Origin of the sequence: Micromonospora sp. NPDC049102, from assembly GCF_043197485.1 — a bacterium.
Lineage (GTDB): Bacteria > Actinomycetota > Actinomycetes > Mycobacteriales > Micromonosporaceae > Micromonospora.
Map to the genome: position 1 here is coordinate 1 of NZ_JBICTE010000007.1, position 57671 is coordinate 57671.

The following is a 57671-nucleotide window of genomic DNA, read 5'->3' on the forward strand; positions in this document are numbered from 1 at the left end:
CGGTCACATTCCGAACCCGGAAGCTAAGCCCTCCAGCGCCGATGGTACTGCACTCGTGAGGGTGTGGGAGAGTAGGACACCGCCGGACAATCTTCTAGATAGGGCCACCCTGAACAGGGGTGGCCCTATCTCTATATCCATATCTACCCCCACACACACCACCCCACCCCCCACCCCCGCTGATCATGAAGTTATTGCCACCGCTGTCGGCGTGTCGCCGCAATAACTTCATGATCAACCATGAAGGGGGTGGGGTGGGGAAGGGGTGGGGTGGGGGTGGGGGTGGGTCAGTTCCGGGTCTGCATGCCGTCGCGGAGGTCGCGCAGCAGGGAGCCGGCGTCGGTTACCGACCTGCCGGGGAACATCGCCATCGCGACGCTGCCGTGATCGGCCCAGCCGCACACCGCGAAGTCGCCACCCTCACCGCTGGTGCTGCCGCACTTCATGACGCCGCCCAGGTCGCCGGCGGGCACGTCCCGTAGGCCGGTCACCGCGCCGGTCTCGTCGGACATCAGGCCGAAGAGGCTGTTCAAGTCGCGCTCGGGCTGCCACAGCAGGGTGGTGCCGCCGAAGACCAGCACCGAGCGCTTGTCGTCGGCCGGGTCGCGGTAGACGGTCCCGAAACTACGGTCCAGGTCGATGTCGGCGGCCAGGCCGCTGCGCAGGTAGTCCGCCGTGCTCCTGGCCCGCTCGCTGTCGTCCCGCGTCAACCCCGCCACCTGCTCGGGTGAGGTGAGCCGGGTGTCCTTCTGCTGTGCCACACGCCATCCGCCGACGCCGAACACGCCCGCCCCCGCGAGACCGACCACCAGCGCGACCGTCCAGCCGATCTTGCGACGCCGGGACCAGCCACCGGAGCGCTCGTCGGGGTCGCCGCCGGTGTCCCGAGTGCTCAGCTGAATCGGCTCCTCGGTCAGTTCGACCGGCTCGCGGCTGTGGTCGAGCGACCGCTCGGTGAGATGTGCGTCGGACATAGCCGACACCGTACGCGAACGAGAGGTGGCGCACGTCAGGTCTGCGGAAGCCCTCCGTAGACTTGTCAGGTGACCGAGAGACTGGATGCCCGACGCCCCGACGCCCTGACCCTTGCCGGCCAGTACCAGCCCGGCGAGGTAGAGCAGCGACGGTACGAGCAGTGGGTAGCCGCTGGGCACTTCCGGGCCTCCGCCGACAGCGACAAGCCCCCCTTCACCATCGTCATCCCGCCGCCCAACGTCACCGGCTCGCTGCACATGGGCCACGCGTTCGAGCACACGCTCATGGACGCGTTGACGCGGCGTAAGCGGATGCAGGGCTTCGAGGCCCTGTGGCTGCCCGGCATGGACCACGCTGGCATCGCCACCCAGAACCTGGTCGAGCGCCAGCTCGCCGCCGAGGGCCTGTCCCGGCACGACCTCGGCCGGGAGAAGTTCGTCGAGCGGGTCTGGCAGTGGAAGGCCGAGTCCGGTGGCGCGATCCTCGGCCAGATGCGCCGCCTCGGCGACTCCGTCGACTGGGACCGCGAGCGCTTCACCATGGACGCCGGCCTGACCCGTGCCGTCCAGACGATCTTCAAGAAGCTCTTCGACGACGGCCTCATCTACCGGGCCAACCGGATCATCAACTGGTGCCCGCGCTGTCTGACCGCGCTCTCCGACATCGAGGTGGAGCACACCGACGACGACGGTGAGCTGATCTCCATCCGCTACAGCGACGAGGTCGTGGTGGCCACCACCCGGGCCGAGACGATGCTGGGCGACACCGCCGTGGCGGTGCACCCCGACGACGAGCGCTACCAGCACCTGATCGGCACCGAGGTGGAGCTGCCGCTCACCGGCCGGCGGATCCCGATCGTCGCCGACGCGCACGTCGACCCGTCCTTCGGCACCGGCATGGTCAAGGTGACGCCCGCCCACGACCCGAACGACTTCGAGATCGGCCAGCGGCACGACCTGCCCGCGCTGACGGTCATGGACGAGCGTGGCGTCATCACCGTGCCCGGCCCGTTCGAGGGGCTGGACCGGTTCGAGGCGCGGCCCGCGATCGTGGCCGCGCTGCGGGAGCAGGGCCGGATCGTCGCCGAGAAGCGCCCGTACGTGCACGCGGTGGGGCACTGTTCGCGCTGCAAGACGACCGTCGAGCCGCGGCTGTCGTTGCAGTGGTTCGTCAACACCACCCCGCTCGCGCAGGCCGCCGGTGACGCCGTGCGCGACGGTCGGGTCCGCATCGAGCCGGCCGAGCTGGCCAAGCGCTACTTCGCCTGGGTCGACAACATGCACGACTGGTGCATCTCCCGCCAGCTGTGGTGGGGGCACCGCATCCCGGTCTGGTACGGCCCGGCGGGCGAGATCGTGTGCGTCGGCCCCGACGAGACGCCGCCGACCGGTGAGGGCTGGCACCAGGACGAGGACGTCCTCGACACCTGGTTCTCCAGCGGCCTGTGGCCGTTCTCCACCCTCGGCTGGCCGGCAGAGACCCCGGACCTGGCGAAGTTCTACCCGACCAGCGTGCTGGTCACCGGGTACGACATCCTGTTCTTCTGGGTCGCCCGGATGATGATGTTCGGCCTCTACGCGATGGACGGCCGGCCGCCCTTCGACGTGGTCGCGCTGCACGGCATGGTGCGCGACCAGTTCGGCAAGAAGATGTCGAAGTCGTTCGGCAACGTGGTCGACCCGCTGGACTGGATCGACAGGTACGGCGCCGACGCCACCCGGTTCACCCTGGCCCGGGGCGCGAACCCCGGCCAGGACGTGCCGGTCAGCGAGGAGTGGTGCCAGGGCTCGCGTAACTTCTGCAACAAGCTGTGGAACGCCACCCGGTTCGCGTTGATGAACGGCGCGCACACCACCGGTGAGCTGCCGCCCGTCGAACAGCTCTCCACCGTCGACCGCTGGATCCTGTCCCGGCTGTCGCACGTCACCGCCGAGGTCGACGAGCAGTTCGAGGCGTACGAGTTCGCCAAGGTGTGCGATCTGCTCTACCACTTCGCCTGGGACGACGTCTGCGACTGGTACGTCGAGCTGAGCAAGCCGGTGCTCGCCGAGGGCGGTGAGCGCGCGGAGGCCAGCCGTCGGGTGCTCGGGCATGTGCTCGACCAGCTGCTGCGGCTGCTGCACCCGGTCATCCCGTTCGTCACCGAGGAGCTGTGGCTCGCGTTGACCGGCGGCGAGACGGTGCAGGCTGCCGCCTGGCCGGTGGCCGACCGGTCGCTTGTCGACGACGCCGCCGAGGCCGAGCTGGTCGGCGTGCAGCGGGTCGTCACCGAGATCCGCCGGTTCCGTTCCGACCAGGGGCTGCGCCCGACGCAGCGGGTGGCGGCGCGCCTGGACGGACTGTCCGGCGCGGGTATCGCTTCGCACGAGCCGCTGATCCGGTCGCTGGTCCGCCTGGACCCCGCCGGTGACGACTTCCAGGCCAGCGCGACGCTGGCCATGCCCGGCGCGGTAGGTGTCGCGTTGGACACCCGGGGGTCGATCGACGTGGCCGCCGAGCGGGCCCGGCTGACCAAGGACCGCGCGGCCGCCGAGAAGGAGGTCGGGCAGGCTCGGGCGAAGCTCGACAACCCGGCCTTCGTCGGCAAGGCCCCCGAGCCGGTCGTCGCGAAGATCCGCGACCGACTCGCCACCGCCGAGGCCGACCTGGTCCGGATCGACGCTGCTCTGGAGACGCTCACCTCGTGACCGACCGTACCGATTTCGCCGCCGCCGAAGCCGAGCTGAACGCCCGCGGTTTCACCCGCATGGTGTTCGAGCTGGACCGCATCGAGTCGCTGCTCGACCTGCTCGGTAGTCCGCAGCGGGCCTACCCGTCGATCCACCTGACGGGCACCAACGGCAAGACCTCCACCGCGCGGATGATCGACTCTCTGCTGCGGGCTTTCGGCCTGCACACCGGCCGGTACACGAGTCCGCACCTGGAGACCGTCCGGGAGCGGATCAGTCTGGACGGCGAGCCGGTGAGCGAGGAACGGTTCGCCGCGGTCTACGGGGAGATCAAGCCGCTGGCGGAGCTGGTGGACGCTCGGTCCGACGAGCCCCTGACGTACTTCGACATGACGACCGCGCTGGCGTTCGCCACGTTCGCCGATGCGCCCGTCGACATCGCGGTGGTCGAGGTGGGGCTCGGCGGCGCCGAGGACGCCACGAACGTCATCCAGGCCGGGGTCTGCGTGATCACCCCGATCGGCCTCGACCACACCGAGTGGCTCGGCGACACGCTCCAGGACATCGCGCTGGCCAAGGCCGGCATCATCCACCCCGGCGCCACCGTGATCTCCGCGGCGCAGGAGGAGGAGGCCGCGCGTCCCCTCCTCGAACGCTGCTCCGAGGTGGGTGCCACCATCGCCCGTGAGGGTGCCGAGTTCGGCGTCCTGAGCCGGGCGGTCGCCGTCGGCGGCCAGGTGCTCAAGCTGCAGGGTCTCGGTGGCGTCTACGACGACGTGTTCATCCCGCTGCACGGCGCGCACCAGGCACAGAACGCAGCGGTGGCGCTCGCCGCCGTGGAGGCGTTCCTCGGGGCGGGGGCCCGCCGACAGCTCGACGTCGAAGCCGTCCGGGAGGGGTTCGTCACGGCCAGCTCCCCGGGTCGGCTGGAGCGGGTCCGCAGTGCGCCGACCGTCCTGCTGGACGGCGCGCACAATCCGCACGGCATGGCGGCGACCGTGACCGCTCTCCAGGAGGAGTTCGCGTTCAGCAAGCTGGTGGCACTGGTCGGCGTCCTCGCCGACAAGGACGCGGGCAGCCTGTTGGAGCTGCTGGAGCCGGTGGCCGACGTCGTGGTGGTCACCCGTAACAGCTCGCCCCGGGCGATGCCGACGAAGGAGCTCGCCGCGCTCGCCGTCGAGATCTTCGGGGAGGAGCGCGTCGAGGTGGCCGAGGAGGTGCCGGACGCGATCGAGCTGGCGGTCGCGCTGGCCGAGGAGGACGTCCCCGGTGAGCTGAGCGGCGTCGGTGTCCTGGTCACGGGTTCGGTGGTCACCGTGGCCGACGCCCGCCGGCTCCTGAAGCGGTGACCGGCCCCGAGCGCGACCCGCGCGCCACCGACGATCCGACCAGCCCGTCGCGCGGCGAGGCAGGTCCGTCGCACAGCGAGGCAGGTTCGTCGCGCGACGAAGCGGGTACGCCCGGATCGCCCGTGGGGGAGCCGGAGGCCGGACAGGTGCGGCGCTCCGGGCTGCGTAACCCGCAGGGCGCCGTCCGGGGCCTCGGCGCCGGCACGCTCGGCCTGGAGGCGCTGGTACTGCTGCTGGCCATTCAGCCGATCCGGGTGGTCGGCGGTGACCTCGGCGGCGCCGCGATCGCCGTGGTGGTGGCCCTGGCGGTGGCCGCCATCCTGCTCGCCGGGATGATGCGCCGCCCCTGGGCGTGGCACGCCGGCACCGTGCTGCAGGGCCTGCTGATCGTGGCCGGGCTGCTGCACTGGTCGCTGCTGGTGCTGGGCATCATCTTCGCGCTGGTGTGGGCGTACGCGCTGCACGTCCGCCGGGTCATCCTCGGCTGACGCCTGACCCGGTTGAGCGACCCGGCCGGGTCAGGCGTCGGCGCGTTCGCGCCACTGGGTCAGGGCGATGCCGTGGCCGTCCGGGTCCCGGAAGGCCGCCGCCCACACCTCCAGCTTGCTGCCCCGGTTGACCACCCGCGGGGCGTACGTGAAGCGGACGCCGGAGTCGCGCAGCCGCCCGTACGCCGCCTCGATGTCGTCCACCTCGAGGTTGACGTGCACGAGCCGGCGGCTGATCGGTGCCGCACCGGTGACCTCGCGCAGCACCAGCCGGGTCGCGCCGAAGGCGAGCACCGCGTTGCCGGTGCCCTGGTCGACCTCGGTGAAGCCGAGCATGTCGCGGTAGAAGCCGAGCGACCGGGACAGGTCGGTGACCAGCAGGGTCAGGCCGACGCCGCTGATCGGGCCGGCCGGGTCGGTCGCCGACGCCCCGTCGTACCCGAAGATCGCCTCGTCCAGGGACTCGGCCGTGACGGTCTCGCGGGCCGCTCCGGCCGGGGTCGGCTCGTCCAGTGGCGGGTCCAGCGGGTCCAGCGGATCCGTGGCGGCCGGACCGGTCCGCTGCGTCGGCGGGGTCTCGGTGGCCCGGTCGGGACGGTCCGAGGTTGCTGCGGTCCGGGCCCCCGCCGCCGCGGCGACGTGGTCGACGCCGGGCTCGCCGACGCGGTCGTGGCCCGTGTCGACAGGGTCGGCGCCGGGCTGGTCGAAGTGCTCCTCGGCCGCCGGGCGGGGTGCGGGAGTGGCCCGCCGAGGCAGTCCGGCGCCGGCCTGCTGCTCGACGACGACGCCTTCGAGGACCACCGGGCCGCCGGGGGCCTGGCTCACCACCACCGGCTCGCGCTCGTCGGGGGCCCGGTCGTCGCGCAGGGGATCGGGGCCGCGCGGGTCGCGGAACGGGTCGCCACCGCGTGGATCGCGGAACGGGTCGCCACCGCGCGGATCGCGGAAGTCGTCGTCCGGCGCGCGGTCCGCCCACGGCGGGGCGTCCTGCTCGATCAGCACCTCGTCCACGGGGTCGATGTCGCCGAACTCGGGCGGGAGGTCCGCGACGGCCGCGGCGGTCTCGGCGTGGGTGGGCACCTCGTCCCAGAGGACCTTGACGTGCCGCTGGTCGTCGAGAGCGACCCGGATGGGCAGGGTCTGGCCCAGCGACGGCCACTTGGAGACCGGCACCCGCGGCTCGATGATCTTCTTGGATCGGGGTGGCAGGCCGGGCGCGTCGATGACGAGTTGCAGATCGCACCGGCCGAACGCGTACTGGGTGGGTGGCTCGGAGGCGCTGTGCACGTGCGCCACGCCGACGACCCAGGTGCGCCCGCCGCCCTTCACCGTGGCCAGCGCGATCGCCAGCACCAGCAGGGCGACACCGAGGGCGACGATGGCCCAGCTGGTCATGCCCAGCCCGAAGAGGACGACGAAGGTGGCCACGGTGCCGAGCACCGTGCCGACCAGCTTGCGTACCGGCGCGATGGGCCGGTTCCCGCCATTCGCCACAGTGGACCTCCCGGGGGTCAGGGCCAGGCTAGGCCGGATCGGCCACCGGTGGAAAGACCGGCCGCCGCGCCGGCGCCGGGACCGGGTCGCTACGCTGACCGTACCGACCCCAAGCGTTCTGCGCGTACAGGAGGAACCCAGCGTGTCCAGCAACAGCCCGGAAGAGCGCAGCCTCGTGCTGATCAAGCCCGACGCGGTCCGCCGCGGTCTGGTCGGCGAGGTCCTCTCCCGCTTCGAGCGCAAGGGGCTGCGGATCGACGCGATGGTGCACCGGACGATGGACGCCGCGCTCGCGGACGCGCACTACGCCGAGCACGTCGACAAGGCCTTCTATCCCCCGTTGAAGGACTTCATGACCGGTGGCCCGCTGGTCGCCCTGGTCCTCTCCGGCGACGAGGTCATCGACGTGGTCCGTGGGTTGGTCGGCGCGACCGACGGCCGCAAGGCCGCCGCCGGCACCATCCGCGGTGACCTGTCGCTGTCCAACCGGGAGAACCTGGTGCACGCCTCCGACTCGCCGGACAGCGCCAAGCGCGAGATCGCGCTCTGGTTCCCCGAGCTGGGCTGACCGCGTCGGGTTCAGTCGACCGGCGGTAGCTTCTCCGGGTTGCCCACCACGTAGATCCCGGTGATCCGACCGGCGGCGGCGGTCATCGTGTAGCGGCCGCCGTCGGCGCGGGTGAGCAGGATGGCGGGTTCGCCGTTCAACTCGACCCGCCGGGCCGTCCACTCGCGGCGTGGGCCGTAGATCCCGGCGCAGAACCGGACGACCTCGAAAAGCTTCATCCGTTGCACAGCAACCTCCTTGATCGGTTCGACACCGCTACGACGGTCCGATCCGGCCGCGCTGTGACAACCGGGGCTATGAGCCCGGTCACTCGGCTGGGTCAGCCACGGGTCGCGGGGACGGTGTCCGGGAGCACCTCGCGGGGGCGCGGGAGCCGGACGAAACCGTCGACCTCGCCGGGTAGGCGGTCCTGGTCGCGGGGTGCGGGTCGGGACACTCGTGCCGCCAGGTCGCGGCCCACCTTGATCATCGGTAGCTCGACCCAGCGGTAGAGCACGTCCGCGAGGACCAACGCCACCACGACGGCGCCCACGAAGATGCCGGTGCCGTGCCGCCCCAGCGCGGGCAGCAGCCCGACCGCCGCGTGCGCCGCGATGGACTGGACCAGGTACATCGAGTACGACCGTTCGCCCACGAACACCAGCGGCCGCAGCCCCAGCACACGGGCCAGGACGCTGCGCGACAGCAGAGCCGGCAGCAGCAGCGCGGCGGCCGCCGCGTAGCTGCCGATGAGCGCCTCCTGGCCGAGGCGGACCGGCCAGTACCGCACGGCCACCTGCACGGCGGCGAAGGCCACGATCACCACGCTGGCGGTGAGCGGGTGGGTCAGCGGCCGGAGGAGGGCGAAGCCGCGCGGGTGGTGCATCAGCACGGCGGTCAGGCAACCGAGCAGGATCGCCACGTAGTGGATGGGCCAGCTCAGCCAGGCGATCTCCGGCGGGATCAGCGCGACGAGGAGCACGAGGAGCCCGAGGGTGACGGCGAGCCGGCGCCGGAAGGCGCCGGTCACCAGCACGAAGGCGATCGCCGGCCAGAGCAGGTAGAACTTCTGCTCGATCCCGATCGTCCAGGAGTGCAGGTACGGGGCGTTGGCCGGCAGGAAGTCGTTGAGCAGGAGCAGGTAGTACGCCAGTGCGCGTTCGACCGCGTCGGCAGTGCCGTTGAGCCGGGCCAGCGCCCAGGTCAGCAGGAGCACGAGCAGGTACACCGGCATGATCCGGAAGAACCGCCGCAGGTAGAACGCGCGCAGCGAGACCCGCCCGTAGCGGTGTTCCTCCCGCAACAGCAGCGTCGTGATGAGAAAACCGGAGAGCACGAAGAACAGGTGTACGCCGATCCAGCCCGTCAACCAGGCCCAGGACGGACCGCCGAAGTGGAAGGCGAAGACCATGACGGCCGCCACGGCCCGCAGGCCGTCCAGCGCGGGGAATCGACGCATGGCCTGGAACTCGTCGTGGTTGAGCGGACGCACCGGCGAAGTTTGCGCGCGCCGGTCACCGGGGTCAAGCCGCGCTGGTAGCCCGTTCGCGCCCGTCGGACAACAGGCGTTCCGGCGCCCGTCACCCGGACCGCCGACCGTGGTCATCTGCGCCCGGTAGACCGACGGGGTCACCCATGAGTCGCCGGCGGCGCGCTGCTGGGCGGCGCCGACGCGAACGCCGCTCCGGCGTGCGCCCGGCGGGACGCCCCGTGCTGACCCACGGGGTGCCAGCGAGCCGCTGACCACCCCTTCCCCCGGGAACGGGGGCCCGGGGTGGGGGTTTAGTCGGGGGCGGGGCGGGGGGTTGGTCTTGTATCGTTGTGCTTCGTATGGCGATGAACCGGCTATCACCGGTGAGCCTCCGGAAGAACAGCCGGGTAACCGGCCCAGTAGAACCGGACGGGTGCGGCCCGTCACAGCCGGCCAATGAGCGGGCGGTCGATCCTGACCGCCAAGCGGGGTGGTACCGCGGACCACCCGGGAGCGTCGTCGTCGGCGTACCCCGGAAGGTTCGTCCTCGCAGACCCACGTTGCGTGAGCTGCATGAGGAGAGCGACCCCCGATGGCCTATCCGTTGCACGACCCGACCGCCGCCGGTGTCCCGGCGAGCCCGGACCTGCCCGCGGTCGAGCGCCGGGTGCTGGAGCACTGGACGGCCGACAAGACCTTCGAGGTGTCCGTCGAGGCCCGTCCGGCTGGTGACGACGGCAAGAACGAGTACGTCTTCTACGACGGTCCGCCGTTCGCCAACGGCCTGCCGCACTACGGCCACCTGTTCACCGGGTACGTCAAGGACGTGGTGCCGCGCTACCAGACGATGCGCGGGCGGCACGTGGAGCGGCGCTTCGGCTGGGACTGCCACGGTCTGCCCGCCGAGGTGGTGGCCGAGAAGCAACTCGGCATCACCAGCAAGGCGGAGATCATCGACCTGGGCGTGGCCCGGTTCAACGAGGCGTGCCGCACGTCGGTGCTGGAGTTCACCCAGGACTGGGAGCGGTACATCAACCGCCAGGCCCGCTGGGTCGACTTCACCAACGACTACAAGACCCTCGACCTGGACTACATGGAAAGCGTCATGTGGGCCTTCAAGACCCTGCACGACAAGGGTCTGATCTACGAGGGTTTCCGGGTGCTGGCGTACTGCTGGCGCTGCGAGACCCCGCTGTCGAACACCGAGACCCGGATGGACGACGTCTACCGGGACCGGCACGACCCGACACTTACCGTGTGGTTCGGGCTGACCGCCGACGAGTCCGCCCCGGAGCTGGTGCGCGGGCCGGTCAAGCTGGGCGTCTGGACGACCACGCCGTGGACCCTGCCGTCGAACCTGGCGCTCGCCGTCGGGCCGGACATCGAGTACGCGGTGCTGGAACGCGACGGGGAACGGTTCGTGGTGGGCGCGGCGCGGCTGGCCGCGTACGCCAAGGAGCTGGACGGGTACGAGCAGGTCGGCACGGTGTACGGCCGGGACCTGGTCGGACGCCGCTACACCCCGCTGTTCGACTTCCTCGTCGAGCAGGCCGGCGAGAACGCGTACCAGGTGCTGGGCGCGGAGTTCGTCACCACCGAGGACGGCACCGGGATCGTGCACCTCGCCCCGGCGTTCGGTGAGGACGACCAGAACGTCTGCAACGCGGCCGGCATCCCCACCATCGTCACCGTGGACGACCACACGCGGTTCACCGCGCTGGTGCCGCCGTACCAGGGTGAGCAGGTCTTCGACGTCAACAAGCCGGTGATCCGGGAGCTGAAGGAGCGGGGGGTGGTGCTGCGGCAGGACACCTACACCCACTCGTACCCGCACTGCTGGCGCTGCGACACCCCGCTGGTCTACAAGGCGGTGTCGTCGTGGTTCGTCGCCGTGACGAAGTTCCGGGACCGGATGGTCCAGCTGAACCAGGAGATCAACTGGACGCCCGGCCACATCAAGGACGGCTCGTTCGGCAAGTGGCTGGCGAACGCGCGGGACTGGTCGATCAGCCGGAACCGGTTCTGGGGCTCGCCGATCCCCGTGTGGAAGTCCGACGATCCGAACTACCCGCGCCTGGACGTCTACGGCTCGCTCGCCGACATCGAGCGGGACTTCGGCGTACGCCTGACCGACCTGCACCGGCCCGAGGTGGACGACCTGGTCCGCCCCAACCCGGACGACCCGACCGGTCAGTCGATGATGCGCCGGGTGCCGGAGGTGCTGGACTGCTGGTTCGAGTCCGGGTCGATGCCGTTCGCCCAGGTGCACTACCCGTTCGAGAACGCGGACTGGTTCGAGCACCACTACCCGGGTGACTTCATCGTCGAGTACATCGGGCAGACCCGCGGCTGGTTCTACACGATGCACGTGTTGGCCACCGCGTTGTTCGACCGGCCGGCGTTCCGCAACTGCCTGAGCCACGGCATCCTGCTCGGCTCGGACGGGCGCAAGATGTCCAAGAGCCTGCGCAACTATCCGGACGTCTACCACGTCTTCGACGCGTACGGCTCCGACGCGATGCGCTGGATGCTGATGTCCTCGCCGGTGCTGCGGGGCGGGGACATGGCGGTCACCGAGACGTTGATCCGCGACGCCGTGCGACAGGTGCTGCTGCCGCTGTGGAACGTCTGGTACTTCTTCTCGCTCTACGCCAACGCCGACGGGTACCGGGCGCGGCGTCGTACCGACTCGACGCACCTGCTGGACCGGTACATCCTGGCGAAGACGAACGAGCTGGTGTCGACGGTCTCCGCGCAGATGGACGCGTACGACATCTCGGGCGCGTGTGCCACCGTGCGGTCCTACCTGGACGCGCTGACCAACTGGTACGTACGCCGGTCCCGGGACCGGTTCTGGTCCGGTGACGCGAACGCCTTCGACACGCTGTCGACCGTGCTGGAGACGCTCTGCCGGGTGGTGGCGCCGCTCGCGCCGCTGACCGCGGAGGAGATCTGGCGCGGGCTGACCGGGGAGCGCTCGGTGCACCTGGCCGACTGGCCGGAGGCGAGCGAGTTCCCGGCCGACCACGACCTGGTGGCGGCGATGGACAACGTCCGGGCGGTCGCCTCGGCGGCGCTGTCCCTGCGCAAGGCCAAGGGGCTGCGCGTACGGCTGCCGCTGTCGACGTTGACGGTGGCCTCGCCGGCGGCGGAGCAGCTACGCCCGTTCGCCGATCTGATCGCCGACGAGGTCAACGTGAAGGCGGTGGAGTTCAGTGCCGAACTGTCCGCGTACTGCGAGCAGGTGTTGACCGTGGTTCCCCGGGCGCTCGGCCCGCGCGTCGGCAAGCAGGTCCAGCAGGTGATCAAGGCGGTCAAGGCGGGGGAGTGGGAGCTGGTCGACGGCGCCCCGGTGGCGGCCGGCATCACCCTGGCCGAGGGCGAGTACGAGCTACGTCTCGTGGCGGCCGACGCCGAGCACTCGGCGCCGCTGCCCGGCGGCGAGGGCGTGGTGGTGCTCGACACCGAGGTCACCCCGGAGTTGGCCGCCGAGGGCCTGGCCCGCGACGTGGTGCGGGTGGTGCAGCAGGCCCGCCGCGACGCCGACCTGGACGTGTCGGACCGGATCGTGGTGTCGGTGTCGGCGTCCGAGGAGGTACGCGCCGCGGTGGCCGCGTACATGGAGTTCGTGTCGGGTGAGGTGCTGGCCGACTCGGTCGACTTCGCCGAGGGCCTCGACGGTTTCGCCGGTGAGGTGGGCGAGGGCGAGCGGGTGACGGTCACCGTCCGTCGGTCGTAGGGCACGGACGCGAACGCCTCCACACCTGCTGTCTGCGGGGTGTGGAGGCGTCCGCTACCGTGACACCGCCTGTTCGCACCTCATCTGCCGGAGGACCAGTGCCCCTGCTCTACACCATCGGCAAGCTCACCGTGGCGCCCGCGCTGCGGTTGGCGTTCCGCCCGGCCGTGGAGGGTCTGGAACACGTGCCGGAGACCGGCGGCGCTATCTTCGCGGGCAACCACCTCTCGGTGGCGGACGAGCTGTTCCTCGGCACGGTGGTGCCCCGGCACCTGGCGTTCTGGGCCAAGTCGGAGTACTTCACCGGCACCGGCGCGAAGGGCGCGTTCTCCAAGTTCGTCCTCACCGGTCTGGGCGCGATCCCGGTGGAGCGGGCCGGCGGGCGTGCCGCGTTGTCCGCGTTCGACGCCGCCATCCCGGCGCTGCGGGGTGGTGACCTGGTGGTGGTCTACCCGGAGGGCACCCGCTCCCCGGACGGCAAGCTCTACCGGGGACGCACCGGTGCGGCCCGGCTGGCGATCGCCGCCGGCGTGCCGATCATCCCGGTGGGCACGGTCGGCACGGACAAGGCACAGCCGATCGGCGCCCGGGTGCCCCGCCCCGGCACCGCCAAGATCACCGTCAAGTTCGGTAAGCCGCTGGACTTCACCGGCCGCCCGGACGACCGCACCTCGCTGCGGCAGATGACCGACGAGGTGATGAGCGAGATCCAGAAGCTCACCGGCCAGGAGTACGTCCCGCGCTACGCCCCGAAGCGCGCCGACACCGATCCGGCCGGCGACGCCTGACCCGCCGCCCCGTGCGCGCGGGGCGCGACGCGTCTCGCGGGAGGCACTCGCGTCGGACGGAGGTATACCTGTGAGTCATATTTATAACCCACAGGTATACGGCTTTCCGCCGCAGGTCGCCCGGGTGATCTCACACAGCGTCACGGACTCGGTTCAGCCCTGCTTGGGCTGGACGATCTGCGTGCGCAGGGTGTCCAGCAGCGTCGCGCTGTCGGAGACGGAGAGCCGGGTGAACACCCCGGTGGCGATGCTGCCGTGGTCGACCGAGGTGCACACCACCACGTCGCCGCCGGCGGGCCGGCCGACCGCGCAGCGCTCGTAGCGACCCCGTACGCCGGTCTGCACCGTCTCGGGCGCCTCCAGCGCGTAGCGGTCACCGAGTCGGGTGATCTCCTCGTCCGCGTCCGCCTCGGGAGTCAGTCGGAAGCCGGTGCCACCGAAGACCGTCACCCGCTTGCCGTCCGCCGTCGCGTAGACGCCCGCGAAGGTGTCCTCGGCCAGCCAGTGCTCCTGGCGAACCTCGCTCTCCAACTGCTTGGCCGTCTCGGCGCTGCCGTCGTCCTGACGCAGACTCAGGTCGGCGACCTGCTCGGGCAGCGCGGCGCGGGCCGGGTACTGGGACGAGACCGGCAGACCGTAGTAGGCGGGGCACCCGCAGCAGCAGGCCAGGCTCAGCAACAGCAGCCAGGGCCAGCGACGCCGTCGGCGTGCCGGAGGGGGCGCGTACCCCTTGGGGGCCTCCCAGCCCGGCGGCGTGGCCGACCGCCGGCCCCGGCGCTGCTTCGGCACCCGGGCCGGCGGCGCCGGGCGGACCGGCGCGGCGGGTCGGGCGGCGGTGGGTCGAGCCGCCGGGGTGGGTCGGGCCTGCGGCGGCGGGTAGGCGGTCGGCGGCTGGTGCGCGTGCGGCGGCTGGTGGCCGTGCGGCGGTTGGTGGCCGTGCGGCGGTTGGTGGCCGTGCGGCGGTTGATAGACGTGCGGCGGCTGGTGGGCCGGTGGCGGTGACACCGGGTGCGTCCCGACCGGCGGCGCGGGCGGCACGGACCACTGCCGGGTCACCGGCGGAACCGGGTAGTCCAGCGTCGGCGGCAGCGGAGGCAGTTCGGCGGAGGGCAGGTCCCAGCCGCCGGTGTCCACCCCGGCCCACGGATCGACAGGGGCGCGATGCTCGGGCGCCTGCTCGGGCAGGGACGGCGGTGGGGTCGGCTCGGCCGACTCCCCCCAGGCGCGACGGCGCGGCAGCGGGGGCGGCACCGGTGCGGACCCACTCCACCGGGGCACGGCCGGCGCGGCGGGGGAGTCGGGGCTGTCGCCCGCGCGCTCCTGCGCCGTGGGCTCGGACTTGGCCTCAGGCTCGGGCTCGGGCTCGGACTTGGCCTCGGGCGCGGACTTGGCCTCGGGCGCGGACTTGGCCTCGGGCTCGGGCTCGGGCGTCGGCTCCTGAGCCGTCGGCTCCGGCGTGGCGTGGGACTCCACCTTGGTCTGGTCCGGCGTGCTGCCGGGCTCCGGCGGGGTCGCCGCAGTGGGGTCGGCCGGGGGTGCCGGCTGGTCGGGGGCGGCGGGCTGGTCCGGTGGTACGGGTGGGGAGGTCGACTCGTCGGCGACCGCCGAGGCGTCGTCCGGTTCGGGGCCCGGGGTGCGCCCGTCGTCCGGCCGTGCTCCCGGCTGGGGCTCCGGCATCGCGGCAATCTCCTCTCGCGCCGGTCCGAGGTTAGTACCGTGCCGCCACCACCGCCCCCCGGGCACCGGGGCGACGGCGTCGGACCAGCGTCACCGACCGGGCCGCATCGTGCCGTGCGCGCGGTCACCGCCGGGCGGACGCGTACCCTTGGGCATCATGAGTGCCCCGTCCATGACGCCACGCGCGGCCGCGACCAATTCGAGCGACGACTCCGGTTCGTCGCGTCCGACGCCGGGCCGCGACCCGGAGCCGTCGGTCTGGCCCCGGCTGGAGCCGTTGCTCCCGCAGATCTCCAAGCCGATCCAGTACGTCGGCGGTGAGCTGGGCGCGGTGGTCAAGGACTGGCACGCCGCGACGGTGCGCTGGGCGCTGATGTATCCCGACGCGTACGAGGTGGGCCTGCCCAACCAGGGTGTGCAGATCCTCTACGAGGTGCTCAACGAGCTGCCCGACACCCTCGCCGAGCGGACGTACGCCGTCTGGCCCGACCTGGAGAGCCTGATGCGCACGCACGGCGTGCCGCAGTTCACCGTCGACGCGCACCGGCCGGTGCGCGGGTTCGACGTGTTCGGCATCTCCTTCTCCACCGAACTCGGCTACACCAACATGCTCACGGCGATCGACCTGGCCGGCATCCCGCTGCTGGCTGCCGACCGCACCGACGCCGACCCGGTGATCGTGGCCGGCGGGCACGCCGCGTTCAACCCGGAGCCGATCGCGGACTTCATCGACGCCGCGGTGCTCGGCGACGGCGAGGAGGCCGTCCTGGAGATCACCGCGATCGTCCGGGAGTGGAAGGCCGAGGGCTCTCCGGGTGGCCGCGACGAGCTGCTGCTGCGGCTGGCGCGTACCGAGAGCGTCTACGTGCCGCGCTTCTACGACGTGGACTACCTCGCGGACGGGCGGATCCAGCGGGTCGTGCCGAACCGGGCAGACGTGCCGTTCCGGGTACACAAGCGCACGACGATGGACCTGGACGCCTGGCCGTACCCGAAGAAGCCCCTCGTGCCGCTGGCCGAGACGGTCCACGAGCGGTACGCGGTCGAGATCTTCCGGGGCTGCACCCGGGGCTGCCGCTTCTGCCAGGCCGGCATGATCACCCGTCCGGTGCGGGAGCGGTCGATCACCACCGTCGGGCAGATGGTGCGCGAGGGCCTGGAGTTCTCCGGCTTCTCCGAGGTGGGCCTGCTGTCGCTCTCCTCGGCGGACCACTCCGAGATCGGCGACATGTGCTCGGGCCTCGCCCAGCAGTACGAGGGCACCAACGTGTCGCTGTCGCTGCCGTCGACCCGGGTGGACGCCTTCAACATCGACCTCGCCCAGGAGCTGTCCCGCAACGGGCGGCGTACCGGCCTGACCTTCGCCCCGGAGGGCGGGTCGGAGCGGATCCGCAAGGTCATCAACAAGATGGTGTCGAAGGAAGACCTGATCCGGACGGTCGTCACCGCGTACAGCAACGGCTGGCGGCAGGTGAAGCTCTACTTCATGTGCGGCCTGCCCACCGAGACCGACGACGACGTCCTCGAGATCGCCCAGATGGCCCATGAGGTGATCAAGGCTGGTCGGGCGGCCACGGGCTCCAAGGACATCCGCTGCACGGTCTCGATCGGCGGGTTCGTGCCGAAGCCGCACACCCCGTTCCAGTGGGCCGCCATGGAGCGTCCGGAGGTCATCGACCACCGACTCAAGATCCTCAAGCAGGCCATCAACAGCGACCGTTCGCTGGGCCGGGCGATCGGCTACCGCTACCACGACGGAGAGCCGTCGCTGATCGAGGGCCTGCTCTCCCGGGGTGACCGTCGGGTCGGCTCGGTGATCCGCAAGGTCTGGGAGAACGGCGGCCGGTTCGACGGCTGGAGCGAGCACTTCTCGTACCAGCGCTGGGTTGACGCGGCGGCCGAGACGCTGCCCGCGTTCGGGGTGGATCTCGACTGGTACACCACCCGGCAGCGCGACGGGCTGGAGGTCCTGCCCTGGGACCACCTGGACTCGGGCCTCGACAAGGACTGGCTCTGGCAGGACTGGCAGGATTCGCTCAGCGAGTTCGAGCAGGACGACTGCCGGTGGACGCCGTGCTTCGACTGCGGCGTGTGCCCCTCGATGGACACGGAGATCCAGATCGGCCCGACCGGCAAGAAACTTCTGCCCCTGACGCCGATCACCCCCCTGAAGACCCCCGCCTCCTGACCCGACCCCGGGGGGCGGTGCTGAGTTTCGAGGAGCGAGACGATCAGTAAGAGAAACCAGCCGGAGGGTGGGCAGGCGCCGGTCGTGCAGCGTGCCCGCATCCGGTACGCCAAGCGCGGCCCGCTCCGGTTCACCTCGCACCGGGACTTCGCCCGGGCCTTCGAGCGCGCGCTGCGCCGTGCCGCCGTTCCGATCGCCTTCTCCCAGGGCTTCACCCCGCACCCGAAGATCTCCTACGCCAGCGCCGCTCCTACCGGGGTGGCGAGCGAGGCGGAGTACCTGGAGATCGGCCTCCAGGCGGCGGTCGAACCGGAGGCGCTGCGTGCCGCACTCGACGCGGCGCTCTCGCCGGGGCTGGACGTGCTGGAGGTGGTGATCGCCGAAGGTGGCAGCCTGGCCGACCGCATCGAGGCCTCGCACTGGCGCATCGAGCTGCCCGAGGTCGACGCGACGACGCTGCGGGCGGCCGTGGACGCCTTCGCCGCCGCCGACGAGGTTCTGGTCGAGCGGATGACCAAGCAGGGGCGACGGACTTTCGACGCCCGCGCTGCCGTCATGTCCATCGATGTCCTGGCCCCGACGCAGGCACCTTCCGGGGTGCCGGCCGTACCGTGTGCGATACTCGAACTGGTCGTGCGGCAGGTCACCCCGTCCGTACGGCCCGATGACGTCCTTTCCGGCCTCCGCGTGGTGGCCGACCTGGAGCCGCCGGTCTCGCCGAGGGTGACCCGGCTGGCTCAGGGCACGCTGACCGCGCAGGGAGCGATCGTGGATCCGTTGGATGCGGACCGCGACGGGGCAGCCATCGTTGGGCACTGACCGACGGTCAGGGCTCTTGTCGGCAGACTTCGGCGGTCGCGCACCACGCGCGTCCGGCGGAAACACTTTTGCGGCGACCCTGCGTGGCAGCGCTCACCCGCGCCCGGGGCAGCCAGAACTGGAGAACGTCCATGCTCGAGAACGAGCCCGAGGGCGGCGAACGGACCGGTTCACAGCCGGCCGGCGACACCGCTGAGCAGAGCAGCACCACCGATGGCACCGCCGGCACTCCTTCGGCGGCGGGCACGGAACAGCCCGCTGCCGAGAGCGTCGAGCCCGCAGCGCCGCCGCGACGGGCGCGGGCCACCCGGCGACGGGCCGCACCGCTCAACCAGCCGGAGCAGGCCGAGGCGCCCGTCGAGGCTTCCACCGGTGGAGTCGGCGCCGTCGAGTCGCCGCAGGCGGAGGTCTTCGCCCCGATCTCCGGCGACCTGGACGTCGCCCCGAAGACCCCCCGACGCCGTCGCAAGGCCGCTCCCGTCGAGACGACCGCCGAGGAGCCGCTGGTCGCGGCCAGCGCCGAGCTGGCCTCGCCCGAGGTCGTCCCGCCGGTCAAGGTGACCCGCACCCGGCGCAAGAAGGCGACGCCCGCCGTCACCGAGCCCGAGCCCGCCGCCGTCACCGAGCCCGCCGCGTTGGTGGAGCCCGAGCCCGCCGCCGTCACCGAGCCTGAGCCCGCCCCGGCCGACGAGCCTGCCGCCGAGACGCCGGCCGAGTCCGACCTGCGCGAGGCGGAAGCCGAGCTGGACGAGGCGCAGACCCCGACCGGCCCGACCACCGAGCAGGCGTTCGGCGACGTGGAGCCCGGTGTCGCCGTGGCCAACGTCGTCGACGAGCCGGTCGAGCCCGCCGAGGTCGTCGAGGCCGCGCCGCCGAAGACCCGCCGTCGGCGCGCCGCGCTCTCCGCGCCCACCGTGCTGTTCATGGCGCCGCAGCCGGACGCCGTGCCGGTGGTCGGTCCGGTGGAGGCCACTCCGATCGCCGAGGAACCGGTCGTCGAGGCCGAGCCGTCCCGTCGACGTCGGCGCGCTCGCCGTGACGCGGAGCCGGTGGAGCCGGTCGAGGTCATCGAGGCCGAGGAGGAGCCGACCGAGGAGGTCGAGGAGGCCACCGAGGCGGACGAGGACGACGAGGACAGCGCCGCCGCGCGCCGTCGCCGCCGGCGCGGTCGCCGTGGTCGGGGCCGGGGCAAGGGCGGTGCCGACGACGCCGAGGACGAGGAGTCCGACGAGGCGGCGCAGGCCGACGAGGAAGAGACCGCCGAGGCCGAGGTCGAGGGTGACGAGGACGAGGAGTCCGAGGGCGGGGACGGGATGACCCGTCGTCGCCGTCGCCGTCGCCGCCGGGGTGCGGGTGACACCGAAGGTGCCGCCGACGACGGCGTGCCGACCGTGGTCAAGATCCGTGAGCCCCGCAAGACCGTCGACGAGGTCCAGGGTGTGTCGGGCTCGACCCGGCTGGAGGCCAAGCGTCAGCGTCGGCGGGACGGCCGGGAGCAGCGGCGTACGCGCCCGCCGATCCTCAGCGAGTCGGAGTTCCTGGCCCGCCGGGAGGCGGTGGACCGGGTGATGGCGGTCCGGCAGCGCGGCGACCGCACCCAGATCGCGGTCCTGGAGGACGGCGTGCTGGTCGAGCACTACGTCACCCGCAACTCCTCGGGCACCATGGCCGGCAACGTCTACCTGGGCAAGGTGCAGAACGTGCTGCCCAGCATGGAGGCGGCGTTCGTCGACGTCGGCCGGGGCCGCAACGCGGTGCTCTACGCCGGCGAGGTCAACTGGGACACCTCCGGGCTGGAGGGGCGTGCCCGCTCGATCGAACAGGCGCTGCGCTCCGGCGACTCGGTGCTGGTCCAGGTCACCAAGGACCCGATCGGGCACAAGGGCGCGCGACTCACCAGCCACATCGCGCTCTCCGGTCGGCACCTGGTCTACGTGCCCAACGGCAACGCGTCGGGTATCAGCCGGAAGCTGCCGGACACCGAGCGCAAGCGTCTCCGCGACGTGCTCAAGAAGCTGGTCCCGGACGGCGCGGGCGTGATCGTCCGTACGGCCGCCGAGGGCGCCAGCGAGGACGAGTTGGCCCGCGACGTCAAGCGGTTGCAGGCGCAGTGGGAGGACATCCAGGCCAAGGCCGCCGAGGGCGGCGCTCCGGTGCTGCTCTACGAGGAGCCCGACCTGGTGATCCGGGTGGTCCGGGACCTGTTCAACGAGGACTTCCGCGAGCTCGTGATCGAGGGCGAGCAGTCGTACGGCATGGTCGAGTCGTACCTGTCGCACGTCTCCCCGGACCTGGTCGACCGCGTTCGTCGGCACGTCGGCACGAACGACGTGTTCGCCGAGTACCGGATCGACGAGCAGATCATCAAGGGCCTGGACCGCAAGGTGTTCCTGCCCTCCGGTGGCTCGCTGGTGATCGACAAGACCGAGGCCATGACGGTCGTCGACGTGAACACCGGCAAGTACATCGGCTCCGGCGGCAACCTGGAGGAGACGGTCACCCGCAACAACCTGGAGGCGGCGGAGGAGATCGTCCGCCAGCTCCGGCTGCGGGACATCGGCGGCATCGTGGTGATCGACTTCATCGACATGGTGCTCGAGTCGAACCGGGAGTTGGTGCTGCGCCGACTCACCGAGTGCCTGGGTCGGGACCGCACCAAGCACCAGGTGACCGAGATCACGTCACTCGGTCTGGTGCAGATGACCCGTAAGCGGATCGGCGCGGGCCTGCTGGAGGCGTTCAGCGAGACCTGCGAGTGCTGCAAGGGTCGGGGCGTCATCATGCACACCGAGCCGGTGCCGGAAAAGCCGCGCAACGGCGGGGCCGCGGAGAAGGTCAAGGCGGTGGCGTCGTCGGCGCCGGCCGCTCCGGCCGCTCCGGCCGCTCCGGCTGGGGAGAACGGCACGCCGTCCTCCCGTCGCCGGGCGCGCAAGAGCGCCCCGGCCGAGCGCGCGGTGGCCGAGGTCGTCGACACCGACACCCGCGCCGAACCGGACGCCGACTACCAGGACACCATGGGGTACGACCTGTCCCGCTACGAGACGGAGACGGAGGCCGCTCCGGCGGTGTCCGACAGTCAGCGGGGTGAGTCGGTCCGACTGGCCGCAGCGGACGACCCGGACGCTCTCGCCGACGTCGACGCCGACGGCGACGAGGAGGCCACCGAGGGTGGTGCCGGACGTCGCCGCTCCCGCCGGGGTGGCGCCCGTCGGCGGACCCGCCCCTGACGGCTGACCGGCCCGGTGTTTCTGACGGCTGACCGGCCCGGTGTTTGACGAGGTCCCTTTTCCGGCAATGTGTCGGGGGAGGGACCTCGCCGCTCCGGTCACCCCCGACCCGGTAGTGGTCGGCCCCGGTCAGGAGAAGAAGATGCGTCGCCTGCTCGCTCGTACCCTGCTGGTGGCCGTGCTCGTCGCCGGAGGGGGCTGCTCGGACGGCCGGCCCGGTGACGCGGGCCCGGTCGGCGTGACCGGCGGTTCCGACCCGTCGGCGTCGGCCGCGGGGTCGGGAGGATCGACCGGTACGCCGGTGGGTGGCGCTGTGGTGGGCGGCGACGCCCAGGTCTGCGCGGAGTCGCAGCGGGCCGGTGCCACCGCCGTCCGTGAGTACGTGGCGGAGGTGGGCCGCATGCTCGCGGCGGTGGGCGCGGGCGACACCGTCACGGCCGGCGTGGCCCGCGACGGGGCACAGGCGGCTCTGGCCGGCTGGCGGGCCGCGCTGCGAGAGCAGGGGACACGGGCGGCCGACGCGCAGCTCAAGACGCTGCTCAGTGACCTCGGCACGGAGGTCGCCGCGCTCGGCGTCGACGTCGAGTCGATCGACGAGACCGAGTTGGACCGGCTCCAACAGCGCCTCGATCAGCTCTGCGCCGGTTGACCCGGGCGGGCCGGTTTGGGGTCCACGCCGGCAATGGCGTACTCTTGCCTGCGGCCCACCTTTCGTGTGCCGAGTTCCCGCGTGCCCGCGCCGCCGTGCACTGCTACCCGGCGAGCCGCCGCGGGGACGACCGCCAGCAGCCTCAACGACAGGGAGTCCGCCTCCGATGTACGCGATCGTCAAGACCGGCGGCAAGCAGTACAAGGTCGCCGAGGGCGACGTGATCGAGGTCGAGAAGCTCACCGGTGCCCCCGGTGACGCGGTGAAGCTCACCGCGGTGCTCCTCGTCGACGGTGACGACCTGGTGACCGACGCGGCGAAGCTTGCCGAGGTCGCGGTGTCCGGCGAGATCGCCGCGCACACCAAGGGCCCGAAGATCCGGATCCACAAGTTCAAGAACAAGACCGGCTACCACAAGCGCCAGGGTCACCGCCAGCCGTTGACCCAGGTCAAGGTGACCGGCATCTCCAGCGGGAAGTAGGTCGTCCTCCAATGGCTCACAAAAAGGGTGCGTCCAGCTCGCGTAACGGTCGCGATTCCGCGGCCCAGCGACTCGGCGTGAAGCGCTTCGGTGGTCAGGTCGTCAGCGCCGGTGAGATCCTCATCCGGCAGCGTGGCACCAAGTTCCACCCCGGTGACCTGGTCGGCCGTGGCGGCGACGACACGCTGTTCGCGCTGTCGGCCGGTGCGGTCCTGTTCGGCACCAAGCGCGGTCGCAAGACCGTCAGCATCGTTCCGCAGCAGTAGTTCTCCTCGCTGGGCGGGCCGCGGACCTCCGGGTCCCGGCCCGCTTCGCTTTTTCGAAGTGCGGGGTCGACCCTCGCTGGAAGGATTGACGCCGTGGCGACGTTCGTTGACCGGGTCGTCCTGCATCTGCAGGCCGGTGATGGTGGGCACGGTTGTGTCTCGATCCACCGCGAGAAGTTCAAGCCCTTCGGCGGGCCGGACGGTGGCAACGGCGGGCACGGCGGCAGCGTGTCGCTGGTCGTCGACCCGCAGGTGACCACGCTGCTCGACTTCCACTTCCACCCGCACGTCAAGGCCGACAACGGCAAGGGCGGCGCCGGGTCGAACCGGGACGGGGCCAACGGCCACAACCTGGTGCTGAAGGTGCCCAACGGCACCGTGGTCCAGACCACCGACGGCACCGTGCTCGCCGACATGGTCGGCGCGGGCACCACCTTCGAGGTGGCCCGCGGCGGGCGCGGCGGGCGCGGCAACGCGTCGTTGGCCAACGCCAAGCGCAAGGCTCCGGGCTTCGCCGAGTTGGGCGAGCCCGGCGACCAACTGGACATCGTGCTGGAACTGAAGAGCGTCGCCGACGTGGGCCTGGTGGGCTTCCCGTCGGCGGGTAAGTCGTCGCTGATCTCGGTGATCTCCGCCGCGAAGCCGAAGATCGCCGACTACCCGTTCACCACCCTCGTGCCCAACCTCGGTGTGGTCCGGATGGACAACCACACCTTCACCGTCGCCGACGTGCCGGGCCTGATCCCGGGCGCGGCCACCGGCAAGGGCCTGGGCCTGGAGTTCCTGCGGCACATCGAGCGCTGCGCGGTGCTGGTGCACGTCATCGACTCGGCCACGCTGGAGCCCGGCCGTGACCCGGTCGCCGACATCGACGCCATCGAGGCCGAGCTGAGCCAGTACGGCGGTCTGACCGACCGCCCACGGCTGGTGGCCGTCAACAAGGTCGACGTGCCGGACGGTCGGGACCTCGCCGAGATCGTCCGCCCGGACCTCGAGGAGCGCGGTTACCGGGTGTTCGAGGTCTCCGCGGCCACCCGGGAAGGGCTCAAGGAGCTGACGTACGCCATGGCCGAGCTGGTCGAGGCGGAGCGTAAGGCGGCCCCGCCGGCCGAGCCGACCCGGATCGTGATCCGTCCGACGGCCGTGGACGACGCCGGCTTCACCATCACCGCCGAGGCCGACGGCTCGTTCACGGTGCGCGGTGTAAGCCCGGAGCGGTGGGTCAAGCAGACGAACTTCGACAACGACGAGGCGGTTGGTTACCTCGCCGACCGGCTGGCCCGGCTCGGCGTGGAGGACAAGCTCGCCAAGGCCGGCGCCGAGCCCGGTGACCTGGTCCGGATCGGTGCGCGCGAGTTCGACTGGCAGCCGACGCTGTACGCGGGCGTCGAGTTCGTGCCCGGCAACCGGGGCACCGACCTACGCCTGGAGGACAAGTCGAACCGGGCCTCGGCCGCGGAGCGGCTGGCAGCCCGCAAGGCCCGCCGGGTGCGCTCGGCGGACGAGGTGGGCGCGGACTCGTCCGACGACGACGACGTCGAGGACATCGAGGACATCGAGGACGACGCCGAGTAGCCGGTTGCGCTCCGTGATCGGGTCGACTGCTGGAAACCTGCGCGAAATCCTCCCCGCCTAGCGTCGGGTGATGCTGATCGAGTCGCGACCCGCCACCGATCCCGAGATCGCCGTCCTGACCCGCGCACAGCAGCGTGAGCTGCGCGAGGCCGACGGCGGGTTGGACGGGCAGGTCACCCTCACCCACGATGACATCTGCTATCTGGCGGTGGTGGTGAACGGTCGGGCGGTCGCCTGTGGTGGGCTCCAGTCGCTCGACGCCGTCACCGGCGAGGTCAAGCGGATGTACGTCCGACCGGCGTACCGGGGAAGGGGCATCGCCCGTCAGCTGCTCGCCGCCCTGGAGGAGTGCGCGTTCCGGCAGGGGCACTCGGTGGTCTGCCTGGAGACCGGCACGTACCTGCCGGCGGCCATCGGGTTGTACACGTCGTGCGGCTACGAACCGATCCCGGTGTACGGCGAGTACGTCGGCAACCCGTACAGCGTCTGCTTCGCCAAGCGGCTCCCGGTCGCGGCCTGACGCCTCCGGTCGCGGCCTGACGCCTCCCGGTGGATCGGCAGCTCAGGGCCTGTCGATCGGGCTGTCCAGGCGTCCGCCGGTGCCCGCCGCGTTGGACAGCAGCAGCCCGAGCGCGAGCATGCCGAAGCCGAGGGCGAGGTGCAGCCAGTTGTCGGCGTCGTTGACCGGCAGGATGTTCGCGCCGCCGTCCTCGTCGACTGCCTCGATGGCCAGCCCGTACAGCCAGAGGGCCAGGTAGATCGCGCCGCCGCCGGCCAGGAAGAGTCGGGCGCCGGCGACGCTGCGGGCCAGCGCCAGGCCCACCAGCCCGAACAGCAGGTGCACCGCGTTGTGCAGGATCGACACCTGGAACACGCCGAGCAGTTTGGCGTCCGAGTGGTGCCCGGCGAAGGTCAGCTCGCCGTAGTCGGTGGTGATGCCGGGGATGTAGCCGAGGACGCCGATCAGCAGGAAGATCCCGGCCACGACCAGCGCCGCCACCTGCACCCGGGGTCGGGGCGTGGCAGGTCGGCCACCCCGCGCGTCTCGTGCCATCCCTGCCCCCTCCGGTGGATCTGCCGGTCCCGCGAACCTCGCTGTCCGCAGCGGCGACGTGACGCAGCCCGACGATCCTCCATTTTGAAGTCGCCACCGGCGGCCGCGCAGAGAAATGCATGAACAGGTATGGAAGCCAAAACGCAGGGTAGGTGAGTTGCCAGCGGCCACGGCGACACGGCGGCGCCCCCCCAGCACAACCGCGACGACTTTCCGAGCGGAAGGCCCGGCAGGCCCGCAACCTCTACGGCGAGGCCCGCAGCCAGCTCGCCAGCCAGACCGGTGAGCAGCAGCGCCGGGCGGCGGGCGGCCTGCGGTCGATCGCCGACGAGATGCGTTCGATGGCCGAGCAGGGCGGCCAGGCCGGCCCGGTCAGCGAGCTGACCCGCCAGGCCGCCGACCGGGTGCACGGTGTGGCCGGCTGGCTGGAGGAGCGCCAGCCCGGCGACCTGATCAACGAGGTACGCGACTACGCGCGGCGCAACCCGGGCACCTTCCTGGTCGGCGCGGCGGTGCTGGGCGTGCTGGCCGGTCGCCTGACCCGGGGCATCTCCGCCGCCGGTGACGACTCCGGCAACGGTTCCGCGGGCTACCGCGGCGCGGGGGCGTACGACCCGGAGCGCACCGCGGTGATCCCCACGCCGCCGCCGGCGCCCCGTACGACCCCGGACGTGACCCCGGCCGGTGGCTACCTCGACCCGACCCCGGGCACGTACGCCGAGCCGACCTCGGGCGGTTACGCCGACCCGACTCCGGGCGGCTACAGCGAGCCGGCCAGCACCGGTCAGCCGCTGCCGCCGGTGACCCAGACCGACCCGCTGCCGGGCGTGCCGTCCAGCGGCAGCCCTCGCCCGTGAGGCGCCGAGTCATCCGAAGGGAGGCGGCGGCATGACCATGCCGACGCAGGGGTCCGGCCTGGACTCCGGTTACCACCCGGACGCGGGTGCCCCGCACACCGCGGCCGAGGTGAAGGGCAGCTCGCTCGGTGACCTGATGCGCCAGGTCACCACCGACCTGTCGACGCTGATGCGCCAGGAGGTCGAGCTGGCGAAGGCCGAGATCCGTCAGGAGGGCAAGAAGGCCGGCAAGGCGGCGGGCCTCTTCGGCGGCGCCGGATTCGGCGGCTACATGGTGGCCCTCTTCGTGTCCATCGCGATCTGGCAGTTCCTGGACAACGTCATGGACTCCGGTCTCGCCGCGCTGATCGTGGCCGTGATCTGGGCCGTGGTCGCCGCCGTCCTCTACTCGGCGGCCAAGAAGAACGCCCAGCACGTACGCGGGCTCAAGCAGACCAACGACAGCGTGCAGCGGATCCCCGACGCGCTCAAGCCCCACCCGGAGGGAGTCACCCGATGAGCACCGATCCCGACCAGATCCGCCGGGAGATCGAAGCCACCCGCAACAGCCTCAGCTCCGATGTGGACGCGCTGGCGTACAAGGTCAGCCCGAGCCGCATCGTCGACGACCGCAGGCAGCGGGCCCGTTCCGCGCTGCAGAATGTGAGGGACAAGGTCATGGGAACCGCGTCTGACCTCGGCCACGGCACCGGTCACGCCGCCCACTCGGTTGGTGACCGCGCCTCGTCGGCGGCTTCCAGCGTCAGCGACGCCGCGCACTCGGCGGCCTCCTCCGTCGGCGACGCCGCTCACAGCGCGCCCCGGGTGATCCGGGAGAAGTCGCAGGGCAACCCCCTCGCCGCGGGCCTGATCGCCTTCGGCGTGGGCTGGCTGGCCTCCTCGCTGATCCCGGCCTCCCGCCGGGAGCAGCAGGCCGCCGCGCAGGTCAAGGAGCAGGTCAGCGAGCACAGCGGTGTCGTCAAGGAGAAGCTGGGCGAGGTGGCCAGCGAGCTCAAGGACGAGCTGCGCGAGCCGGCCCAGCACGCCGCCGACTCGGTGCGGTCCACCGCCCAGGACGCCGTGCACGCGGTCAAGGACGACGGGAAGTCGGCCGCCCAGGACGTCAAGGACCAGGCCCAGCAGGCCCGCCAGCAGGTCGGTTCCTGACGACCACCGACACCGACGACGGCTCGTGACCACCCCCGGCGGCGCGAGCCGTCGTCGTATCTCTCCCGCGATCTTGCAGTTTCTGCTGTGGTTATGTCGACTTGTGGGGCTTTCGCCCCCGCAGAAAGTGCAAGATCGCGGGGAGCTGGAGGTGGGCTGCTCTCGGGATTCTGGTTTCGCCGTAGCGGACGCCGCCGAACAGCAGGCGCTGGGTGAGCGCCAGCCAGCTACAGATGCCGCGCTCCAGCAGCCAGAGTGGGGCGGCCAGCGTGGTGCTCGGCGGGAAGACGGCAGCCCCGGCGGCGCGGCGGCGACCCGCCTCGGCCAGGGCCACGACGACGACGACCGTCGTGCCGAACAGCAGCCGGGGCCGGCGGGACGCGACCACCGCCGTCAGGGCGGGCAGGACCGCGAGCGCGGTCAGCAGACGGGCCGGCTGGGCCAGATCGTCGTACGCCTGGCGGACCCGCTGGCCCCGAAAGTGCGCCGCGTCGGGCGGCAGCCGGCGAACGTACAGCCAGGGCGGCGCGGCCTCGATCCCGCCGTACGTGCGGACGGTGCGGATCAGCTCCAGGTTCTCGAAGAGCACGTCCGGGTCGTACCCGCCCATGGCGAGGAACGTGCTGCGGCGTACGGCGAGGGTGCCGGGGTAGTCGTTCCCGAGCGCCCGGTTGAGTAGCGTCCGGCCGGTGTCCCACCAGGCGTGCCAGGGCAGAGGGTCGAAGTAGTTCTGCGGCCGGACCAGGTCGAACCGGTCCAGTAGCCGGTGCACCGCGTGGAGCCCGGCCTCGTCGTACCGGACGTCGTCGTCGGCGATCACCACGTGGTCGTGGCGCGCCGCGCCGACCCCGGTGTGCACCCCCACCACCTTGCCGTTGAGTCCCCGTCCGGCGGGGTCGGGCCGCAGGTGCCGGACCAGCCCGCGCCAGGCCGCCGCGTGCCGGGCGAACAGCGCCGGGGGTGACCCGTCGACCACGAGCACCTCGACGAGACCGCTCAGCCGGCGCAGGTAGCCGGTCAGCTCGTCCAGGCCGGTGTCGGCGTGCCAGCGCAGCGGCAGGACGTACGCCATCGGCAGGACCGTCGAGAGCGCGGCGGTCGGCTGTGTGCCGGTGTCGACCGGCCCGCCCCGCCGGGCGTCACCGGTGGCGGGAGAGGGCATCGGAGTCTCCTGTGCAGGCGGTGTGCGGTGGACGGGACCCCGCTGCACCTGCCCGCCGGGCGGCCGTCCAAACCCGGACGAAGCATCGACAGTCGCGCACACCGGTGGGAGCGGGTCAGACGCGGCGGATGTTGGTGAGGGTCATGCCGCTGGGTGGCAACGCGGGCATGCGATGCAGGTCCAGGCGCAGATCCTGCGGCGGTACGTCGTAGCGCATGTCGCTGGTCAGGTGGGTGGCGGCCCGCTTCATCAGGTCGATCGTGATCCACTCGCCGGCGCAGCGGTGCCCGGTGTGGTCGCCGCCGCCCTGCGCGATCAGCTCGAACGGGTCCACGCGGCGGTTGGCGAACCGCTCGGGGCGGAACAGCTCCGGTTCGGGCCAGAGTGCCGGGTGGTGGTTCGTGCCGTAGAGGTCGAGCAGGACCCGCCGGCCCTGCGGAAAGTGGTGACCCTCCCAGTCGAAGGAGCGCCGGACCCGGGCCGCGGCCATCGGAAAGAACGGGTAGTAGCGGCGCACCTCCTGGACGAACTGTTCGGTGGCCGCGTCGTCACCGTGGACCCGCTGCCGCCAGCCGGGATGGTCGCGCAGGGCGAGCGCGGCGAAGACGACGTACCGGTCCACGGCGACCGTGGGGCGCAGCAGGTTGAGCAGTTCGACGGCGGCGACCCGACGGGGGAGCAGCGTCCCGTGCGCGTCGCGGTGCTCGGCGATGACCCGCAGCGGGCTGCCGGCCGGGGCCGGGTGGATGCCGACACGGGTCTGCTCGACGAGGTCGCTGATCCAGCATTCGGCGCGACGGCGGGCGAGCAGACCCCGCCAGTGCCGTGGGCCGACGACCGCCGGTCCCTCGATCATGGCGTGCAGCTGGACGGCGCGGCGGTCGACCTGCGACGTGGCCAGCGGCACCCCGGCCCAGGCGCAGACCACCCGGGTCAGCAACCGGCCCAGCTCGTCGTAGAGCCGCACCGCGCCGGTCGCCTCCCAGGCGGGAATCCGCGCCTGCCACTCGTCGTCGAAGAGGTGCCCGAGCTGCGCGATCGAGGTCGGTGTCATGATCGACATCAACATCGCCTTGCGGTCGGTGTGCTCCGCGCCGTCCAGTCCCTGCACGCCGCCCCGGCCGGTGAGCGTCCGCTGCACCCGTAGCGGCATGGCGCTCTCGCGGCGGAAGCGCTCCTCGTCGTAGAACAGCATCGCGGCCGGTCGACCCCGCAGACAGATGGTCGGCGCGAGCAGGATGCGGGTCGAGAAGGCGTCGCTGCCGTGGCGGTCGCAGCGCTCACCGATGAACCGGTAGCCGGCGCGCAGCAGCGCGAGGGTGCTGTCCGGGCTGCGGTCGGCCGGCATGGTCGCCATCGGGCCCCCCTGGTGGTTCCGGCGGCGGCCGGCGTCGCCGCCGTGGCCCGTCTACCCTCGTGGCCGCCGCGCAATCCCCGCGTCGACAGCGCGTCCGCTGGCCCCTCCCACGGGCGACGGAACCTGGTTGGCTAGCCGGTGGGGCCGCCGCCAACCGGCATCGCGGGTCGGCTGGCGCGACCCCGGGTGGGCCGACGGCCACGACCACGGGGAGGACGAGATGCACGACAACAGGTCACCACGCTGGCGGCAGCGACGGGCGGTCGAGGCGCCGGGTCCGGCCCGTGCCACGCGGCCACTGCTCGGGCCGCCCGGTCGGCCGACACGACCGCGCCGGTTCTTCACCGTGCACCTGGGCTTCACCGCGCCGGGCGCGGCCGACGCCCGTGAGCAGGCAGTGGCATACGCGGAGGCGCTGAGCCTGCTCCGCCCGGAGGTGGCGCTCGGCGCGGCGGCCCTGTCGCCGGCCGACGCCTGGCAACGGGCCGCGCGGCTGTTCTGCGGTGCGGTCGGCCCGGACGGTGAGCGCTGCGTCGACGTCGCCGACCACCCCGGCTTCCACCACGCGCCCGGGCCCGGCGGTCTCGGCTGGGGTGACGGTGACCAGTGCGACTGAGAGGCCGCGCCGTGGTCGGCGTGGCGTCACCGGTCCGGCCCGGCGTGCCCACCCGACCGGGCGGTCACCGCACGTCGCCCGTGCCGGTGTCCTCGACATCGAAGGGCCGGCACGGGCGACGAGCGGCGTCGGGTCAGTCCAGGTCGAACTCGCCGTCCTGCGCGCCGGCGACGAACGCGTCCCACTCCGCCTGGGTGAAGACCAGCACCGGGCCCTCCGGCTCGGCGGAGTTGCGCATCCCGATCAGGTCGTCCACGAAGGCGACCTCGACGGCGCTCTCGGAGGCGTCCCCCTCGGCCCGTTGCCAGACCGCACGGGAGAGGTCGAAATCGCCCTTGGGGTGCTGCGCCATGCTTCTTTCCTCCACTGCCGGGGTCAGGTGGGGACCGCACGCCGATCCCCATCGGGCAGGATAAGCGGATGCCGAGCCTGACCCGTGTAGAGGCGACCGCGCGTGGCGCGGCGATTACTGTCGAGTCCTATCAGGTGGACCTCGACCTGACCGGCGACGGCGACCTGTTCCGGTCCCGCGTCGAGATCCGGTTCCGGGCGACCGCCGGCACCGCCACCTTCGCCGAGGTCAAGCCCGCCAACCTCCTCGGGGTACGCCTCAACGACCGTCCCGTCGACCCCGCCACGCTGAGCGACAACCGGTTGCCGCTGGCTGATCTCGACACGACGAACACCCTCGTCGTCGAGGCGGAGATGGCGTACTCCAACGCCGGGGAGGGGATGCACCGCTTCGTCGACCCGGCCGACGGCGAGACCTACCTCTACGCGGTGACGTTCCTCGACAACGTCCAGCGCATCTTCGCCGCGTTCGACCAGCCCGACCTCAAGGCGCCGTTCACCCTCTCGGTCACCGCGCCGGCGGGCTGGACGGTCTCCAGCAACGCCGAGGTGGCCGCCAATCCGGCCCCGGGGCGCTGGGAGTTCGCCCCGAGCGCGCCACTGTCCACGTACTTCTTCTCGCTGATCGCGGGGCCGTACCACGTGCGGCGGGCCGAGCACGACGGTGTGCCGATGGCGATCTACTGTCGACGGTCGCTGGCCGAGCACCTGGACGCCGACGCCGAGGAGATCTTCACCATCACCGGGCAGTGCCTCGACCGGTTCCACCAGCTCTTCGCGGAGCGTTACCCGTTCGGCAAGTACGACCAGGCGTTCGTGCCCGAGTTCAACGGCGGCGCGATGGAAAATCCGGGCATCGTCACCTTCCGCGACGACTACGTGTTCCGTTCGGCGGTCACCGACACCCAGCGCGAGCAACGGGCCACCACGATCGCGCACGAGATGGCGCACATGTGGTTCGGTGACCTGGTCACCATGCGCTGGTGGGACGACCTGTGGTTGAACGAGTCCTTCGCGGAGTACCTCGGCACCCGGGTCACCGCCGAGGCGACCCGCTTCGGCCAGTCGTGGACCACGTTCGCCATGCGCCGCAAGGCCTGGGGGTACGCGGCCGACCAGCGCCCCTCCACCCATCCCGTCGCGCCGCCGGAGGTGGCCGACGCCGACGAGGGCCTGCTCAACTTCGACGGCATCTCGTACGCCAAGGGCGCCGCCGTGCTGCGGCAACTTGTCGCGTGGCTCGGCGACGAGGCGTTCCTGGCCGGCCTCAACGCGCACTTCGCCGCGCACCGGTTCGGCAACGCCACCCTCGCCGACCTGCTCACCAGCCTGAGCACCGCCAGCGGGCGGGACCTGTCCGGTTGGGCCGAGCTGTGGCTGCGCCGGCCGCAGGTCAACACGTTGCGTGCCGAGGTCGGCGTCGACGCCGACGGCCGCTACACCGAGGTCGCCGTGGTGCAGACCGCCCCCGAGTCGTACCCGGTGCTGCGTCCCCACCGCATCGGCGTGGGCCGGTACGCGGCGGACGGCACCGTGCGGCGCGACGAGGTGGATCTCGACCCGGCGGTCGACGGCGGCCGTACCGTGCTCGGCGCGTTGGCCGGCGAGCCGGCGGCGCAGTTGCTGCTGCCCAACGACGGTGACCTGACGTTCGCCAAGGTACGCCTCGACCCGGCGTCGGCGGAGGCCGTCGCGCTGGTCCTGCCGGGCCTGGCCGATCCGCTCACGCGTGCGGTGCTCTGGGGCGAGGCCCTGGACGCGGTGACCGACGGTGAACGGCCGGTGGGTGGCCTGGTCGACCTGATGGTCGCGGCGCTGCCCGCCGAGACCGAGGTGATCATCGCGGAGGACGTGCTGACCCTCAGCCGGTCGCTGGTGGACCGCTACCTCGACCCGCTGGCCCGTTCGGCGGCGCTGGCACGGGTCGCCGGAGCGTGCCGGCGCCTGCTCGACGGGGCGCCGGCGGGGGAGTCGTTGCAGCTGGCCGCCGCGCGGGGCTGGATCTCCGCGACGACCGACAGCGACCTGCTCGTCGGTTGGCTCGCCGGCCGGGACGTACCGGCCGGGCTGGAGGTCGACGCGGAGCTGCGCTGGGCCGTGCTGCGCCGGCTCGTGGTGCTGGGCGCGGCGGGCGCGGAGGAGATCGCCGCCGAGACGAGTGTCGACGTCAGCTCGGCCGGCGCGGAACGGGCCGCCCGTTGCCGGGCCGCGCTGCCCGACCCGGCCGCGAAAGAGGCGGCATGGGAGATCATCGTGCGCGACAGCGAGCTGTCCAACCGGCTGCTGGAGGCGACGGCGGAGGGCTTCTGGCAGCCCGAGCAGGCCGACCTGACCGCCGCGTACGTCGAGAGGTACTTCACCGAAATGCCGGCCGCCGCTCGTCGGCGTACCCCCTGGACTGCCGACCGGGTGGCGAAGCTGGCGTTTCCCCACTACGCCGTGGCGCAGCCGACCCGGGAGGCGGCCGTGGCGCTGCTGGCCCGCGACGACCTCACGCCGGGCCTGCGGCGGGTGGTCACCGACGCCGACGACGACCTGCGGCGGGCGCTCGTCGCCCGGACGGCGGTGGCCGCCGCCGCGGCCTGAGGCTGCTCCCGCCGGTCGGGCGCGGGGTGGCCTGGCGGCCACCCCGCGCCTCCGCGTTCAGCCCAGGGCGGGTTCCGCCATGACCGGGGCGTCGAAGTCGATGGTGTAGCGCTGCTCGTGGGCGATGGTCCGTTCCGGGTCCATCGCCGTCCGCACGAGCAGCGGCATCAGCAGCGGCATCAGCGTCCGGGCGACCGGCCCGGGTGCCTTGGTGTGGTTGATCCGCGCCGCACGGGCGGCGACCTTCTCGACCCGGGTGCGACGCAGCCGCACGTACGCCTCGAAGGCCGACGTCACGTCGGGCAGGTCCCGCAGGCAGCGGGCGAGCTGCACCGCGCTCTCGATGGCGAGCGAGGCGCCCTGCCCGGAGCTGTTCGACGGCGCGTGCGCGGCGTCACCGACCAGCACCAGGCGGCCCCGGTGCCAGTGCGGCACGGGCGGCATGATCTGCAACGCGCCGACCACCTGGAGGTCCTCGGCGGCGCTGGTGGCCATCAGCTCCCGACCCGGGTCGTCGTCGCCGTAGGTGGCGCGCAACGTGTCCAGCCACTGCCGCGCCGGCACCGCACGGGCCTCGACGATGCTCATCGGCCGGTGCCCCGGCAGGTTGGCACCCCAGCGGGTGCCGCCACCGGGCTCGGGCCAGTACAGGTAGTAGCCCCGCCGCCCGAAGGCGAACGTCATGGTGCCCGGCTCGGCGTCCACCTCGTGTCGGGCGACCGCCTCGAAGCCGAGCAGCCCGGTGAACCGGGGGCCGGGCGCGGCCGGGTCGATGAGGCCACGGACCGTGGAACGGATGCCGTCCGCGCCGACCAGGACGTCGGCGCTGGCCGTGCTGCCGTCCTCGAAACGGGCGGTGACGCCGCCGTCGGTCTCCTCGACGCCGACCAGTCGCTTGCCGTACGCGTAGGTGACGCCCTCGGCGACAGCCCGGTCGTGCAGCAGCCGGTGCAGTTCGGCCCGGTGCACCACGCGCAGCGGCGGCACCCCGGCCAGCATCGGCAGGTCGATGCGCCGGGCGCCGACGGCCATGACGCTGCGGTGGATTCCGGTGGCGATCGCGGTCACCGCCTCGTCCGCGCCGACCGCCCGCAGGGCGGCCACGCCGTTCGGCGCGAGCGCGAGGGTGCCGCCGATGCCGCCCACCCCGCCGGCGGTCTCCGGGTACGCCTCGGCGACGGTGACGGTGATGCCGGCGCGGCGTAGCGCGAGGGCTGTCACCGGCCCGGCGATGCCGCCGCCGATGACGATCGCGGTTCGTACCGTTGTCATGCTGTCTCTCCCTGGGTCGTCGCGTGGGTGCGTACGAACCGACCTGGGAGGGGACCCGGTTATCCTCGTGGTTGCCGCTTCGGGCCGGGTGCCTGCTCAGGTGCCGGTTCGAGGTAGGGCTCCGGCGGGGTGTTGGCGCACCCCGCCGGAGCTGTCTTGTCAGTCGGCGCTGTCGGGGTCTCTGCTGGTCCTTTCGGCGAGCTCGATCAGCTCGGCCGGCATCTCGCCGGTCTCGTGGAAGGCCCGCCAGGTGTCCAGCCCCGGGTAGCTGCCCGAGGTGAGCTCCGCGAGCAGGGCCCGCAGCCAGACCGCTTCCGCGTCCCGGATGGCCAGGTCGTACTCGGTCTCCACCAGGAACAGTCGCGGGATCTCCCGCAGGTGGGCGTCGAGCGTCTCGCGGTCGCGCCGGAGCGCGTCGTCCAGCCGTTCGAGCCGCTGCCGGAGGAGGTCGGTGGCCTCGTCGGGATGCAGTGCGGCGAGCACCGAGAGGCCGGCCCGGAAGCGGGGATGCTCCGGCATCGGCGTACCGACCAGCTCGCGCGCCCAGTCGACCAGCTCGGCCCGTCCCGCGTCCGTGATCCGGTAGACGGTGCGTTCCGGTCGACGGCCCTCGCGGACGCTCTCCACGGCGGCGATCAACCGGTGTTTGTCCAGGTTGCGGATCACCGTGTAGAAGGAGCCCCACTTGAACTCCATGTCCTGGTCCTTGCCCCAGGCGCGCAGCGTGCTGGCCATCTCGTAGGGGTGCATGGGCCGCTGGACGAGGGCGGAGAGCGCGGCCAGTGCCAGCAGGTTGCCGACCTTGCGTCGCTTCGGCATGACGCACCTCCCAAATACTCGTTGACGAGTATACGCATACGAGTATTCGCGTCACCAGCCCTCGGGCCGCCAGGACCGGCGCGCACGGCCGGCCTACGATCACGGGGTGGAGGAAGATATCCGGCGGATCGGGATCATGGGTGGCACCTTCGACCCGATCCACCACGGGCACCTCGTCGCGGCCAGCGAGGTCGCGGACCGGTTCGGCCTGGACGAGGTGGTCTTCGTCCCGACCGGGCAGCCGTGGCAGAAGGCTGACGAGCCGGTCAGTCCCGCCGAGGACCGGTACCTCATGACGGTCATCGCCACCGCCTCCAACCCCCGCTTCCAGGTCAGCCGCGTCGACATCGACCGCAGCGGACCGACGTACACGGTCGACACGTTGCGCGACCTCCAGGCCGAGTACGGTCCCAAGGTTCAACTCTTCTTCATCACCGGCGCGGACGCGCTGCAACGCATCCTGTCCTGGAAGGACCTGGACGAGATCTTCGAGCTGGCGCACTTCATCGGCGTGACCCGGCCCGGTTTCGCGCTGACCGACAAGCACCTCCCGGCGGACACGGTCAGCCTGGTCCAGGTGCCGGCGATGTCCATCTCGTCGACGGACTGCCGCGCCCGGGTCGCCCGGGGTGAACCCGTCTGGTATCTGGTGCCCGACGGTGTGGTGCAGTACATCGCCAAGCGACGCCTCTATCAGCCCTGATTGCGTCCGGTATGCGCCGTTTCGTGCGCCTAACCGACCAGAACTGACGGGTCGGGACCTCGCCGGGTGTGAGACGCTTGGAGGATCGCACGCCTGATCGAAGGAGAACGGTGACAGTTTCCGAACGCGCGCACGAGCTGGCGATCGCCGCCGCCCAGGCAGCCGCCGACAAGAAGGCGCAGGACATCGCGATCATCGACGTCGGCGACCAGCTCGCCATCACCGACGCGTTCCTGCTCGCCGCCGCCCCGAACGAGCGTCAGGTGCTCGCCATCGTCGACGCCATCGAGGAGCGCCTGCTGGAGCTTCCGGAGAAGGCCAAGCCGATCCGGCGCGAAGGCGAGCGCGGCGGCCGTTGGGTGCTGCTCGACTACGTCGACATCGTGGTGCACGTCCAGCACACCGAGGAGCGCGAGTTCTACGGGCTCGACCGCCTCTGGAAGGACTGCCCCACCATCCCGTTCGTCGACCGCGACCTGGTCGAGGCCGACGCCAGCGGGTCCGCCGCGGCCGAATGACCCGGCTGATCGTCTGGCGGCACGGCAACACCGACTGGAACGCCGCCAACCGCGTCCAGGGGCAGACCGACGTACCCCTCAACGACCTGGGCCGCGACCAGGCCCGCGCCGCCGCGCCGCTGCTCGCGTCGCTGCGACCCGATGCCATCGTGTCCAGCGACCTGAGCCGCGCCGCGGACACCGCCGGCGCGCTGGCCGCGCTGACCGGGCTGCCGGTACGCACCGACGCGCGGCTGCGCGAGCGGCACTTCGGCCAGTGGCAGGGCCTGCACCTCACCGAGGTGGCCGAGCGTTTCCCCGCCGAGTACGCCCGTTGGCGGGCCGGCGACCCGGCCCCGGGGGCGGATCTGGAGCCGCTGCACGACCTCGGTGATCGGGTGGCCGCAGCACTCCTGGCGGCGGCCGACGCGACCCCCGGCGGGACCGTGGTCATCGCCACCCACGGCGGTGGCTCCCGCCAGGGCATCGGTCACCTGCTCGGCTGGCCCGCCGACGTGCTGCGCACCATCGGCTCGCTGGCCAACTGCCACTGGACGGAACTGCAGCACGACGACGTGCGAGGTTGGCAGCTCCGCGGTCACAACGTCGGGCTCGTCACCGCGCCGGCCGTCGTCGACGCGGTCTGAGCGCGCGACCGACCCGCGCACCTCGGCGCACCGGGTCGTGATCGGCTAGCGTGCCGGGCATGCCCGTCGCGGTCGTCACCGACTCCACCGCCTACCTCCCGCCCGAGCTGGTGCGGCGGCACCGGCTGACCGTCGTCCCGCTGACCGTCGTGCTCAACGGCGCGGAGGGGCTGGAGGGAGTGGAGACGCAGCCCGCCGACGCCACCCGCGCACTGGGCGAGCGGCGGGTGTCGGCCAGCACCTCCCGCCCCGCGCCCGAGCAGTTCGCCCGGACGTACCGCCGCCTCCTGGACGACGGCGCCGACGGCATCGTCTCGGTGCACCTGTCCGCCGGCCTGTCCGGCACCGTCGAGGCCGCCCGGCTCGCCGCCGTCGACGTCGACGGCCGGGTCGAGGTCGTCGACAGCCGCTCGACCGGCATGGGGCTCGGCTTTCCGGCCATCGCCGCCGCCACCGCCGCCCAGGCCGGAGCGGACCTGGCCGGCGTACGCGAAGCGGCGCTCGCCGCCGTCGCCCGGACCACCGTCTGGTTCTACGTCGACACGCTGGAGTTCCTCCGCCGGGGCGGCCGGATCAACGCCGCCGAGGCGCTGTTCGGCACCGCCCTCTCGGTCAAGCCGATCATGCACATGCCGGACGGGACGATCGTGCTGCGCGAGAAGGTGCGTACCGCCAGTCGGGGAGTGGCCCGACTCGTGGACCTGGCCGTCGAGGCGGCCGGCGACGACGACGTCGACCTCGGCGTACACCATCTGGCCGCACCCGAGCGCGCCGAGGCGCTGCTCGCCGCGCTCACACTGCGTCTCGGCGAACGCCTGCACGACACGTACGTCTCCGAGGCGGGCGCGGTGGTCGCCGCGCACGCCGGGCCGGGTCTGGCCTGCGTGGTCGTCCACCGTCGGCCCCGGAGCTGACCTCGTGGCCACCGCCTGTGTGGTGACCGGTGGCGGCCGTGCCGCCTCCGGGTCCTGACGACCCGGAGGCGGCACGCCTGCTCGCTCAGCTACGCAGCGACCACTGCTGGTTCTGTTGCCCGTTGCAGGCCCAGAGGATGAGTTTCGTGCCGTTGGCGGTGCCGGCGCCGTTGGCGTCCAGGCAGAGCCCGGACTGGACGCCGCTGATGGTGCCGTTGGCGTTGACGTTCCACTGCTGGTTCGTGCCGCCGTGGCAGTCCCAGATGATCACCTGAGTGCCGTTGGCGGTGCCCTGACCGTTGGCGTCGAGGCACTTGTTGCCGTACACCTGGATCTGCTTTCCGGCCGTGTAGGTCCAGCGTTGCGCGGTGCTGTTGCTGATGCAGTCCCACAGTTGCACCTGGGTGCCGTTGGTGCTGGTGCCGTTCGGCACGTCGGCACAGCGACCGGACTGTGCGCCCACGATCTGGGCGTTCTGCTGCGGGTTGCCGCCGCTGGCGGGGGTGTAGGCGGCAGCGGCGATGTTGGCCTGTACGGCGTCCTCGGTGGCCGCCGTCGGGTAGCCGGAGGTCAGCACGCCCTCGAAGAAGGTGCCACGGCCGGTGATGCTGTTGTCACCACCGATGCCGAGCAGGATGGCCCCCTCCTTCTTCATCGGGTTGTAGCCGTTGGGACGACGGCCGTCGAAGTAGGTGGTCAGGCCACCCGACTGCGCGTTCCCGCCCCGGATCGCCCAGTGGTTCGGCTCGCCCTTGACCATCGCCGTCACGAAGCGGTGGTTGATGGACGCGATGTTGTTGTAACCCGCGTTCACCCCCGAGAACAGGCCCCACTCCAGGTCCGCCATGATCCAGGGGCCAGCACCTGCTCCGTAACCCCACTGCTTGTTGGCGCCGAAGTAGACCGTCTCCATGATGGCGCGTTCGTCGGCCAGGACGTTGGTCTGCGCGTTGCCGTAGTCGAAGCAGCACCACTGGTTGTAGTGCGTGCCGTCCACGACGGCGTAGATGCCCTCGGGCTGGTCGCCGGTCGCGACGCCGTTGGTGTTGTTGTTGCGGTAGCCGGTGCCCGGGGCGATGTAGACGCCGTACGCCTTCTGGCCGCCGACGGTGACCGGTGCCGCCTTCGCGTCGGCGAGGTTGTCGTACCCGCCGGCCGCGGGGCCGCTGAAGCCACCCGGAGGTGCCTGGGTGAGGCGGTTGTTGCGACCGGACTGGTCGTAGATGATCGTGATGACGCAGCTCGTGTTGGCGCAGAACGTGTCCTGGGTGGCCGCGTTGGCGACGCCGCCGGCGCTGACCACGCCGACGTCGCGCGTGGTGTTGTCCGACGATCGGCGGACCTGGTAGAGCGCGCTGTCGTACGCGCCGTAGAGGGCCCGGGTGGTGCTGTGCGCGGCGACGCACGGTGTGCCGCCGGCGGCGTAGATGTCGCACGGGCCGGTGCCGGCGGCGCGGGCGACGCCCGGCGTCTCCGAGACCACGTAGGCGCCGGCGCCGGCGACGAGGACCAGCAGGGTCCCCGCTGCGGCCAGCAGGCGGTGCAGCCTTCTCTTCACGTCCATGGATTCCCCTTGCGTGCGGCGGTGGTGGTGGGGGTGATGTCACGCGTGATAGCGCTAACATTAATCGCCATCCATGGAAGCGCGCTACCTTCCGGCGGCCCTGCGCTGTACCAGACACGAGCTTGATCAGGGCGTTGTCCACAGTGCCGTCGACTGTCCACAGGACGGGGTCGCGATGCCCCGTCGTGGCGCCCGACGTCCTAGCGTCGCGGCGTGGCAGAGGACGAGGAGACAGCGGTACGTCAGCGTCTGCGCCGGCTGACGGCCGCGACGGGTGGCGGGTCGCCGACTCCGTCGGGCAGCGGTGCGTCGACGACGGAGTCGCCCACCGGTCCCGGCGGTGGTGCGCCACGACTGCCCGGCCCTGGGGCGTTCGATCCGGGACGGCGCGGTGTGCGGGCGTTGGCTGCCGTGGCCCTCGTGGTGGTGCTGGCCGCCGCCGGTTGGGCCTGGCGGTCCCGGCCGCACGCGGAACCGGTCGCCCCGCCGGTCGGCGAGGCCACCCCCGCCGTCGCCGAGGTGCAGGGCAGCGCGTCGGCGTCCGGCGAGCTGGTGGTCGCGGTCGCGGGCAAGGTACGCCGACCCGGGCTGGTGCGCGTACCGGCGGGGGCCCGGCTGGCCGACGCCCTGTCCGAGGCCGGCGGCCCGCTCCCCGGCGTCGACGTGACACTGCTCAATCCCGCCCGGAAGGTCACCGACGGCGAGTTGATCGTCGTCGGGGTGACGCCACCGCCGACACCGGGCGCCGCGGCCGGTCCCGCAGCCGGCGGGGCACCCGGCGGGGTGGTGAACCTCAACACCGCGACGCTGGCCCAGCTCGACGCGCTGCCGGGGGTGGGGCCGGTGCTCGCCCAGCGCATCCTCGCCTACCGGGATCAGCACGGCGGGTTCCGGACCGTCGGCGACCTGCGCCAGGTCGAGGGGATCGGCGACGCGCGCTACGAACAGCTCAAGGACCTGGTGACGGTATGAACGCCCCACCTGTCGTCGGCGAGCCGCCGCCACCGGATCTCCGGCTCGCCGGGTTGGCCGTGGCCGCCTGGCTCACCGCGCTCGCCGGCCTGCACCTCGGCGCCCGTCCACTGCTGCTGGTGGCCGGCGGGGCGGCCGTGTCGACAGCGCTGAGCACCCTGCACCTGCTCGGCCGGCTCGGTCGGCCCGGGGCTCTCGCCCGCCGTTACGGCTGGGTCGCCGTCGCGGTCGGCCTCGGCGTGCTCTGCGGCGCGGCGACGACCGCCGCCCGGCTGGTCGTCCGGGACGCGCCGCCGGTCCGTGCCCTCGCCGAAAAGCGCGCCCCGGTCACCGCCGACCTCGTCGTCCGTGACGATCCACGCCCGATCCGCTCCGCCGGGCGTCCCGGCATGCTGCTGGTGTCGAGTGAGCTGATCCGGCTGACCGGTCCGGACGGCCGACGGCTCCGGGCGTCGGTACGGGTACTGGTCCTCGCCACCGACCCGGCCTGGCGAGGACTGCTGCCCGGGCAGCGGCTGACCGCCGAAGGGCGACTCGGTGTTCCGCGCGGCGGTGACCTCACCGCGGCGGTGCTCGCCACCACCGGTCCACCCGAGCGGCACGGTACGCCGTCGTGGGCGCAGCGCGCCGCCGGCACGTTACGCGAGGGTCTGCAACGGGCCTGCGCGCCGCTGCCCGACGACCCGGGTGGCCTACTGCCGGGGCTGGTGGTGGGGGACGTCAGCCGCCTGCCGTCCGCCGTCGAGGAGGACTTCCGGGCGACCGGCATGACGCACCTCAACGCCGTCTCGGGCAGCAACGTCGCGATCGTCGTGGGCGCCGTGCTGCTGCTGGCCCGCTGGGCGCGCGCCGGGCCCTGGGTCGCCGGGGTGCTCTGCGGGGTGGCGTTGGTGGGCTTCGTCATCCTGGTCCGCCCGTCACCGAGCGTCGTACGGGCCGCCACGATGGGGGCGATCGGGCTCGTCGCGCTGGCCGCCGGTCGACCCCGGGCCGCGCTGCCCGCTCTGGCCGCCGCCGTCACGGTGCTGGTGCTCGTCGACCCCGAGTTGGCCGGCGACGCCGGGTTCGCGCTGTCCGTACTGGCCACCGGGGGCCTGCTGCTGCTCGCTCCGCGCTGGCGGGACGGGCTGCGCCACCGGGGCGTTCCGGCCGGGTTGGCCGAGGCGCTGGCGGTGCCGGCGGCAGCCCAGGTGGCGTGCGGGCCGGTCGTCGCTGGGATCTCCGGCACCGTCAGTCTGGTGGCGGTGCCGGCCAACCTGCTGGCGGTGCCGGCCATCGCCCCGGCGACGGTGCTGGGCGTGACGGCCGCCGTGCTGTCGCCGGTCTGGCCGGCCGGCGCTGGGTTCGTCGCGTGGCTGGCGAGCTGGCCGGCCTGGTGGCTGGTCGTCATCGCCCGCCACGGCGCCCGCCTCCCGGCCGGCACCCTGCCCTGGCCGGGTGGTGCGGCCGGGGCCCTGCTGCTGGCCGGGCTGACCGTGGCATTGCTGGTGGCCGCCCGTCGACCGCTGGTGCGCCGGCTGGTGGCGGTCGTCGCCGTCGCCGTCCTGCTCGGTGCCCTCGGAGTCCGCCTGATCGCCGGGGGTTGGCCACCGCCGGGTTGGGTGGTGGTGGCCTGCTCCGTGGGGCAGGGCGACGCCCTGGTACTGCCCGTCGCACCCGGCCGGGCGGTGCTGGTCGACGCCGGGCCGGACCCGGGGGCGGTGGACGGGTGCCTGCGGCGGCTCGGCATCCGGGAGGTGTCGCTGCTGGTGATCAGCCACTTCCACCTCGACCACGTGGGCGGGTTGGCCGGGGTGTTCCGGGGGCGGCGGGTGGCGGCCGTGCTGACCCCACCCTCGACGGAACCGGCGAGCGGTCGGGCGGCGGTCCGCGCGGCGGCGATCGGCGGCCGGGCCACGATGCTGGACACCACCGCCGGGGCACGGCACCGGGTCGGCGGTGTCGAATTGCTGGTGCTTGGTCCGCCGTACCCGCTGGCCGGCACCCGATCGGACCCGAACAACAACTCGCTGGTGCTGCGTGCCACGGTCGCCGGTGTCTCGGTCCTGCTGCCCGGCGACGCCGAGACCGAGGAGCAGCACGCGGTGCTGGTCCGGAGCCCGTCGGCACAGCTGCGGGCGGACGTGCTGAAGGTCGCGCACCACGGCTCGGCATACCAGGACGAGGGCTTCCTCGCCGCCGTACGGCCGGCCGTCGCGCTGGTGCCGGTCGGCACGGGCAACTCGTACGGGCACCCGAACCGCGCGCTTCTCGCCCGGCTGAGTAGTCACGGTGCCCGGGTTCTGCGGACCGACATTGACGGCGATGTGGCGGCGATCCGGACCGCCGATGGGTTGGCGGTGGCCCGCCGAGGGGTGCCGCCGGGACGTCCACTGTGAGAGGAACCGCAGGTCAGGGGCGTCGGCGCGGTGGAAATTGCGCACGCCGAGACGAAATCTCGACCGTCTTGCGGATTAGATGGTGAACCGAGGTAAATGTCTGGATTTGCGCTTAGTGCGGGCTGGACCGACCGGGCGGCGAATGAGCAGACCCGTACTTGCCGTAGGCCGTGCGAATATGGGCGACGTGACCCCCGCCAGCCTCGCCCCCATTGTGCTCGTCGTCGGCGACGAGGAGCTGCTCGCCACGCGCGCCGTCTCCGAAGCTGTCGAACGGGCCCGCGGCACCGACCCCGACGTGGACGTCCGCGAGTACCAGGCGGGCGCGCTCACCGTCGGCGAAATCGCCGAGATGCTCAGCCCGTCGCTGTTCGGCGGTCGGCGGCTGCTCATCCTGCGCTCGGGCCAGGACGCCCGCAAGGACCTCGTCGCCGCACTGCTGGCGTACGCCAAGAACCCCGACCCGGAGGTCCAGCTCCTGGTGCTGCACCTGGGCGGCGCGAAGGGCAAGGCGTTCGCCGACGGGCTGCGGTCGGCGGGCGCCACGGTGGTCCCGGCGGCCAAGCTCAAGGGGAACCGCGAACGGGTCGCCTTCGTCCGTGACGAGATCCGCCGGGCCGGCGGCAGGTGCGCCGACGACGCCGCCGACGCGCTGATCGCGGCGGTCGGCAACGACCTGCGCGAGCTGGCCGCCGCCTGCTCGCAGCTCATGGCCGACACCGACGGGCGGATCAGCGTCGAGACGGTGGCCCGTTACTACCGGGGTCGGGTCGAGGTGACCGGCTTCACCGTGGCGGACGCCACGATGGTCGGTGACGTACCGGCCGCCCTGGAGGCGCTGCGCTGGGCCCTGCACGTCGGAGTCGACCCGGTGCCCATCGCCGACGCCCTGGCCGACGGGGTGCGCACGGTGGCCCGGGTGGCGTCGGCCGGGCGGGGCAGCCCGTACCAGCTCGCCAGCAGCCTCGGGATGCCGGCGTGGAAGATCGAGCGGGCGCAGCGGCAGGGGCGCGGCTGGACCCCGGAAGGGCTGGTCCGGGCCATGCAGGTCGCCGCGGAGTGCAACGCGGCCGTCAAGGGGGGCTCGGACGACAGGGCGTACGCCCTGGAACGGGCCGTCTTCTCCGTGGTGGCCGCCCGGCAGGGCAGCAGCCGGTGACGGGGCCGAACCGTACCGGTTGGGCCACCCTGCCCGTCGACGAGGAGCGGTACCGGCCGCTCTACGCACGGCTGCTCGGCCTGCGGTTCGTCAACCCCGGTGGGGTCCTCTGCTTCCTGTTCTTCGAGGGCGCCATCGCCCTGGCCGTGCTGCTCGCCCTGGCGGAGTTGGTCACCTGGTGGGCGGTGCTGGTGCTGCCCGTCGTCGTGGCGGCGATGGTCAAGCTCAACGACGTGGTGGCCGCGGTGGTGGTCCGATCCGCCGCGCTCGTGCCCGAGCAGGAGCGGGACCGCTTCCGCCGGCAGATGGAGCCGGTGGTCGGCCGGGCCCGGGTCGAGTGGATGTCCAACGCGGTGACGGCGGTGGCGATCCCCGCCGACCGGGTGCGGCCCACCCGTCGCGGGGACGTGCGGGACTGACGACCGCCGGGACGGCGAGCACATCAGCGGCACCTGGACACACGGCGGCACCTGGACACACGGAAGCCCCGGACCGAGGTCCGGGGCTTTCCGAATCAGTCTGACGGCAAAGCGTCAGGCGGAGAGCGCCACCACGCGCTTCGCGATCGCGGACTTGCGGTTCGCGGCCTGGTTGGAGTGGATCACGCCCTTGCTGACGGCCTTGTCCAGCTTGCGCGAGGCCTCCTGCATCAGCGCGGTGGCCTTCTCGACGTCACCGGCCTCGGCAGCCTCGTTGAACTTCCGGACGGCGGTCTTCAGCGACGACTTGACCGACTTGTTACGCAGCCGGGCCTTCTCGTTCTGCCGGTTGCGCTTGATCTGGGACTTGATGTTCGCCACGCGACAGCCTCGTCTTGATAGCTCGGGTTGGTCAGCTTGTGCGCGGGATGACGACATGCGTCACCACTGCGCGAAGAGCCAGGTTACCAGGTCGCCCGGGACGAGCCAAAACGGCTCCGCCCGAAGAGGGTCCGTCCCCGGTCGCGGGTGCCGCCGAACGCTCGACGGCTTGATCCACTCGGCTTCCGGGAAACCGCAGTATCCGAGCATGGCTGACAGCCCGACTTCAAGGAAATCGAGCCGATCCCAGGCCGCGCGGAGCCGCCTGGGCGGGGGCCCGCCCGGGCCCGAGGGCCGCTGTCAGCGCCAGCCCTGCCGGTGGGCGAGCCAGTCGAGTGCCTGCTCGCCGCTCCACCGCTGGTGCGCCGACCGGTGCGGCGAGTCCGTCGCCGGTGCCGCGTCCGCCCCGGTGAGGTAGTAGCCGGCCAACGCGGCCAGGGTGGCGTCCAGCGCGTCCGGCGCAGCGCCGGCGGTCACCGGGTGCGTGGCGAAGATCCGGTCGGTGTCCAGGCCGCTGGCGTACGCGGTGAGCAGCAGGGTTGCCAGGTCGAACCAGGCCGGCCCGGTGCAGGCCCAGGTCCAGTCGCAGAGCCAGGCCCGGCCGTCCGGACCGATGAGCACGTTGTCCACCCGTAGGTCACCGTGGATCAGGCCGGTCGCACCGTCCGCGTACCCGGGGAGGCGGGACTCCAGCACCACCAGTTCGGGCAGTCGGCCCCGGGCGGCGGCGGGCAGCGCCGGTGGCGGCTCCCGGCCCGCGGCGACCTCCTCCCACCAGAGGATGTCCGAGCGGGCGAGCTCGGCCAGGTGGGGCAGGCCGAGCGCGATCAGCCCGGTCGGCGGGTCGGCGAGCGCGGCGGCCACCTCGGCGTACGCCGCGAGCGTGGCGTCCAGCTCGGCACGCGCCCAGGGCAGGCGTGGGGTGTGCCCGTCGACCGCGTCGGTGCAGAGCGCGAACCAGCCGGCCTCGTCCAGCGTCCACCGCAGGCGGGGTGCCGGCAGGTCCGCCGGCAGCCGGTCGAGGATCGCGGCCTCCCGGGCGTACCCCTGTGTGAGGTGCGCGACGGTGGGTGACGCCTTGACGAAGGCCCGACCACCGTCTGCGGTGTGCAGCACGGCGGCGAAGCCCCGGGTGAAGCCCGCGGTGGCGACGCGGACGGTGACCACCGGCGCGCCGAGCCGGTCGGCGATGGCGACCCGCAGCGCCGCGGGCAGCGCCGGCCACGACGGGCGCGGCGCACCCGCCTGGCGTGGCACGGGGGGCAGCGGCGGCGAGGACACCCCACCATGCTGCCCCGGGGTACGTGCGCGGCGCGCGGCGACACTGCCAGACTGCCAAGCCATGAGGACCGAGGACTTCTGGCATCTGATCGACCAGGCCCGCGCCGGGGGCGGCGGTGAACCCGGGCCGGTCGCCGCGCGGGCCGTGGCGCTGCTCGCCGAGCGCGATCCGCAGGACATCGTCGGGTACGCCCAGCACCAGACGCGGGTGCTGGCGGCCTCGCACAAGGCCGACCTGTGGGGTGCGGCCTACCTCATCAACGGTGGCGCCTCGGCCGACGGCTTCGAACACTTCCGGGGCTGGCTGATGACCCAGGGGCGTGCCGTCTTCGCCCGCGCGGTCGCCGAACCGGACTCGCTGGCGGAACTGCCCCAGGTGCGGGCGGCCTCGCTCAGCGGGGAGGAGTTCTCCGCCGAGCAGATGCTGGCGGTGCCGTGGGACGCCTACCGCAAGGCCACCGCGTCGGAGCTGCCGGAATCCCGGGAGCCGGTCCGGACGCCGGACCTCAACGACTTCTGGGACTTCGACGACGAGGAGGAGGCGCGCCGCCGGCTGCCCCAACTGGCCGCGCTCTTCGTGGAGCCGCCCATGGAGTGAGGAGTCCTCGGGACCGATCCGTCGCCCGCGCAGTGGGCGTACCCCGGCGGCGTGGGAACATGGAGGGGGTCGGCGGCGCGCCGGCCTGTTCACGTCAGCCGACCAGAACGGACCGCTGTGCCACCGAAGCTCGATCCCGGCGCGAACGCCCCTGGTGCCACCGACCCCGGTCGCATCCGGAACTTCGGCATCATCGCCCACATCGACCACGGGAAGTCGACCCTGGCCGACCGGATGTTGCAGCTCACCGGTGTGGTCGACCCACGGCAGATGCGCGCGCAGTACCTGGACCGGATGGACATCGAGCGCGAGCGCGGCATCACCATCAAGAGCCAGGCCGTCCGGATGCCGTGGACCATCCGCGACGGCGAGCGGGCCGGTGAGCACGCGGTGCTCAACATGATCGACACTCCGGGGCACGTCGACTTCACCTACGAGGTGTCCCGGTCGTTGGCGGCGTGCGAGGGCGCCGTGCTGCTGGTCGACGCCGCGCAGGGTATCGAGGCGCAGACCCTGGCCAACCTCTACCTGGCCCTCGAGAACGACCTGCGCATCATCCCGGTGCTCAACAAGATCGACCTGCCGGCCGCGCAGCCGGAGAAGTACGCCGAGGAGCTGGCCCACCTCATCGGCGGGGACCCCGCCGACTGCATCCGCGTCTCCGGCAAGACCGGCGAGGGCGTGCCGCACCTGCTCGACGAGATCGTCCGGCAGTTCATCCCGCCGGTCGGCGACGCGGCGGCGCCCGCCCGGGCGATGATCTTCGATTCGGTGTACGACGTGTACCGCGGCGTCGTCACGTACGTCCGGGTCATCGACGGCCGGATCAGCGCCCGCGACCGGATCAAGATGATGTCCACCGGGGCCGTGCACGAGCTGCTGGAGATCGGCGTCATCTCACCCGAGATGGTCAAGGCCGAGGCGCTCGGCGTCGGCGAGGTCGGCTACCTGATCACCGGTGTGAAGGACGTCCGGCAGTCCCGGGTCGGTGACACGGTCACCATCAACGCCCGGCCCGCGGCCGAGCCGCTCGGCGGCTACAAGGACCCGAAGCCGATGGTCTACTCCGGCCTCTACCCGATCGACGGGTCCGACTACCCGAACCTGCGCGAGGCACTGGACAAGCTCAAGCTCAACGACGCCGCGCTGGACTACGAGCCGGAGACCTCCGGCGCGCTCGGCTTCGGTTTCCGCTGCGGCTTCCTCGGCCTGCTCCACCTGGAGATCATCCGGGAGCGGCTGGAGCGCGAGTACAACCTCGACCTGATCTCCACCGCTCCCAACGTGGTGTACCGGGCGATCACCGACGACGGCGCCGAGATCGTGGTGACCAACCCGAGCGAGTACCCGACCGGCAAGATCGCCGAGGTGTACGAGCCGGTGGTGCGGGCCACCGTGCTGACGCCCAACGACTACGTGGGCGCGGTCATGGAGCTCTGCCAGGGCCGGCGGGGCAACCTGCTCGGCATGGACTACCTCTCCGCCGACCGGGTGGAACTGCGCTACACGCTGCCGCTCGCGGAGATCATCTACGACTTCTTCGACCAGTTGAAGAGCCGTACCAAGGGCTACGCCTCGCTGGACTACGAGCCCACCACCGAGCAGGCGTCCGACCTGGTGAAGGTGGACATCCTGCTGCACGGCGAGCCCGTGGACGCGTTCAGTGCCATCGTGCACAAGGACAAGGCGTACAACTACGGCGTCACCATCGCCGCCAAGCTGCGTACGCTCATCCCGCGCCAGCAGTTCGAGGTGCCGATCCAGGCGGCCATCGGCAGCCGGGTCATCGCCCGGGAGACCATCCGCGCGATCCGTAAGGACGTCCTTGCCAAGTGCTACGGCGGTGACATCAGCCGTAAGCGCAAGCTGCTGGAGAAGCAGAAGGAAGGCAAGAAGCGGATGAAGATGGTCGGCCGCGTCGAGGTGCCCCAGGAGGCCTTCATCGCCGCCCTGTCCTCCGACTCCGGCGACACCAAAACCCCCAAGAAGTAACCCCCCGACCCCGGCTCCCGACCCTCCTTCGGACCGGACCGGCCCGGCCACCCGTGTTGATCAAGAGGTTCGCGTCATCCGAAGCCCGGATTCTGACGCGAACCTCTTGATCGCCGGGGTCGGGCCGGGTGGGCCCGGTGGGAGCGGGGGTGGGCGGGAAAATTTTGGTTGGCTTTCCTCGGGTTGTCGCCCTGGGCAACATGTTGTCTGACCTGTATGGACGTGTCTTCACGCCAATCGACGCGGCCGCTCGACATCGATGCCGACGACTTCTTGTGCGGGTGAGTCGGTTTGGATTCTTGGTGGGTCGGGAACTTGGTGGTCACGACAGGAAGCACACATTGTGTGTCAGACATTCTTAGAAGGAGGGTGACCGTGGAGCTCACCGTGTGGGGCATCATCACCGCCATCGTTGTTGGTCTCATCGTCGGGGCGCTCGGCCGCCTGGTTGTTCCGGGTCGGCAGAACATGCCGATCTGGCTGCACCTGCTGATCGGTGTCGGCGCGGCTCTGCTGGGTACGGTGCTGGCGCGGGCGATGGGTATCGCGACCGAGACCGCTGGTATCGACTGGACCGAGTTGCTGGTGCAGGTCGTGGTGGCCGCGATCGCGGTCGCGCTGGTGGCCGGTGTCGGTGGCCGCCGCCGCGTCACCCGGTAACACCGCACACCCGTAGTACCGCACGCTTTCGAGGGGCGCCCGGCCATCAGGCCGGGCGCCCCTCGGCGCTGTGATCCGGATCGACAGGGCGCCGTCGTCGGAGGCGTCGTCAACGTACCGGACGGTCACCGGCGCCTGATTCGGCGAACCGCGATGTCCGCCTCGGCCGGTGTCCGGCAGCCGTCCCGCGTCCCGTGCTCCGCGCCTGCGCCCTACGTTCCCGCCAACATCGTGCTCGATCCTGGTTGTAGTGGTCACCGTGATGCCCGATGCCACTAATTCCTGGATGGAGCACGATCTCGGGTGCGATCCGAGACGGGCGCGGAACGCGAGCGCGCGAGGCGGTCCGACCAGGACACGCGGCACCCCAACCCGCGCCGATCTTGCACTTTCTGCTGCGACGTGCCGGGCATTCCACTCCTATCGACAACCGAAAGTGCAAGATCGCCGGGGCGTGGGGCGTGGGATCCGTGCCCTTGTTTGCCAAGTCGTGATCGTCTGGGGCGTGAAGTCGGTTTGGATTTTTGGTGGGTCGGGAACTTGGTGGTCACGACAGGAAGCACACATTGTGTGTCAGACATTCTTAGAAGGAGCGCGACCGTGGAGCTCACCGTGTGGGGCATCATCACCGCCATCGTTGTTGGTCTCATCGTCGGGGCGCTCGGCCGCCTGGTTGTTCCGGGTCGGCAGAACATGCCGATCTGGCTGCACCTGCTGATCGGTGTCGGCGCGGCTCTGCTGGGTACGGTGCTGGCGCGGGCGATGGGTATCGCGACCGAGACCGCTGGTATCGACTGGACCGAGTTGCTGGTGCAGGTCGTGGTGGCCGCGATCGCGGTCGCGCTGGTGGCCGGTGTCGGTGGCCGCCGCCGCGTCACCCGATGACGAGCAGCGTCACCCGGTAACAACCTGGCATCACCGCACCACTCGAAAGAGCGCCCGGCCGAATGGCTGGGCGCTCTTTCGTGATGTCATGCCCGGGTTCGGCCCTGTTCCCTGGGCGCCCGCGTCCACGGGCTGCGGTACGGTCGCCACGCTTCGGCCTGCTGCCCACTGTCGTAAAGGATTTCTTCGTACTAGGGTGCGGCGGAGAAGGTTAGTTCCAGGCGACGCGAGGGGAGAAGTGGCGTGAACAGGTGGAAGCGGCTGGCCCCGGTCACTGCCATGGTGGCCTCGGTCGCCATGGTGATGGGCGGCTGTGGGGGCTCCGGCGAGGAATCGACCGACGACAGCAAGCTCACGGTCTGGATGATGGGTGAGGGTGGCGACGCCCAGAACGCCTTCCTCGACAGCGTGGAGACCGAGTTCCGGCAGAAGCACCCCGACACCGATGTGGTGGTGCAGTACATCCCCTGGCTGGAGGCGCCCAAGAAGTTCCAGGCGGCGCTCGCCGGGGGTGAGGGCCCGGACATCACCGAGCTGGGCAACACCGAGACCCAGGGCTGGGCCGCGCAGGAGGCGCTCGCCGACGTGAGTGGTCGGATGGGTGGCTGGGCGGACGGCAAGGACCTGCTGCCCGACCTGGTGCGCAACGCGCAGCTCGACGGCAAGCAGTACGGCGTTCCCTGGTACGCCGGCGTGCGGGCCATCTACTACCGCACCGACTGGTTCGCCGAGGCGGGCGTGCAGCCGCCGAAGACGTGGGAAGAGCTTGTCACCGTCGCCAAGGCCGTGCAGGCCAAGAAGAAGGGCACCTACGGCATCGCGCTGCCGGGCAACTCCGAACTGCCCTTCTACTCCTTCCTCTGGGGCGCTGGCGCCGAGATCGCCACCAACCAGGGTGGCGCGTGGAAGTCCGGCTACACGACGCCGGAGGCGCAGCGGGCCGTCAAGTACTGGACCGACCTGGTGACCGTGCACAAGGTCGCCCCGCCGGCCGCCGCCGGCTGGAACGAGATCGACGCGCGGACGCAGTTCGCCACCGGCAAGGCCGCGATGGCGTTCGCCGGTAGCTGGCAGCAGGGCGCCATCAAGAAGGACAACCCCGAGATCGAGAAGGTCTGGGGTACGTTCCCGATCCCCGGCCCGGACGGCAAGGCCGCACCCGGTTTCGCCGGCGGTTCGGACGTGGCGATCTGGAAGGACAGCGAGCGTCAGGACCTGGCCTGGGACTACCTGACCGTGCTGCTCAACAAGAAGAACGCGCAGAGCTTCGCGAGCAGCCTCGGCTTCTTCCCTGTCTACAAGGACCTGGTCGCCAGCGACACGTACGCCAACGACAAGGTGATGGCGGCCTTCGCCACCACCATGCAGAACACCAAGCTCACGCCGCTCACCCCGAAGTGGGTGGAGGTCAGCCGGACGAAGACGGTGACCCAGGCGATGAACAGCTCGGTCATGAAGGGTCAGAAGACGGTCGAGAAGGCTACCGCCGACGCGGCCGGTGAGATGGAAAGCATCCTCAACTCCAAGTGACCACGCTGACCGAGGTGCCGGAGACGTCCGCCGCGCGGGAGAACCCCGCGCGGCGGCGTCGCCGGGTCGACCGCCTGCCCTACCTGCTGCTCCTGCCCGCACTCGTCATCATCGGGGTGCTGCTGCTCTGGCCGCTCGGCCAGGTGGTGGCGATGTCCTTCTACCGGCTGAACAGCGTCCGGCAGTTGCGGGGCGACCGGGAGTGGCCGTGGGTGGGGCTCGGCAACTACACCGACATCCTCTCCGACCCGTTCTTCCTGACGGTGCTGCGCAACACGGTCCTGTTCGCCGCGGCGAACGTGTTGCTCACGATGGTGCTGGGCACCCTGGTGGGGTTGCTGCTCAACCGGCTCGGTCGCAAGATGGCGACCTTCGTGGCCAGTTGCGTGATGCTCGCCTGGGCGACCCCGGCGCTGACCGGCACGATCGTCTGGAAGTGGATTTTCGACGACACGAGCGGCCTGGTCACCTGGCTGTTCAACGCGTTGCCGGACGGGTTCTCGAACGCTCTGTTCGGCCGTAGCGACTGGACCGGCTACGGCTGGTTCAACTCGCCGCTGCTGTTCTTCGCCATCCTCACCCTGGTGGTCGTGTGGCACTCGTTCCCGTTCATCGCGGTGAGCGTGCTCGCCGGCCTCAAGAGCGTGCCGAGTGAGCTGCACGAGGCGGCCCGGGTAGACGGCGCGAGCCCGTGGCGGGTCTTCTGGAAGATCACCTTCCCGCTGCTGCGCCCGGTCTTCGGGATCCTGATCGTGCTCTCCACCATCTGGGACTTCAAGGTGTTCACCCAGCAGTTCGTCCTGGCCGGCGGCACCCAGGACCGCCCGACGTTCATGCTCTCCATCTACTCGTACGCCGAGGCCTTCTCGCCGCCGCCGAAGTACGGACTCGGCGCGGCCATCGCGGTGATCCTCACGCTGATCCTGCTCGTGGTCACCGGCTTCTACGTACGGATGGTGCTCAGGCAGGAGGACGAGTCGTGAAGAAGGTCGCCCTCAACGCCGCCGGGTTGCTGGTCGCGCTCTTCGCGGCGTTCCCGGTCTACTGGATGATCTCGACGTCGCTGAAGCCGAGCAGCGAGATCTTCTCGTCCACGCCGCAGCCGGTGCCGACGCATCCGACGCTGGCGCACTACCGGGAGATCCTCACCGGCAACCTGATCCCCGGGGTGACCTTCCTCGACTTCTTCCTCAACAGCGCGATCGTCGCGGTGTCCACGGTGGTGCTCAGCGGTCTGGTCGCCCTGCTCGCCGCGACGGCGGTGGCCCGGTTCCGGTTCAAGCTGCGGACCAGCTTCCTGATCATGCTGCTGATCGTGCAGATGATCCCGCTGGAGGCGCTGGTCATCCCGCTGTTCCTGATGATCCAGCGGCTCGGGCTCTACAACACCCTGCCCAGCCTGATCCTCACGTACCTCGGTTTCTCGCTGCCGTTCGCGGTGTGGATGCTGCGTGGATTCGTCGCCGCCGTGCCGAAGGAGCTGGAGGAGGCGGCGGCCATCGACGGCGCGAGCCGCGCCCAGACGTTCCGACGGGTGCTGTTCCCGCTCGTCGCGCCCGGCCTGGTCGCGACAAGCATCTTCTCCTTCATCACCGCGTGGAACGAGCTGATCTTCGCGTTGACGTTCATCAACGACCAGGGGCGCTACACCCTGCCGGTAGCCATGACCTTCTTCTTCGGCCGGGACGACACCAACTGGGGGCCGGTCATGGCCGCCTCCACGCTGTTCACCCTGCCGGTCATCATCTTCTTCCTGCTGGTACAGCGGAAGATGGTCTCCGGTCTGGTCGCGGGCGCGGTCAAGGGCTGAGCGCGTGGCGGGGGACCGGTCAGGGCCCGCGCCGTCGCTAGGCTGGCCGTAGCTGACACGCGCAAGCCCCCGCCGACCGGTGTCGGCAGGGGCCTGCGGAGAGCGGGTCAGCGTAGCCAGGGGATGTTGCGGTCGAGCAGACCGCGCTCCTTGAGCTCCTTGCGCAGCGGGATCTCGTCGTCGACGTACCCGTCCCAGTTGATGCCCCAGTAGTTGGCGGTGTGGGTGCCCTCACCGATCAGCTGGCGCTGCACGGGCGTGCGGTTGCGGTACCACTCGCCGTTCACGTCCGGGTGCAGCTCGTCCAGGGGACGGATCCACCGGTAGGTGTAGCCGACGAAGAGCATCTTGCGGGTGATGGTCGACAGGTTCGTCGAGCGCGAGTGCCACTGCCGGCGGTCGAAGATGAACGCGTCGCCCGGGTTGGCGGTGATCTCCACCGTGCCCTCCGGGTCCGGGTTGTGCACGCTGAGGTCCTCGGGACGGTCCAGCGAGTTCCACAGGTGGCTGCCGGGGATGACCTTGGTCGCGCCACGGCCGGTCTCCGACAGGTCGGAGAGCACGTACCCGACCTTCAGCGAGAACATCGGCCGGGGCAGGTTCGGGTCCATCGTCTCCGGGTCGGAGTTCTGGCGGTACCCGTCCTGGTGCCAACCCCAGTACGGCTTCTCCGGCTCGGCGGCCGGCGGAGTGACGTCCAGGTGGTTGTGGTGGGTGTAGATGTTCCAGCCGGCCAGCCCCCACATGTACGGGAAGGCGATCGGGTGGGTGAGCAGCTCACCGAAGAGCTCGTCGCGCTCCAGGAAGCCCAGCAGGTGCAGGGTGCCGTCCTTCTTGGTGGCGCCCTTGGCCTGCTCCTCCGCGTAGACGCGGTCGACCGCCGCCTCCAGCGCCGCCCGGTGGTCCTCCGTCAGGACGTTGCGCAGCAGGAGGAAACCCTGCTCGTGGAACTCCTTGCGGTCAGTGTCGCTGATCGGTTCGTAGCCGGTCCGGTCGCCGTAATCGAACACCGCGTCGTACCCCTCCCCATGAGGTGAAACCATTTCTGGCACAGGCCGCCGATCGTAACGCGAGTGCCTTGACGGTGGGAGGGCGAGCGGCGGGGGTACGGCCCCGGGCCGGACCGCGCGCAGCGGTACCGGTGCGCGGAGTCACATTTACGTGATCACCGGTCAGGCTTACGGGATTTTGTCCGATTGTGCGGTCACTGCCGGTTAAGAGATCCGGGTCGCTCAGCCCTCGGCGAAGACCTCGGCCACCACCTGGCCCGCAGGGCCCTGCGCACCGGTCACCCGACCCCAGGTGCCGTTGCGGGCGGTCCACTCCAGGTCGCCGAAGCGGACCCGCTTCACCCCGTGGTCCTGGGCGTGCGAGACCAGCCAGTGCGCGTACCGCCAGCCGTCGCGTTGATCGTGCGCGGTCACCGCCAGCCCGGTCTGGCTGGCCTCGTCGGCGCTCGGCACACCCCAGTCCAGCACCAGGTTGCGGGTCAGCTGCGCGGCCGCCGCCGCGCCGTGCATCACCGGGGTACGCCCCACCGTGCAGGCCACCGCTTCGGTGGCGTCACCGAGCAGGGCCTTGGTGAGCACCTCGGAGTCGTCGGCCCACTTCTGGTACGCCTCGGGGAACGCCGAGCGCTGCACCCGCTGGGCGGCGTCGGTGACCCGCATCTTCTCCCAGCCGCGCACCTTCTTGAGCGCCTTGTAGAACCTGTTCGCCGCGTAGCGGGGGTCGCGAATCTGCTCCGGCGTGCCCCACCCCTTGCTCGGGCGCTGCTGGAACAGCCCGAGCGAGTCGTGGTCACCGTGATCGAGGTTGCGCAGCCCCGACTCCTGGTACGCGGTGGCCAGCGCGACCACCACGGCGCGCTCGGGCATGCCGCGCTGGACGCCGATCGCCGCGATGGTCGCCGCGTTCGCCATCTGCTCCACGTCCAGGACCACCCGGCCGTCGGCCTGGACCGTGCAGGTGCGCCCGGCCAGTGGCAGCCGCAGTTCGTCCCCGACCCGCCGGATCACGAGCCAGATCGCGATCACGGCGACGAGGATCAGCACCACTCCACCAGCCACGGCTGCCCGAGTTCGCACCCACACCCCCTCATCGACAGTTCGACAAGCGTACGTCCCCGTTGGTGTCGTCCGGGTCGTCCGGACCGTTTCGGGGTTGGCTCGGCCGTCGCGTACCGATCGGGACCTTCCCGCTCCGGGCCCGATCTCACCTGCGGATTTCGCAGAAGGGCCGATCGAGTGTGTCTGGCGCGTCACCATGCGTCAATGACCGGAGGAGATTCGCTGGTCAGGGACTTTCCCGGCTGACACGTCAATCGGGACGGGTCGTGGACAGCTGAGGAGGAGTTCGATGGGGGTCGACGGCAAAACGAGACCGTCGACCTCGTCCGGGCCGCAGGCGGAGAGATGACGAGCATCGCGCCCGTCGACCTGACCGACCCGGAACAGGCCCGCACGCTCGTCGGGGACGCCGTGGCCGCCTACGGGGGGCTCGACGTGGTCTACAACGACGCGGCCGCGCTGCGCTTCGGCCCGCTGCCGGACTTCTCGGTCGAGGACTGGCGGTACACCATCGCCGGCGAACTCGACATTCCGTACCTCGTGTCGACGTTCGCCTGGCCGCACCTGGTCCGGCGCGGCGGCGGCGTCATCATCAACGCCGCCTCGATGGCCGGGATGATCGCCGGTCACGTCCCGCCGATGGTCGGGCACACGGCGGCGAACGCCGGCGTCATCGGAATGACCGATCTCGGGGCGCCGCCGCTTCCGGGCGGGGCTCCGACCCGCCCCCTCATGCAGAGCAAAGGGGGCGCGGAGGGCACGGGCACCCCGTCGGTCACCGCAACCGGCCGACGCCCCCGGTCCTACCCGGCATCATCGGCGGAACCACCGTCCAGGGCGGCCACCCATCGAGGTGTCCGCTTCGCCCGGAACGCGGTGACGCCCTCGCGACCCTCCTCCGACAGGAAGTAACCCGTCGAGAGGGCGGAGAGGCGGGCCAGGTCGCCGCGCAGCTCGTCGGTCGTCGGCCGGCGCAGCAGCTCCTTCGCGCCGGCCAGCGCGCCGGGCGCGCCGCGTACCAGGGAGTCGCAGTAGCCGCGCACCGCGTCGTCCAGCTCCTCGGCCGGCACCGAGGCCGTGACCAGTCCGACCGCGGCGGCACGACGCCCGTCGAAGGTGTCCCCGGTCAGGTACAGCTCGGCCGCCGCGCGGGGGTGCAGCCGGGGCAGCACGGTCGCCGAGATGACCGCCGGGATCACCCCGATACGTACCTCGGTGAACGCGAACGTCGCCTCGTCGGCGCAGACCGCCAGGTCGGCGGCGGCGATCAGGCCCAGCCCGCCCGCCCGCGCCGGCCCGGCGACCCGCGCGAGCACCGGCTTCGGGCATTCCCAGAGCGCCGCGAGCACGTCGCCCAGCATGCCGGCGGGCACCGTCCCGCTGGCGTACGCCGCGGCGGTCTCCCTCAGGTCCGCGCCGGAGCAGAAGACCGGGCCCGTGTGGTCGAGCACGATCACCCGGACCGCGTCGTCGGCCACCGCGTCCGCCAGCCCGGCCAGCAACTGGGTCATCAGGGCGGTGGAGAGCGCATTGCGGTTGTGCGGGCTGTCCAGGGTGAGGGTGGTCACCCCACGGGCCGTGGCGACCCGC

Annotated in this window: 50 protein-coding genes, 1 rRNA gene and 2 pseudogenes (1 of these 53 running past the window's edge); 36 read left to right on the top strand and 17 right to left on the bottom strand. The window is 71.6% G+C overall.

Translation table 11 applies throughout. The features are described from left to right. Positions 1-88: ribosomal RNA gene (gene rrf, locus ACGFH9_RS09820) — 5S ribosomal RNA — on the top strand; the annotation flags it as partial. 199 nt (positions 89-287) lie between these two features. Here the strand turns inward: rrf and ACGFH9_RS09825 are convergent. Beyond that, positions 288-974 (bottom strand): hypothetical protein, encoded by a 687-nt coding sequence (locus ACGFH9_RS09825; RefSeq protein ID WP_393217186.1) that lies wholly within the window; start codon positions 972-974, stop codon positions 288-290. A 69-nt stretch (positions 975-1043) separates the two neighbouring features. Between ACGFH9_RS09825 and ACGFH9_RS09830 the strand changes: the two genes are divergently transcribed. The 3 genes from ACGFH9_RS09830 (at position 1044) to ACGFH9_RS09840 (ending at position 5481) form a co-directional block, all read left to right on the top strand. Beyond that, positions 1044-3662, top strand: coding sequence for a valine--tRNA ligase (locus ACGFH9_RS09830; protein WP_393217187.1), 2619 nt, complete (start codon positions 1044-1046; stop codon positions 3660-3662). Beyond that, positions 3659-4993 carry a bifunctional folylpolyglutamate synthase/dihydrofolate synthase gene (locus ACGFH9_RS09835; protein WP_393217188.1) on the top strand — a complete coding sequence of 445 codons (1335 nt, stop codon included), beginning with the start codon at positions 3659-3661 and terminating at the stop codon, positions 4991-4993. Before ACGFH9_RS09830 ends, ACGFH9_RS09835 begins: the two co-directional genes overlap by 4 nt. A 122-nt stretch (positions 4994-5115) precedes the next feature. Next, positions 5116-5481, top strand: a complete 366-nt coding sequence (locus tag ACGFH9_RS09840) for a DUF4233 domain-containing protein (protein WP_393217351.1) — start codon at positions 5116-5118, stop codon at positions 5479-5481. Positions 5482-5511: 30 nt separating this feature from the next. Here ACGFH9_RS09840 and ACGFH9_RS09845 read toward each other — a convergent pair whose 3' ends face one another. Continuing rightward, entirely contained in the window at positions 5512-6975 is a 1464-nt protein-coding gene (locus tag ACGFH9_RS09845) for a VOC family protein (RefSeq protein ID WP_393217189.1), read from the bottom strand. Between the two features lie 142 nt (positions 6976-7117). Between ACGFH9_RS09845 and ndk the strand changes: the two genes are divergently transcribed. Beyond that, positions 7118-7543, top strand: a complete 426-nt coding sequence (gene ndk / locus ACGFH9_RS09850) for a nucleoside-diphosphate kinase (protein ID WP_393217190.1) — start codon at positions 7118-7120, stop codon at positions 7541-7543. An 11-nt stretch (positions 7544-7554) separates the two neighbouring features. Here the strand turns inward: ndk and ACGFH9_RS09855 are convergent, their stop codons facing one another. Beyond that, positions 7555-7761 (bottom strand): hypothetical protein, encoded by a 207-nt coding sequence (locus ACGFH9_RS09855; RefSeq protein ID WP_393217191.1) that lies wholly within the window; start codon positions 7759-7761, stop codon positions 7555-7557. 101 nt (positions 7762-7862) lie between these two features. Next, positions 7863-9014: an acyltransferase family protein gene (locus tag ACGFH9_RS09860; protein WP_393217192.1), complete on the bottom strand. Its 1152-nt coding sequence runs from the start codon at positions 9012-9014 to the stop codon at positions 7863-7865. A gap of 571 nt (positions 9015-9585) precedes the next feature. On the opposite strand from ACGFH9_RS09860, the gene ileS reads away from it, so the two are divergent. Both ileS and ACGFH9_RS09870 read left to right on the top strand, forming a co-directional pair. Continuing rightward, entirely contained in the window at positions 9586-12732 is a 3147-nt protein-coding gene (gene ileS / locus ACGFH9_RS09865; protein WP_393217193.1) for an isoleucine--tRNA ligase, read from the top strand. Between the two features lie 98 nt (positions 12733-12830). Then, positions 12831-13520, top strand: coding sequence for a lysophospholipid acyltransferase family protein (locus tag ACGFH9_RS09870; protein WP_393217194.1), 690 nt, complete (start codon positions 12831-12833; stop codon positions 13518-13520). 153 nt (positions 13521-13673) lie between these two features. On the opposite strand, the pseudogene ACGFH9_RS09875 reads toward ACGFH9_RS09870, so the two are convergent. Continuing rightward, positions 13674-14696: pseudogene (locus ACGFH9_RS09875) on the bottom strand (hypothetical protein); the annotation flags it as partial. A gap of 658 nt (positions 14697-15354) precedes the next feature. On the opposite strand from ACGFH9_RS09875, the gene ACGFH9_RS09880 reads away from it, so the two are divergent. From ACGFH9_RS09880 to ACGFH9_RS09915, 8 genes are all read left to right on the top strand, one after another. Then, entirely contained in the window at positions 15355-17385 is a 2031-nt protein-coding gene (locus ACGFH9_RS09880; RefSeq protein WP_393217195.1) for a TIGR03960 family B12-binding radical SAM protein, read from the top strand. Positions 17386-17469: 84 nt separating this feature from the next. Next, positions 17470-18204, top strand: a complete 735-nt coding sequence (locus tag ACGFH9_RS09885; protein WP_393217196.1) for a TIGR03936 family radical SAM-associated protein — start codon at positions 17470-17472, stop codon at positions 18202-18204. Between the two features lie 131 nt (positions 18205-18335). After that, a complete protein-coding gene (locus ACGFH9_RS09890; protein WP_393217197.1) occupies positions 18336-21431 on the top strand; it encodes an Rne/Rng family ribonuclease in 3096 nt (1031 codons plus the stop codon). Positions 21432-21498: 67 nt separating this feature from the next. Beyond that, on the top strand, positions 21499-22080 hold the full coding sequence (locus tag ACGFH9_RS09895; protein ID WP_393217198.1) for a hypothetical protein: 582 nt from the start codon (positions 21499-21501) through the stop codon (positions 22078-22080). Positions 22081-22246: 166 nt separating this feature from the next. Further along, on the top strand, positions 22247-22561 hold the full coding sequence (gene rplU, locus ACGFH9_RS09900) for a 50S ribosomal protein L21 (RefSeq protein ID WP_007464063.1): 315 nt from the start codon (positions 22247-22249) through the stop codon (positions 22559-22561). Between the two features lie 11 nt (positions 22562-22572). After that, a complete protein-coding gene (gene rpmA, locus ACGFH9_RS09905; RefSeq protein ID WP_074313740.1) occupies positions 22573-22827 on the top strand; it encodes a 50S ribosomal protein L27 in 255 nt (84 codons plus the stop codon). A 93-nt stretch (positions 22828-22920) separates the two neighbouring features. Then, positions 22921-24402: a GTPase ObgE gene (gene obgE / locus ACGFH9_RS09910; protein WP_393217199.1), complete on the top strand. Its 1482-nt coding sequence runs from the start codon at positions 22921-22923 to the stop codon at positions 24400-24402. A 70-nt stretch (positions 24403-24472) separates the two neighbouring features. Next, entirely contained in the window at positions 24473-24922 is a 450-nt protein-coding gene (locus ACGFH9_RS09915; RefSeq protein WP_393217200.1) for a GNAT family N-acetyltransferase, read from the top strand. Between the two features lie 42 nt (positions 24923-24964). Here the strand turns inward: ACGFH9_RS09915 and ACGFH9_RS09920 are convergent, their stop codons facing one another. Continuing rightward, positions 24965-25456 (bottom strand): DUF4383 domain-containing protein, encoded by a 492-nt coding sequence (locus ACGFH9_RS09920; RefSeq protein ID WP_393217201.1) that lies wholly within the window; start codon positions 25454-25456, stop codon positions 24965-24967. A 152-nt stretch (positions 25457-25608) separates the two neighbouring features. Between ACGFH9_RS09920 and ACGFH9_RS09925 the strand changes: the two genes are divergently transcribed. Genes ACGFH9_RS09925 through ACGFH9_RS09935 form a run of 3 tightly spaced genes read left to right on the top strand, consistent with a single transcriptional unit; the run spans position 25609 to position 27459 of the window. Continuing rightward, positions 25609-26313, top strand: coding sequence for a hypothetical protein (locus tag ACGFH9_RS09925; protein ID WP_393217202.1), 705 nt, complete (start codon positions 25609-25611; stop codon positions 26311-26313). A 31-nt stretch (positions 26314-26344) separates the two neighbouring features. Beyond that, positions 26345-26812 (top strand): phage holin family protein, encoded by a 468-nt coding sequence (locus ACGFH9_RS09930; protein ID WP_393217203.1) that lies wholly within the window; start codon positions 26345-26347, stop codon positions 26810-26812. Continuing rightward, positions 26809-27459 carry a DUF3618 domain-containing protein gene (locus tag ACGFH9_RS09935; protein ID WP_393217204.1) on the top strand — a complete coding sequence of 217 codons (651 nt, stop codon included), beginning with the start codon at positions 26809-26811 and terminating at the stop codon, positions 27457-27459. Before ACGFH9_RS09930 ends, ACGFH9_RS09935 begins: the two co-directional genes overlap by 4 nt. 91 nt (positions 27460-27550) lie before the next feature. Here ACGFH9_RS09935 and ACGFH9_RS09940 read toward each other — a convergent pair whose 3' ends face one another. After that, positions 27551-28621 (bottom strand): glycosyltransferase, encoded by a 1071-nt coding sequence (locus ACGFH9_RS09940; protein ID WP_393217205.1) that lies wholly within the window; start codon positions 28619-28621, stop codon positions 27551-27553. Positions 28622-28736: 115 nt separating this feature from the next. Continuing rightward, a complete protein-coding gene (locus ACGFH9_RS09945; RefSeq protein ID WP_393217206.1) occupies positions 28737-29978 on the bottom strand; it encodes a cytochrome P450 in 1242 nt (413 codons plus the stop codon). A gap of 220 nt (positions 29979-30198) precedes the next feature. On the opposite strand from ACGFH9_RS09945, the gene ACGFH9_RS09950 reads away from it, so the two are divergent. Then, entirely contained in the window at positions 30199-30594 is a 396-nt protein-coding gene (locus ACGFH9_RS09950; RefSeq protein WP_393217207.1) for a hypothetical protein, read from the top strand. Between the two features lie 133 nt (positions 30595-30727). Here the strand turns inward: ACGFH9_RS09950 and ACGFH9_RS09955 are convergent, their stop codons facing one another. Next, complete coding sequence (locus tag ACGFH9_RS09955; protein ID WP_355248205.1) at positions 30728-30946, bottom strand: DUF397 domain-containing protein; 219 nt, start codon at positions 30944-30946, stop codon at positions 30728-30730. Between the two features lie 68 nt (positions 30947-31014). Between ACGFH9_RS09955 and pepN the strand changes: the two genes are divergently transcribed. Further along, positions 31015-33531: an aminopeptidase N gene (gene pepN, locus ACGFH9_RS09960; protein WP_393217208.1), complete on the top strand. Its 2517-nt coding sequence runs from the start codon at positions 31015-31017 to the stop codon at positions 33529-33531. Positions 33532-33588: 57 nt separating this feature from the next. Here pepN and ACGFH9_RS09965 read toward each other — a convergent pair whose 3' ends face one another. After that, positions 33589-34803 carry an FAD-dependent monooxygenase gene (locus ACGFH9_RS09965; RefSeq protein WP_393217209.1) on the bottom strand — a complete coding sequence of 405 codons (1215 nt, stop codon included), beginning with the start codon at positions 34801-34803 and terminating at the stop codon, positions 33589-33591. 159 nt (positions 34804-34962) lie between these two features. After that, entirely contained in the window at positions 34963-35622 is a 660-nt protein-coding gene (locus ACGFH9_RS09970) for a PadR family transcriptional regulator (RefSeq protein ID WP_393217210.1), read from the bottom strand. A 106-nt stretch (positions 35623-35728) separates the two neighbouring features. Here ACGFH9_RS09970 and nadD point away from each other — a divergent pair, with 106 nt between their 5' ends. From nadD to ACGFH9_RS09990, 4 genes are all read left to right on the top strand, one after another. Next, positions 35729-36325: a nicotinate-nucleotide adenylyltransferase gene (gene nadD, locus ACGFH9_RS09975; RefSeq protein ID WP_355248193.1), complete on the top strand. Its 597-nt coding sequence runs from the start codon at positions 35729-35731 to the stop codon at positions 36323-36325. A 110-nt stretch (positions 36326-36435) separates the two neighbouring features. Next, entirely contained in the window at positions 36436-36843 is a 408-nt protein-coding gene (rsfS, locus tag ACGFH9_RS09980) for a ribosome silencing factor (RefSeq protein WP_355053184.1), read from the top strand. Beyond that, a complete protein-coding gene (locus tag ACGFH9_RS09985; protein WP_393217211.1) occupies positions 36840-37469 on the top strand; it encodes a histidine phosphatase family protein in 630 nt (209 codons plus the stop codon). Before rsfS ends, ACGFH9_RS09985 begins: the two co-directional genes overlap by 4 nt. 59 nt (positions 37470-37528) lie before the next feature. Then, entirely contained in the window at positions 37529-38383 is an 855-nt protein-coding gene (locus tag ACGFH9_RS09990; RefSeq protein ID WP_393217212.1) for a DegV family protein, read from the top strand. An 85-nt stretch (positions 38384-38468) separates the two neighbouring features. On the opposite strand, the gene ACGFH9_RS09995 is transcribed toward ACGFH9_RS09990, so the two are convergent. Then, a complete protein-coding gene (locus tag ACGFH9_RS09995) occupies positions 38469-39947 on the bottom strand; it encodes an arabinofuranosidase catalytic domain-containing protein (RefSeq protein ID WP_393217213.1) in 1479 nt (492 codons plus the stop codon). Positions 39948-40160: 213 nt separating this feature from the next. On the opposite strand from ACGFH9_RS09995, the gene ACGFH9_RS10000 reads away from it, so the two are divergent. The 4 genes from ACGFH9_RS10000 to ACGFH9_RS10015 all read left to right on the top strand — a co-directional run bounded on the left by ACGFH9_RS10000 (position 40161) and on the right by ACGFH9_RS10015 (position 44875). Next, entirely contained in the window at positions 40161-40919 is a 759-nt protein-coding gene (locus tag ACGFH9_RS10000; protein ID WP_393217214.1) for a helix-hairpin-helix domain-containing protein, read from the top strand. Next, positions 40916-43297, top strand: coding sequence for a ComEC/Rec2 family competence protein (locus tag ACGFH9_RS10005; protein WP_393217215.1), 2382 nt, complete (start codon positions 40916-40918; stop codon positions 43295-43297). Before ACGFH9_RS10000 ends, ACGFH9_RS10005 begins: the two co-directional genes overlap by 4 nt. A 178-nt stretch (positions 43298-43475) precedes the next feature. Then, positions 43476-44456: a DNA polymerase III subunit delta gene (gene holA, locus ACGFH9_RS10010; protein ID WP_393217216.1), complete on the top strand. Its 981-nt coding sequence runs from the start codon at positions 43476-43478 to the stop codon at positions 44454-44456. Continuing rightward, entirely contained in the window at positions 44453-44875 is a 423-nt protein-coding gene (locus ACGFH9_RS10015) for a hypothetical protein (protein ID WP_393217217.1), read from the top strand. The genes holA and ACGFH9_RS10015 overlap by 4 nt, the downstream gene beginning before the upstream one ends. A 114-nt stretch (positions 44876-44989) precedes the next feature. On the opposite strand, the gene rpsT is transcribed toward ACGFH9_RS10015, so the two are convergent. Both rpsT and ACGFH9_RS10025 read right to left on the bottom strand, forming a co-directional pair. Next, on the bottom strand, positions 44990-45256 hold the full coding sequence (gene rpsT, locus ACGFH9_RS10020) for a 30S ribosomal protein S20 (protein WP_053656074.1): 267 nt from the start codon (positions 45254-45256) through the stop codon (positions 44990-44992). Positions 45257-45556: 300 nt separating this feature from the next. Next, the gene (locus ACGFH9_RS10025; RefSeq protein WP_393217218.1) at positions 45557-46600 is read right to left on the bottom strand and encodes a phosphotransferase family protein; all 1044 of its coding nucleotides are present in this window, start codon (positions 46598-46600) and stop codon (positions 45557-45559) included. Here ACGFH9_RS10025 and ACGFH9_RS10030 point away from each other — a divergent pair. The 7 genes from ACGFH9_RS10030 to ACGFH9_RS10060 all read left to right on the top strand — a co-directional run bounded on the left by ACGFH9_RS10030 (position 46599) and on the right by ACGFH9_RS10060 (position 54012). Continuing rightward, positions 46599-47135, top strand: a complete 537-nt coding sequence (locus ACGFH9_RS10030; protein WP_393217219.1) for a DUF4240 domain-containing protein — start codon at positions 46599-46601, stop codon at positions 47133-47135. The two genes, ACGFH9_RS10025 and ACGFH9_RS10030, sit on opposite strands and share 2 nt — an antisense overlap. Positions 47136-47252: 117 nt before the next feature. Continuing rightward, complete coding sequence (gene lepA, locus ACGFH9_RS10035) at positions 47253-49127, top strand: translation elongation factor 4 (RefSeq protein WP_393217220.1); 1875 nt, start codon at positions 47253-47255, stop codon at positions 49125-49127. Positions 49128-49502: 375 nt separating this feature from the next. Then, a complete protein-coding gene (locus ACGFH9_RS10040) occupies positions 49503-49787 on the top strand; it encodes a GlsB/YeaQ/YmgE family stress response membrane protein (protein ID WP_053656080.1) in 285 nt (94 codons plus the stop codon). Between the two features lie 600 nt (positions 49788-50387). Beyond that, positions 50388-50672 (top strand): GlsB/YeaQ/YmgE family stress response membrane protein, encoded by a 285-nt coding sequence (locus tag ACGFH9_RS10045; protein WP_053656080.1) that lies wholly within the window; start codon positions 50388-50390, stop codon positions 50670-50672. Positions 50673-50915: 243 nt separating this feature from the next. Further along, entirely contained in the window at positions 50916-52202 is a 1287-nt protein-coding gene (locus tag ACGFH9_RS10050; protein ID WP_393217221.1) for a sugar ABC transporter substrate-binding protein, read from the top strand. Further along, positions 52199-53185 carry a carbohydrate ABC transporter permease gene (locus ACGFH9_RS10055; RefSeq protein WP_393217222.1) on the top strand — a complete coding sequence of 329 codons (987 nt, stop codon included), beginning with the start codon at positions 52199-52201 and terminating at the stop codon, positions 53183-53185. Before ACGFH9_RS10050 ends, ACGFH9_RS10055 begins: the two co-directional genes overlap by 4 nt. Beyond that, positions 53182-54012 (top strand): carbohydrate ABC transporter permease, encoded by an 831-nt coding sequence (locus ACGFH9_RS10060; protein ID WP_393217223.1) that lies wholly within the window; start codon positions 53182-53184, stop codon positions 54010-54012. Before ACGFH9_RS10055 ends, ACGFH9_RS10060 begins: the two co-directional genes overlap by 4 nt. 107 nt (positions 54013-54119) lie before the next feature. Here the strand turns inward: ACGFH9_RS10060 and ACGFH9_RS10065 are convergent, their stop codons facing one another. Further along, positions 54120-55022, bottom strand: a complete 903-nt coding sequence (locus ACGFH9_RS10065) for a phytanoyl-CoA dioxygenase family protein (protein WP_393217224.1) — start codon at positions 55020-55022, stop codon at positions 54120-54122. A gap of 222 nt (positions 55023-55244) precedes the next feature. Then, positions 55245-56099 (bottom strand): hypothetical protein, encoded by an 855-nt coding sequence (locus tag ACGFH9_RS10070; protein WP_393217225.1) that lies wholly within the window; start codon positions 56097-56099, stop codon positions 55245-55247. A 297-nt stretch (positions 56100-56396) separates the two neighbouring features. On the opposite strand from ACGFH9_RS10070, the pseudogene ACGFH9_RS10075 reads away from it, so the two are divergent. Continuing rightward, positions 56397-56993 (top strand): annotated as a pseudogene (locus ACGFH9_RS10075) (SDR family NAD(P)-dependent oxidoreductase); the annotation flags it as partial. On the opposite strand, the gene ACGFH9_RS10080 reads toward ACGFH9_RS10075, so the two are convergent. Then, on the bottom strand, positions 56885-57671 hold the 3' portion of the coding sequence (locus ACGFH9_RS10080) for an enoyl-CoA hydratase-related protein (protein ID WP_393217226.1). The gene runs 23 nt beyond the window's last position; 787 of the gene's 810 nt are visible here — the last part of the coding sequence; its start codon lies off the right edge, out of view — the gene reads right to left on this strand; the stop codon is at positions 56885-56887. The pseudogene ACGFH9_RS10075 and the gene ACGFH9_RS10080 overlap by 109 nt on opposite strands.

What these genes read in the sequence shown, in the direction of transcription:
- ACGFH9_RS09855 (WP_393217191.1), bottom strand. Translation starts at nt 7,761, where the DNA reads ATGAAGCTTTTCGAGGTCGTCCGGTTCTGCGCCGGGATCTACGGCCCA.
- ACGFH9_RS09935 (WP_393217204.1), top strand. Translation starts at nt 26,809, where the DNA reads ATGAGCACCGATCCCGACCAGATCCGCCGGGAGATCGAAGCCACCCGC.
- ACGFH9_RS09995 (WP_393217213.1), bottom strand. Translation starts at nt 39,947, where the DNA reads ATGGACGTGAAGAGAAGGCTGCACCGCCTGCTGGCCGCAGCGGGGACC.
- ACGFH9_RS10025 (WP_393217218.1), bottom strand. Translation starts at nt 46,600, where the DNA reads ATGGCTTGGCAGTCTGGCAGTGTCGCCGCGCGCCGCGCACGTACCCCG.
- rpmA (WP_074313740.1), top strand. Translation starts at nt 22,573, where the DNA reads ATGGCTCACAAAAAGGGTGCGTCCAGCTCGCGTAACGGTCGCGATTCC.
- ACGFH9_RS09955 (WP_355248205.1), bottom strand. Translation starts at nt 30,946, where the DNA reads ATGGCGCAGCACCCCAAGGGCGATTTCGACCTCTCCCGTGCGGTCTGG.
- ACGFH9_RS09950 (WP_393217207.1), top strand. Translation starts at nt 30,199, where the DNA reads ATGCACGACAACAGGTCACCACGCTGGCGGCAGCGACGGGCGGTCGAG.
- ACGFH9_RS09985 (WP_393217211.1), top strand. Translation starts at nt 36,840, where the DNA reads ATGACCCGGCTGATCGTCTGGCGGCACGGCAACACCGACTGGAACGCC.
- ACGFH9_RS09915 (WP_393217200.1), top strand. Translation starts at nt 24,473, where the DNA reads ATGCTGATCGAGTCGCGACCCGCCACCGATCCCGAGATCGCCGTCCTG.
- ACGFH9_RS10005 (WP_393217215.1), top strand. Translation starts at nt 40,916, where the DNA reads ATGAACGCCCCACCTGTCGTCGGCGAGCCGCCGCCACCGGATCTCCGG.
- ACGFH9_RS09940 (WP_393217205.1), bottom strand. Translation starts at nt 28,621, where the DNA reads ATGCCCTCTCCCGCCACCGGTGACGCCCGGCGGGGCGGGCCGGTCGAC.
- pepN (WP_393217208.1), top strand. Translation starts at nt 31,015, where the DNA reads ATGCCGAGCCTGACCCGTGTAGAGGCGACCGCGCGTGGCGCGGCGATT.
- ACGFH9_RS09895 (WP_393217198.1), top strand. Translation starts at nt 21,499, where the DNA reads ATGTGTCGGGGGAGGGACCTCGCCGCTCCGGTCACCCCCGACCCGGTA.
- ACGFH9_RS09890 (WP_393217197.1), top strand. Translation starts at nt 18,336, where the DNA reads ATGCTCGAGAACGAGCCCGAGGGCGGCGAACGGACCGGTTCACAGCCG.
- ACGFH9_RS09880 (WP_393217195.1), top strand. Translation starts at nt 15,355, where the DNA reads ATGAGTGCCCCGTCCATGACGCCACGCGCGGCCGCGACCAATTCGAGC.
- ACGFH9_RS09825 (WP_393217186.1), bottom strand. Translation starts at nt 974, where the DNA reads ATGTCCGACGCACATCTCACCGAGCGGTCGCTCGACCACAGCCGCGAG.
- ileS (WP_393217193.1), top strand. Translation starts at nt 9,586, where the DNA reads ATGGCCTATCCGTTGCACGACCCGACCGCCGCCGGTGTCCCGGCGAGC.
- ACGFH9_RS09970 (WP_393217210.1), bottom strand. Translation starts at nt 35,622, where the DNA reads ATGCCGAAGCGACGCAAGGTCGGCAACCTGCTGGCACTGGCCGCGCTC.
- ACGFH9_RS09920 (WP_393217201.1), bottom strand. Translation starts at nt 25,456, where the DNA reads ATGGCACGAGACGCGCGGGGTGGCCGACCTGCCACGCCCCGACCCCGG.
- rplU (WP_007464063.1), top strand. Translation starts at nt 22,247, where the DNA reads ATGTACGCGATCGTCAAGACCGGCGGCAAGCAGTACAAGGTCGCCGAG.
- ACGFH9_RS09990 (WP_393217212.1), top strand. Translation starts at nt 37,529, where the DNA reads ATGCCCGTCGCGGTCGTCACCGACTCCACCGCCTACCTCCCGCCCGAG.
- holA (WP_393217216.1), top strand. Translation starts at nt 43,476, where the DNA reads ATGGGCGACGTGACCCCCGCCAGCCTCGCCCCCATTGTGCTCGTCGTC.
- ACGFH9_RS09945 (WP_393217206.1), bottom strand. Translation starts at nt 29,978, where the DNA reads ATGGCGACCATGCCGGCCGACCGCAGCCCGGACAGCACCCTCGCGCTG.
- ACGFH9_RS09965 (WP_393217209.1), bottom strand. Translation starts at nt 34,803, where the DNA reads ATGACAACGGTACGAACCGCGATCGTCATCGGCGGCGGCATCGCCGGG.
- ACGFH9_RS10030 (WP_393217219.1), top strand. Translation starts at nt 46,599, where the DNA reads ATGAGGACCGAGGACTTCTGGCATCTGATCGACCAGGCCCGCGCCGGG.
- ACGFH9_RS09930 (WP_393217203.1), top strand. Translation starts at nt 26,345, where the DNA reads ATGACCATGCCGACGCAGGGGTCCGGCCTGGACTCCGGTTACCACCCG.